Annotated in this window: 43 protein-coding genes, 1 tRNA gene and 1 pseudogene (2 of these 45 cut by a window edge); 23 read left to right on the plus strand and 22 right to left on the minus strand. The window is 42.6% G+C overall.

Features of this window, described 5'->3' with window-relative positions; translation table 11 throughout:
- On the plus strand, positions 1 to 1,060 hold the 3' portion of the coding sequence (locus tag B0E43_RS29695) for an MFS transporter (RefSeq protein WP_077349143.1). It extends 128 nt beyond the left edge of the window; the window shows 1,060 of its 1,188 coding nt (coding positions 129–1,188); its start codon lies off the left edge, out of view; the stop codon is at positions 1,058 to 1,060.
- 95 nt (positions 1,061 to 1,155) lie between these two features.
- On the opposite strand, the gene asnS is transcribed toward B0E43_RS29695, so the two are convergent.
- On the minus strand, positions 1,156 to 2,607 hold the full coding sequence (gene asnS, locus B0E43_RS29700) for an asparagine--tRNA ligase (protein WP_077349145.1): 1,452 nt from the start codon (positions 2,605 to 2,607) through the stop codon (positions 1,156 to 1,158).
- A 177-nt stretch (positions 2,608 to 2,784) separates the two neighbouring features.
- On the opposite strand from asnS, the gene rpoN reads away from it, so the two are divergent.
- Together rpoN and B0E43_RS29710 are read left to right on the plus strand one after the other, a co-directional pair.
- Entirely contained in the window at positions 2,785 to 4,242 is a 1,458-nt protein-coding gene (rpoN, locus tag B0E43_RS29705; RefSeq protein WP_077349147.1) for an RNA polymerase factor sigma-54, read from the plus strand.
- A 50-nt stretch (positions 4,243 to 4,292) separates the two neighbouring features.
- Positions 4,293 to 4,862 (plus strand): phosphatase PAP2 family protein, encoded by a 570-nt coding sequence (locus B0E43_RS29710; RefSeq protein WP_254423402.1) that lies wholly within the window; start codon positions 4,293 to 4,295, stop codon positions 4,860 to 4,862.
- A gap of 55 nt (positions 4,863 to 4,917) precedes the next feature.
- On the opposite strand, the gene B0E43_RS29715 is transcribed toward B0E43_RS29710, so the two are convergent.
- On the minus strand, positions 4,918 to 5,664 hold the full coding sequence (locus tag B0E43_RS29715) for an outer membrane beta-barrel protein (RefSeq protein WP_077349151.1): 747 nt from the start codon (positions 5,662 to 5,664) through the stop codon (positions 4,918 to 4,920).
- A 178-nt stretch (positions 5,665 to 5,842) separates the two neighbouring features.
- Between B0E43_RS29715 and B0E43_RS29720 the strand changes: the two genes are divergently transcribed.
- A tRNA-Arg gene (locus tag B0E43_RS29720) sits at positions 5,843 to 5,916 on the plus strand.
- Between the two features lie 227 nt (positions 5,917 to 6,143).
- Positions 6,144 to 6,380 carry a DUF903 domain-containing protein gene (locus B0E43_RS29725; protein ID WP_077349153.1) on the plus strand — a complete coding sequence of 79 codons (237 nt, stop codon included), beginning with the start codon at positions 6,144 to 6,146 and terminating at the stop codon, positions 6,378 to 6,380.
- On the opposite strand, the gene B0E43_RS29730 is transcribed toward B0E43_RS29725, so the two are convergent.
- The 5 genes from B0E43_RS29730 to B0E43_RS29750 all read right to left on the minus strand — a co-directional run bounded on the left by B0E43_RS29730 (position 6,377) and on the right by B0E43_RS29750 (position 18,591).
- Positions 6,377 to 7,750, minus strand: coding sequence for a glycoside hydrolase family 140 protein (locus B0E43_RS29730; protein ID WP_077349155.1), 1,374 nt, complete (start codon positions 7,748 to 7,750; stop codon positions 6,377 to 6,379). The two genes, B0E43_RS29725 and B0E43_RS29730, sit on opposite strands and share 4 nt — an antisense overlap.
- A 41-nt stretch (positions 7,751 to 7,791) precedes the next feature.
- Positions 7,792 to 9,018, minus strand: a complete 1,227-nt coding sequence (locus B0E43_RS29735; RefSeq protein WP_077349376.1) for a sugar MFS transporter — start codon at positions 9,016 to 9,018, stop codon at positions 7,792 to 7,794.
- Between the two features lie 293 nt (positions 9,019 to 9,311).
- A complete protein-coding gene (locus B0E43_RS29740; protein WP_139352724.1) occupies positions 9,312 to 11,981 on the minus strand; it encodes a hypothetical protein in 2,670 nt (889 codons plus the stop codon).
- A gap of 336 nt (positions 11,982 to 12,317) precedes the next feature.
- Positions 12,318 to 13,070: a peroxide stress protein YaaA gene (gene yaaA, locus B0E43_RS29745; protein WP_077349160.1), complete on the minus strand. Its 753-nt coding sequence runs from the start codon at positions 13,068 to 13,070 to the stop codon at positions 12,318 to 12,320.
- Between the two features lies 1 nt (position 13,071).
- Positions 13,072 to 18,591, minus strand: a complete 5,520-nt coding sequence (locus B0E43_RS29750) for a gliding motility-associated C-terminal domain-containing protein (RefSeq protein ID WP_077349162.1) — start codon at positions 18,589 to 18,591, stop codon at positions 13,072 to 13,074.
- 103 nt (positions 18,592 to 18,694) lie between these two features.
- Here B0E43_RS29750 and B0E43_RS29755 point away from each other — a divergent pair, with 103 nt between their 5' ends.
- Positions 18,695 to 19,720 carry a type IX secretion system membrane protein PorP/SprF gene (locus B0E43_RS29755; protein WP_077349164.1) on the plus strand — a complete coding sequence of 342 codons (1,026 nt, stop codon included), beginning with the start codon at positions 18,695 to 18,697 and terminating at the stop codon, positions 19,718 to 19,720.
- A 6-nt stretch (positions 19,721 to 19,726) separates the two neighbouring features.
- The gene (locus tag B0E43_RS29760) at positions 19,727 to 20,959 is read left to right on the plus strand and encodes a M48 family metallopeptidase (protein ID WP_077349166.1); all 1,233 of its coding nucleotides are present in this window, start codon (positions 19,727 to 19,729) and stop codon (positions 20,957 to 20,959) included.
- A 227-nt stretch (positions 20,960 to 21,186) separates the two neighbouring features.
- Here B0E43_RS29760 and B0E43_RS29765 read toward each other — a convergent pair whose 3' ends face one another.
- A complete protein-coding gene (locus B0E43_RS29765; protein ID WP_077349168.1) occupies positions 21,187 to 22,611 on the minus strand; it encodes a Gfo/Idh/MocA family oxidoreductase in 1,425 nt (474 codons plus the stop codon).
- A gap of 458 nt (positions 22,612 to 23,069) precedes the next feature.
- Here B0E43_RS29765 and B0E43_RS29770 point away from each other — a divergent pair, with 458 nt between their 5' ends.
- The 11 genes from B0E43_RS29770 to B0E43_RS29820 all read left to right on the plus strand — a co-directional run bounded on the left by B0E43_RS29770 (position 23,070) and on the right by B0E43_RS29820 (position 36,306).
- On the plus strand, positions 23,070 to 24,731 hold the full coding sequence (locus B0E43_RS29770) for an ATP-binding protein (RefSeq protein WP_077349171.1): 1,662 nt from the start codon (positions 23,070 to 23,072) through the stop codon (positions 24,729 to 24,731).
- Between the two features lie 293 nt (positions 24,732 to 25,024).
- The gene (locus tag B0E43_RS29775) at positions 25,025 to 28,252 is read left to right on the plus strand and encodes a PAS domain S-box protein (RefSeq protein ID WP_077349173.1); all 3,228 of its coding nucleotides are present in this window, start codon (positions 25,025 to 25,027) and stop codon (positions 28,250 to 28,252) included.
- A 2-nt stretch (positions 28,253 to 28,254) separates the two neighbouring features.
- The gene (locus B0E43_RS29780) at positions 28,255 to 28,668 is read left to right on the plus strand and encodes a response regulator (protein WP_077349175.1); all 414 of its coding nucleotides are present in this window, start codon (positions 28,255 to 28,257) and stop codon (positions 28,666 to 28,668) included.
- A 399-nt stretch (positions 28,669 to 29,067) separates the two neighbouring features.
- Positions 29,068 to 29,943: a phytanoyl-CoA dioxygenase family protein gene (locus tag B0E43_RS29785; protein ID WP_077349177.1), complete on the plus strand. Its 876-nt coding sequence runs from the start codon at positions 29,068 to 29,070 to the stop codon at positions 29,941 to 29,943.
- A gap of 238 nt (positions 29,944 to 30,181) precedes the next feature.
- On the plus strand, positions 30,182 to 31,057 hold the full coding sequence (locus tag B0E43_RS29790; protein ID WP_077349179.1) for a DUF808 domain-containing protein: 876 nt from the start codon (positions 30,182 to 30,184) through the stop codon (positions 31,055 to 31,057).
- A 37-nt stretch (positions 31,058 to 31,094) separates the two neighbouring features.
- Positions 31,095 to 32,120 (plus strand): ThuA domain-containing protein, encoded by a 1,026-nt coding sequence (locus tag B0E43_RS29795; RefSeq protein ID WP_077349181.1) that lies wholly within the window; start codon positions 31,095 to 31,097, stop codon positions 32,118 to 32,120.
- Positions 32,121 to 32,203: 83 nt separating this feature from the next.
- Positions 32,204 to 33,055 (plus strand): sugar phosphate isomerase/epimerase, encoded by an 852-nt coding sequence (locus B0E43_RS29800; protein WP_077349183.1) that lies wholly within the window; start codon positions 32,204 to 32,206, stop codon positions 33,053 to 33,055.
- 154 nt (positions 33,056 to 33,209) lie between these two features.
- Complete coding sequence (locus tag B0E43_RS29805) at positions 33,210 to 34,568, plus strand: hypothetical protein (protein WP_077349185.1); 1,359 nt, start codon at positions 33,210 to 33,212, stop codon at positions 34,566 to 34,568.
- Positions 34,552 to 34,914 (plus strand): hypothetical protein, encoded by a 363-nt coding sequence (locus tag B0E43_RS29810; protein WP_077349187.1) that lies wholly within the window; start codon positions 34,552 to 34,554, stop codon positions 34,912 to 34,914. The genes B0E43_RS29805 and B0E43_RS29810 overlap by 17 nt, the downstream gene beginning before the upstream one ends.
- Entirely contained in the window at positions 34,911 to 35,453 is a 543-nt protein-coding gene (locus tag B0E43_RS29815; RefSeq protein ID WP_139352725.1) for a hypothetical protein, read from the plus strand. Before B0E43_RS29810 ends, B0E43_RS29815 begins: the two co-directional genes overlap by 4 nt.
- Before the next feature lie 307 nt (positions 35,454 to 35,760).
- Positions 35,761 to 36,306 carry a pyridoxamine 5'-phosphate oxidase family protein gene (locus B0E43_RS29820; RefSeq protein ID WP_077349191.1) on the plus strand — a complete coding sequence of 182 codons (546 nt, stop codon included), beginning with the start codon at positions 35,761 to 35,763 and terminating at the stop codon, positions 36,304 to 36,306.
- An 83-nt stretch (positions 36,307 to 36,389) separates the two neighbouring features.
- Here the strand turns inward: B0E43_RS29820 and B0E43_RS29825 are convergent, their stop codons facing one another.
- Complete coding sequence (locus B0E43_RS29825; RefSeq protein WP_077349193.1) at positions 36,390 to 37,190, minus strand: M23 family metallopeptidase; 801 nt, start codon at positions 37,188 to 37,190, stop codon at positions 36,390 to 36,392.
- 165 nt (positions 37,191 to 37,355) lie between these two features.
- On the opposite strand from B0E43_RS29825, the pseudogene B0E43_RS29830 reads away from it, so the two are divergent.
- Together B0E43_RS29830 and B0E43_RS29835 are read left to right on the plus strand one after the other, a co-directional pair.
- Positions 37,356 to 37,870: pseudogene (locus tag B0E43_RS29830) on the plus strand (cyclase family protein); the annotation flags it as partial.
- Between the two features lie 105 nt (positions 37,871 to 37,975).
- On the plus strand, positions 37,976 to 38,185 hold the full coding sequence (locus B0E43_RS29835) for a hypothetical protein (protein WP_217349161.1): 210 nt from the start codon (positions 37,976 to 37,978) through the stop codon (positions 38,183 to 38,185).
- 32 nt (positions 38,186 to 38,217) lie between these two features.
- Here B0E43_RS29835 and B0E43_RS29840 read toward each other — a convergent pair whose 3' ends face one another.
- The gene (locus B0E43_RS29840) at positions 38,218 to 38,661 is read right to left on the minus strand and encodes a nuclear transport factor 2 family protein (protein ID WP_077349195.1); all 444 of its coding nucleotides are present in this window, start codon (positions 38,659 to 38,661) and stop codon (positions 38,218 to 38,220) included.
- A gap of 32 nt (positions 38,662 to 38,693) precedes the next feature.
- Positions 38,694 to 39,866: a sugar MFS transporter gene (locus tag B0E43_RS29845; protein WP_077349197.1), complete on the minus strand. Its 1,173-nt coding sequence runs from the start codon at positions 39,864 to 39,866 to the stop codon at positions 38,694 to 38,696.
- A gap of 162 nt (positions 39,867 to 40,028) precedes the next feature.
- Here B0E43_RS29845 and B0E43_RS29850 point away from each other — a divergent pair, with 162 nt between their 5' ends.
- On the plus strand, positions 40,029 to 41,393 hold the full coding sequence (locus B0E43_RS29850; protein ID WP_077349199.1) for a sulfatase: 1,365 nt from the start codon (positions 40,029 to 40,031) through the stop codon (positions 41,391 to 41,393).
- Positions 41,394 to 41,646: 253 nt separating this feature from the next.
- On the opposite strand, the gene B0E43_RS29855 is transcribed toward B0E43_RS29850, so the two are convergent.
- Together B0E43_RS29855 and B0E43_RS29860 are read right to left on the minus strand one after the other, a co-directional pair.
- A complete protein-coding gene (locus B0E43_RS29855) occupies positions 41,647 to 42,087 on the minus strand; it encodes a nuclear transport factor 2 family protein (RefSeq protein WP_077349201.1) in 441 nt (146 codons plus the stop codon).
- Positions 42,088 to 42,173: 86 nt separating this feature from the next.
- A complete protein-coding gene (locus B0E43_RS29860) occupies positions 42,174 to 42,626 on the minus strand; it encodes a DUF1569 domain-containing protein (protein WP_077349203.1) in 453 nt (150 codons plus the stop codon).
- A 239-nt stretch (positions 42,627 to 42,865) separates the two neighbouring features.
- Between B0E43_RS29860 and B0E43_RS29865 the strand changes: the two genes are divergently transcribed.
- Positions 42,866 to 43,378 carry a hypothetical protein gene (locus B0E43_RS29865; RefSeq protein WP_077349205.1) on the plus strand — a complete coding sequence of 171 codons (513 nt, stop codon included), beginning with the start codon at positions 42,866 to 42,868 and terminating at the stop codon, positions 43,376 to 43,378.
- Positions 43,379 to 43,437: 59 nt separating this feature from the next.
- On the opposite strand, the gene B0E43_RS29870 is transcribed toward B0E43_RS29865, so the two are convergent.
- The 7 genes from B0E43_RS29870 to B0E43_RS29900 all read right to left on the minus strand — a co-directional run bounded on the left by B0E43_RS29870 (position 43,438) and on the right by B0E43_RS29900 (position 54,793).
- Positions 43,438 to 43,947, minus strand: a complete 510-nt coding sequence (locus tag B0E43_RS29870) for a VanZ family protein (RefSeq protein WP_077349208.1) — start codon at positions 43,945 to 43,947, stop codon at positions 43,438 to 43,440.
- Between the two features lie 110 nt (positions 43,948 to 44,057).
- Positions 44,058 to 44,651 carry a dihydrofolate reductase family protein gene (locus tag B0E43_RS29875; protein ID WP_077349210.1) on the minus strand — a complete coding sequence of 198 codons (594 nt, stop codon included), beginning with the start codon at positions 44,649 to 44,651 and terminating at the stop codon, positions 44,058 to 44,060.
- Between the two features lie 226 nt (positions 44,652 to 44,877).
- Positions 44,878 to 45,147, minus strand: a complete 270-nt coding sequence (locus B0E43_RS29880; RefSeq protein WP_077349212.1) for a type II toxin-antitoxin system RelE/ParE family toxin — start codon at positions 45,145 to 45,147, stop codon at positions 44,878 to 44,880.
- Positions 45,144 to 45,341 carry a hypothetical protein gene (locus tag B0E43_RS29885; RefSeq protein ID WP_077349214.1) on the minus strand — a complete coding sequence of 66 codons (198 nt, stop codon included), beginning with the start codon at positions 45,339 to 45,341 and terminating at the stop codon, positions 45,144 to 45,146. The genes B0E43_RS29880 and B0E43_RS29885 overlap by 4 nt, the downstream gene beginning before the upstream one ends.
- Positions 45,342 to 45,893: 552 nt before the next feature.
- Positions 45,894 to 47,765 (minus strand): AAA family ATPase, encoded by a 1,872-nt coding sequence (locus B0E43_RS29890; protein ID WP_168171929.1) that lies wholly within the window; start codon positions 47,763 to 47,765, stop codon positions 45,894 to 45,896.
- Complete coding sequence (locus B0E43_RS29895) at positions 47,762 to 51,409, minus strand: Eco57I restriction-modification methylase domain-containing protein (RefSeq protein ID WP_077349218.1); 3,648 nt, start codon at positions 51,407 to 51,409, stop codon at positions 47,762 to 47,764. The genes B0E43_RS29890 and B0E43_RS29895 overlap by 4 nt, the downstream gene beginning before the upstream one ends.
- Positions 51,410 to 51,412: 3 nt before the next feature.
- The gene (locus B0E43_RS29900) at positions 51,413 to 54,793 is read right to left on the minus strand and encodes a helicase-related protein (protein ID WP_077349220.1); all 3,381 of its coding nucleotides are present in this window, start codon (positions 54,791 to 54,793) and stop codon (positions 51,413 to 51,415) included.
- Positions 54,794 to 55,385: 592 nt separating this feature from the next.
- Between B0E43_RS29900 and B0E43_RS29905 the strand changes: the two genes are divergently transcribed.
- A complete protein-coding gene (locus B0E43_RS29905) occupies positions 55,386 to 56,723 on the plus strand; it encodes a metallophosphoesterase family protein (RefSeq protein ID WP_077349224.1) in 1,338 nt (445 codons plus the stop codon).
- A 30-nt stretch (positions 56,724 to 56,753) separates the two neighbouring features.
- Here the strand turns inward: B0E43_RS29905 and B0E43_RS29910 are convergent, their stop codons facing one another.
- Positions 56,754 to 57,293 carry a dihydrofolate reductase family protein gene (locus B0E43_RS29910; RefSeq protein WP_077349226.1) on the minus strand — a complete coding sequence of 180 codons (540 nt, stop codon included), beginning with the start codon at positions 57,291 to 57,293 and terminating at the stop codon, positions 56,754 to 56,756.
- Positions 57,294 to 57,588: 295 nt separating this feature from the next.
- On the minus strand, positions 57,589 to 57,671 hold the 3' end of the coding sequence (locus B0E43_RS29915; protein ID WP_077349228.1) for a DUF4180 domain-containing protein. It continues 280 nt past the right edge of the window; 83 of the gene's 363 nt are visible here — the last part of the coding sequence; the start codon falls outside the window, past its right edge; its stop codon occupies positions 57,589 to 57,591.

The raw sequence follows: 57,671 nt of genomic DNA on the forward strand, positions 1-57,671 counted from the left end.
CAGTCTTTTGGTATCCTCTTATACGTTTAGTGCAGGGATTTCCAGTTTTTTAGGGGCATTTTTTCTTGATCGATTTGACCGAAAAAAGATTCTGATCTGGGTGTATGTCGGATTCACCATTAGTACATTGGGTTGTGCATTGTCCCCGAGTTATGGAGTTCTTTTGGCTGCCCGGGTTCTTTCCGGGATTTTTGGTGGATTGACTTCTGCCTTAATTTTGGCCATTATCGGTGATGTAATTCCAGATGAAAGACGTGGGAGAGCGATGGGTCTGGTAATGGCAGCATTTTCTTTTGCCTCTGTGATGGGGGTTCCGTTAGGCTTGTTTTTGGCAAGCCTTTCCACTTGGCACACTCCATTTTTCATTTTGACCGGTCTGTCTATTTTGAGTTTTGCGATGATTTTTAGATTCATCCCACCGATTCGGGACCATTTGGAAAAGGAAATCAAAAGACCACATCCGCTAAAAGTAATTTCCAGGGTTACGAGCAATAGCAACCAAATGCGCGCAATTGCACTTTCGGTCATGATGATGTTTGGTCAATTTATGATCATTCCATTTTTGAGTCCCTATAATGTCGCCAATGTGGGGTTCACGGAAATGGAACTGACTTATATCTATATCGCAGGTGGAGCGTTTACCATTTTCACTTCGCCATGGGTTGGCAAACTGTCCGATAGGCACGGGAAGCTGAAGATTTTCACCATTTTCATGCTACTCAATCTGATTCCGATTGGAGTCATTACTCACCTGGGAATTACACCGATTCCTTTTGTGTTGATGATTACGACGATGTTTTTCGTGACTTCCAATGGGCGCTATGTGCCAGCCGCTGCAATAATTACCGGTACTGCCAAATCCGAAAACCGGGGAAGTTTTTTGAGTTTCAATTCTGCCGTACAGCAGGTGGCAGCAGGATTGGCTTCTCTTTCAGCCGGGATGATTATAGGAGAAAATGAAGCTGGCCAACTTACGAATTTCCATATAGTTGGCTATCTGGCGATATTTTTCAGCCTACTATGCATTCCCTTGGCAAGAAGGGTGAAAGTGGTGAGTTGATACAAGTTGGCTTTGAACTGAAAATGCCCCCAAAAAGCGGATTGCCAATTGGGGGCATTTTCAATTTTGTAAGCTCGGGGAATATCTGATTTTCCTTAGAATTCTGCGTTTCCTGGAGTTCTCGGGAAAGCAATCACGTCGCGTATATTTCCCATTCCGGTCACAAAAAGCACCATTCGCTCAAAGCCCAATCCGAATCCGGCATGAGGTGTGGCACCAAATCGACGGGTATCCAAATACCACCATAGTTCTTCTTGCGGGATGTGCATTTCCTCCATTCTTTGGGTAAGTCTATCCAGTCTTTCTTCCCGCTGGGATCCACCTACGATTTCACCAATGCCTGGAAAGAGAATATCCATGGCAGCTACGGTTTTGCCGTCTTCATTTTGGCGCATGTAAAAGGCCTTGATCTGCTTTGGATAATCGGTTAGGATCACGGGCTTTTTGAAGTGCTTTTCTACCAAATATCGCTCATGTTCGGATTGAAGATCGGCGCCCCATTCTTCGATGAGGTATTGAAATTTCTTCTTTTTGTTTTGATTGGAATTTCTCAAGATGTCGATCGCTTCGGTATAGGTCAGCCTTACGAATTCATTTTCAACCACAAACTTGAGCTTTTCGATCAATCCAAGCTCGCTTCTTTGATCCGCAGGCTTGGTGTTTTCCTCTTCCAGGGCACGTTGTGCAAGGAAATTGAGATCTTCGGCGCAATTGTCAAGCGCGTATCTGATCACATATTTCAGGAAATCTTCTGCAAGGTTTTGGTTGTCCTCCGCATCATAGAATGCCATTTCAGGCTCAATCATCCAGAATTCGGCTAAATGCCTGGTGGTGTTGGAGTTTTCTGCTCTGAAGGTTGGTCCAAACGTGTAGATCTCCGAAAGCGCCATCGCTGCCAATTCTCCCTCCAACTGACCGGAAACTGTCAGGTTGGTCTCTCGTCCAAAGAAGTCCTGCTTGAAGTCTATTTTGCCATCTTCGGATCTCGGCGGATTTCCAAGTTCAAAAGTAGTCACCTTAAATGTCTCCCCGGCACCTTCCGCATCGGAAGCGGTTACAATCGGCGTATGGATGTAGAAAAAGCCTTTGTCGTTGAAATACTTGTGAACAGCAAACGCCAAAGCATGTCTCACCCTAAACACTGCGCTAAAGGTATTGGTCCGCATTCTCAGGTGAGCAATGTCTCTCAGGAATTCCAAGGAATGTTTTTTGGGCTGAAGCGGGTATTTTTCCGGATCAGCTTCTCCGAGGATTTCAATGCTCTTGGCATTGAGCTCGGAGGTTTGGCCAGCACCCTGTGATTCTACTACAATTCCGGTGATTTTCAGGCAGGCACCTGTGCTGCATTTTTTCAAAATCTCCTCGGAGATCAGATTGGGATCAGCTACTACCTGGTAATTGGTGATAATGGAGCCATCATTGAGTGCGATAAAAGAAACATTTTTATTGCTTCTTTTTGTCCTAACCCAGCCCATCAGCGTGATTTCTTGGCCGATTGGGTTAAGTTCCAAGATGGTCTTGATTTTGACCCGTTTGTTGAATGCCATTGCAGATTATTTATGCTGGAAAAAATGCTTTTCCGGCCATTTTTTAGTGGAATGCAAAAAAACGATTAAATCACCTTTTTATCAAAAAATTGGGTCTTTTTCATAAATTTGACCGAATGGCTTTTTCAGTTGAAGAAGCTTTTTTTAAACCCAACTAGCAGGTTTTAACTGATTTCAATGCAAAAGCTTAATCTTAGTCAATCTCTTTCCCAGAAGCTTTCACCCCAGCAAATCCAGTTTATCAAACTGCTTCAAGTGCCTACAGCCGAACTGGACGCTAGGATAGAGGAAGAATTGGAAATCAATCCGGCCCTGGAAGAAGGAAAAACTGAAGAACCGGAACAAACTCAAGAGGAGGAGTTTGAAGATTCCTACGAAGAAGATCGAGGAAGGGATGAGCATGAGCTCAATCTCGATGATTATCTCGACGACGAATACAGTGGGTATAAAATGCAGGGTGACGGCAATTACAATGCCGACGACGATGACCGTGAAATCCCAATCTCCTCCCAGGCCTCTCTGCATGAACTATTGATTTCCCAGCTCAGCTTCTTAAAACTGGACGAGCGCCAAAAAATTATCGGACAGCAACTTATAGGCAGTATTGAAAATGACGGCTACATCAGACGGGATCTGGAAGCTATCATCAATGATCTTGCATTCAGCCAAAACATCGAGACTGATATCGATGAAATGGAGGAGATCTTACGCAAAATCCAGAATTTTGATCCTGCAGGAATTGCAGCACGAAACCTTCAAGAGTGTCTGATAATCCAACTGGAGCGCAAGGAACATCCCGATGATCCTGTGGTTCAGCATGCCTTATTGATCATTCAGGAATGTTTTGACGAGTTTACCAAAAAGCACTATTCCAAAATTCAAAAGAGACTGGATCTGGATGAAGACCAGATTAAGGATTCCGTCAATCTGATTACCCGCTTGAATCCCAAGCCTGGAGGCACCTCTGATGGATTGGTCCGTACCCAATACATCATCCCTGATTTTATGCTAACCAATGTCGGTGGGAAGTTTGAAATCACACTGAATTCAAGAAATGCACCGGAGCTCCGGATTTCCAGATCGTATGCCGAAATGTTTGACGCCTATGACAAAAGCGACAAAAAGGACAAGAAGCTAAAGGAAACGGTAACTTTTGTCAAGCAGAAACTGGATTCTGCCAAATGGTTTATTGATGCCATAAAACAAAGGCAAAACACGCTTTTGAGGACAATGGAGGCCATTTTAAATTACCAAAAAGAATTTTTTGTAGACGGGGATGAGACAAATCTTCGTCCGATGATTTTGAAGGATATTGCCGAAAAAATCGATATGGACATCTCCACAGTTTCAAGAGTCGCAAATAGCAAGGCAATACAGACGGAGTTTGGCGTCTACCCATTGAAATATTTCTTCTCGGAAGGGATTGCTACAGACAGTGGAGAGGATGTCAGCAATCGGGAAGTGAAATCAGTGCTTCAGGCAATGTGTGATGCCGAGGACAAGAAGCGACCGCTTTCAGACGACAAATTGGTGAAGATGTTGAATAAAAGAGGTTATAATATCGCCAGAAGAACCGTCGCTAAATATCGGGAACAGTTGCAGATTCCAGTGGCAAGATTAAGAAAGGAACTGTAGTGCTGAGGTACTTAGCGTTGATTGTTTCAGTGGTTTTTCAGCCCTTGCTGATGCCTACGCTGGTTTTTGGGTTGCTTTTGTTTGCTGTTCCTCAAGCGACGAGTATTCCGGATGAATTTAAAAACAGGATTTTCTTTTTGATTGTTTTGTCCACTTTGTTAATCCCTATGATTACCATAATTGGGCTTAGACTGAGTGGTGCGGTCAAAAGTCTTCATATGCCTGAAGTAAAAGATCGGCGGGTGCCATTTTTTATTACGACTCTCTATTTTTTAGTGACTACATGGTTTTTGTATCAGAAGCCGGATTTCGACCCCTTGCTATGGTTGGGAATGGCCGTAATTTGTGTTGCCGTGGTCACTCTTACCTTGGTCAGTTTTGTTTGGAAAATGTCCGCCCACATGACTGGATTGGGGGGATTGCTTAGCGTGGTGTTGGTCCTGGGTAATAAATTTCCAACATTCGAAGTGCTTTATCCGCTTTTGGGAGCCTTGGTTCTCTGTGGGATTGTTGCTTCCAGCAGGCTTTATCTGCAGGCTCATCGGCCTTTGGAAGTCTATGTGGGCTGGGTTGTCGGTTTTTTGATATGTTGGATCGGATTCAATTGGATTTGGGCTTAAAAAAAACGACTCGAAATAATCCGAGTCGTTCTGTTTTATTAAGTTCTATTTTTTGTCAAAAGACTGTAACGGCCAATCCGAAATTCACCTGACTGGCTTGGGTTGCATATGGTCCCCTGCCTGCCTGCCACACGTCATTCAGGAAAAAGTTGCCCCAAACATAAAATCCCGGCGAACCTGCTTTGACTGAAACTGCATATCGGACTTTTTCCAGCCCGTAATTCTGTGAATCCTTGATTTTCCGCTTATCAAATGCGGCAGATTCGTATTTGACTTTGGTGTGGGCCTCATAGAGGTATCCAACTTTACCTCCAATACTCACCCTGAAGCTTTTGCTGTAATTGTTTTTGTTGAGATGATACCTGATTTCTATAGGTACCTCAAAGTAATTTGCCGCAAAATTGTTGGTTTTGACAATAATATTTTCTCCATATACATCTGTCACATCCACAAGTTTCGAGGAATTGGCTCCCAGAGATGTGTTTATGAAAAGATTTTCATTATCGTTGAATTCCAGTTTATCTGAACCGACGCCGATTCCAGGGTTCAGCGTAAAGCCGGACCCTTTCCCAAATAGGTTGATAGGGAATTGATAAGAAACATTGAAAGTTCTTGAACCAAAAAAATCTATTCCCAGGTCAGCCGGACGATTTGTCAGCTGATTAAAGCCAAATTCAAAATTCAAATCACTTGGGATATTGGGGCGGCCTCCGATTGGAGTTTTTGGTTTGTTCTCAGAATCCTGTGCCTGCACAAATTGAAAAGCCAAAATTGCGAGTGACAGCGTAAATAATTTTTTCATCAAAAGGAGATTCAATTCATTGGAATGTGGGCAAAAATATAAAATCCCAAAGGATTTACCCCCTTGACGGTCTTAATTATTCTTAAGGTTGAGTAAAGGGTAGAGTGGGAGTTCAAAATTTTCTTAAAGCTGGGTATTTGCATAAAAAATAAATAAAGGTACCTTTGCAAACCCATACGGCTTCGTAGCTCAATTGAATAGAGCACCTGATTACGGCTCAGGAGGTTTCAGGTTTGAATCCTGACGAGGTCACAAAGCTCAACCTTAACGGTTGGGCTTTTTTTGTGCTAAAATTTCGATAAGCAACTCAATTGAATAGAGTGTTTGATTACGGTTAAGGAGGTTTCGGTCCGCTATCGAGAAAAATCCTTACGAGCTTTCATTTCCAGGTTTTTTTAATGATCGGGATTTTTCATTTTACTGCCAAAATTTTTCTAATTGCTTTTTTAGGCTAATTTTAAGCCAAGCCAATTCTCCAAATGCGTCAAGTCTCCTTCCTTTTTGTTTTGTTTTTACTGGCAGCTTGTGAGGAAATTTTCGATGTCAAAGGAATTGAGGGGCCTTGTACCATTCAGATGGTGGATGGTAGTACTATCACGGTAGAGAAGAGCATCGAAATCATTCAAAGTACCGGGACGATTACCTACAAGGATGAAGATGGCAAGCTCTGGTCTATCACGGCAGATGAATACCTGACCTATTCCTGCGGAAATTAATTTTCAGTAGAATCAACTATCAGCACCCAATCGTTACCTCTTCCGGAGCTCGGTGGTAAAAAAGGAGGGTAAGGAGCGTCCTTTCTTGAAAGCGTTTTATTCATTTTAATTTCTACACCTGTCCTTGGGTCAAACCAAGTCAGTTTGAAATTTTTGCCTGCCAATCCACTTATATTGAAATCTATCAACGTGCCTTCAGTGGAGTAGAAAAATGCGTATTTCCCATTTTTATCACGTGTTGAGGCAATTGGGCCATTTTCAACAGAATCATTTACAAGACTTTGATCTGGAATTCTCTCAAAATAAGGCCTGCTCAACATCAGATTCTTCAAATGCTTGACCTGATTAGCGACCTCAAGATCCAGTGATTTATGCCATGGTTTCAAAGGTGCGTTTACCGGTGCTTTATCCAAATCATACATCTGCCAGACAGCATGGCAGCCATAAGTTTGACCGGCTGCACCGGCAAAGACATTCCAATACATGATCCTGCGGATGTCCGCCGCTTCACTATAGCCGTGCTCTTTTGCATTGAAGCAATAGGGATGTTCCTCGTAGAGCGGTTCTCCATCAATGGTCGGCTTGTTAGGGCTTAGTTGGTAGTCATGGCTGATTTTTTTGAAATCATCCAAACCCGGGCAATGTCCTGTTTGATGCATGTTGAAGCTCAGCCATTCTGCCTGATGAAACCAATTGGAGCTTCCGCCCGGCTCGGAAGGCTGCGGGTGAAAAGTGATCAGGATGGGGTTGTCGGGATTTTGGCTGTCCAAAATTCCATGAGCCATCTGATTCCAAACTTCGACATCTTCGGAATTTTCTCTCGGAGTACGGTCTCCTCCCATCACCCAAATCAGGTTTTTTCGGTCTTTGTACCGATTTCCGATCCATTTTCCATAGGAATAGGCAGATTCTGGATTGAAGATCTCAGGCCCAGCTCCCCAAGTGCTTTTGAATAATTTGTCGCCCCAGGTGGGTAAAAGAGCAATGTGGATTCCTCTTTGTGCCGCCAGGTCGATAATCAGATCCACATGTTGGAAATAGGCCTCGTTGAATTTCCAATCTTGTAGGCTTGTAAATGGTAAATCCCCGTTTGCATTTGGCGTGTTGATCCCGTCCAATTCTGCCAAGACTACTGCCTGGACCACATTAAACCCCTGTTCCCTTCTTTTGTCCAGGTACAATATTGCCTCTTTTTCATCCAGTCGGTGAAAAAGCTCCCATGCGGTATCAGCCATCCAGAAAAAAGGCTCTCCCTCGTTGGTCATGAGGAATCTGTTTTCGGGATGAACTTGGATAGGGCCAATGATTTTTTGGGCGAAAAGCCCGAAAACCACGAGAAAACTGCTGAAAATCAAGATCGTTTTTTTCATAAACGGGCAAAAAAAAGGCAGCCCGAAGGCTGCCTTGTGAATTAATGAGCGGCTGATGTGGCTGGTTTGGAGCCTTTCTGCCAAATGAAGAAGATGATGAATAAGACAATCAGAATGCCAGGGAAGATCAATATTTTTTGAAGAGTTTCCTGTCCTGCCGCTAATTCCAACGCATCTCCGGCAAGTCCGGCTGCACTATTGGATGCTCTGGCTTGGTCAATCCAACCTCCGATGAAAGGCTGGAAGATCGCCGTAGAAAACATCCCGATACCACCGATGATGGACATACCGAGTGCTCCCGAAAGTGGTACCCTCTGAGCTACTGCACCGACCATCACTGGCCAGAAATAACATACTCCGATCGCAAAGACGAATGCAGCAACATAAGCCAAAGGACCTGTTACAGTACTGAAAAGGAAGATTCCAAGGGCAGCGAAAATCGACCCACCAAGAAGTACACCGGTTTGACCCAAAGCCTTGACCACTGGGCCTGCAAAGAATCGGCCGATTGCCATCACACCTGTTGTCAAAGCCAGGATCAACATTGGGCTAGCTCCACTTGCACCCATGATCAATCCTACCCACTGCTGAGGACCAAACTCGGAGATAGCGGTGAAGGCCATGGCGAAGAAGAGGAAGATAAACACAGGGCTGATCATTGCCTTCAGGTTGCTTCCAAGAGAAGTAGCACCTTCCACTTGTGGTTTCGGAAAGGCTTTTCCAAAGAAAAGAACAGCATAGGCGATCGTCGGGATCATCATCACCCAAACCTGTGATTGCCAAGCCATGCCAGAATCGGTCATGAATTTAGATACCAAGCTACCTATTACAATTCCACCGGGGAACCACATGTGGAATCTGTTGAGCATTTTATTCAGCGTAGATCCAGAGTACATATCTGCAATCAGTGGATTACATGCTGCTTCGGTACATCCATTGCCAAATCCGATAAACAAAGTCGAAATCAATAAGGTGGTATAGCCGTCCGCGAAGATGGTCATCAAAATCCCCAATGTATGGGTCACAAAGGCGATTCTCATAATGTTGGCAGGGCCGACTTTATGATAGAATATGCCTCCTAAAATCATGGAAATAGGGAATCCAAAGAACCACATGGAGTTAATAAAGCCCAGTTGCTCAGCTGAAAGGCCAAAGGAATCGCCCAACTGGGGGAGGATACCCGCCCTGATGGAAAATGAAAAGGCGGTGGTGATCAGCGCCAGACAACTTGCGTTGAAGAGGGCGCCTCGGTTGATGGTTTGAGTCATAGAAAGTGCTTTTGGTTTTTGGGTTGATTTAAACAAAGCTTGAAACGGTTCAAAATAGAAAAAAAAAAGGATTTAGCTCTCCCGTACTATAAATTATTCCTTAAATGGAAATAGGATTTTCCGCAATCCTGCCCGAAAAAATCCCTTGAGATTTACCCAATCGGAAAATTATCCTTCGTCAAAGGTCTACTGTTCACAATTGTTTGCCAGGAAAAAGCAGTATTAATTAGATTGAAAACCAGGTATAGTTTTCTAAATGGCCCAAGCCATGTTACCTCAAATTGAAAAAAGTATTATTCTAGCACCAAAAGTGATCCGGTGATTTTTTCTTCATACTGAAACAGAGGATTTCTTCCTACTAATACCACGACATAGGTTCCGGGCGAAATGAAGCTGCCGTTGATTGTTCCGTCCCATTCCAAAAATGCCTCTCCAAATGGGATTTCTTCTGATTTCTGGTAATGTACCAGGCTGCCTTGCCTGTTAATTATGTACAATTCAATTTCAGTGATTCCTTCGCTGATTCGGACTTCAAAATTCCGTTCAGGATCACCCAAGACCATTCCGGTGGGTATGACATAATCGAAACTACAGGCATCATATGTTCGGAATGAAGTGAAAAATTCGCATCCATCAACCGTGATTACTTTCAATGTATAATTTCCGGCTTCTTTGGGAGTGAAAACTGAATCCTCGGATATCAATTGATCCTCCAGTTGCCAATAATATTCCGAAAAATCTCCAGGGTCAAGCTTTGGGCCGGTTTTTCCCTTGGTACAGACACCATAGGTTTCTTCCAAAACCGGGGGAGTGAGCAGTTGACTTTCCTCAACTGGAACCAGGTTTCGGCCGATTTCACAGCCCAATTTGCTATAAACCACCACTTCGTAAGTGCCAGGCTTATTTACTTCTATTTCAAGCAACCCATCAAATGTGGTGAGTTCTTGCATATTGTCCTGAAGGTCGTAATATATCCATTCGGTGTCGGTTACCTCCTCTTCATTGGTCTTCAAGGTGATCGTGCTGGAGCTGGGTTGAGGGCATATTTTTTCTGCTTTCAATTCCATCGGAACAGAGGTAATCGGAGCTACCACCTCAAAAATGGCCGGAGAGACTGGGCAAAAGCCACTTTGGAGTGGTTGGACCAAAAGGGAATAAAAGCCCACATTTGGAGGGTAAAAAGTGGGTCCTCTGCCAACTATTTCGTCTCGGTCGTTAAACCAGCGGATACTGGCTTCCTCTGTTGAGATACCCTTGAGATCAATCTCATATTTGATTGGGTCAAAACACTTCTCTACGGCAAGAAAAGGTGTAAAAGTAATAGTGGAGGATAAGGTTGCGTTAAAGTCGATCCTTTTTTGACAGAGTCCCAGACTTGGGTTGGTACCTTCGCCTAAAATGGAATAAGCACCAGCGTCGGTCAGGGTGAAACTTTCACCTGTAGCGATGGTTTCGAAGCTTCCATCCGGAAAGGTCAGAGTGAATTTGAGATTTTGATCCGTCACCGGAGACAGTGAAAATGTCTCGCAGATATTCAAATCTGCAGGAATCGTAAATTCAGCCTGAGGGGCTTCTTCTATAGTGACCGTTTCGACAGGATATGTACATCCGTCTGCATTTATTTCTAATAGGTATGTACCGTTAATTAGATCGATGGTTGTCTGGCCGCTTGGCGGAATGGAGCCTTTTAGGATTTCTCCTTTACCCTCTACTAAAATTCGAAACTCACCTGTTGAAATTGGAGCTCCAAAATCCAATGAAACACTTCCTGTATTCACTCCATTATTGGAACAAGTTTCATTTACAACAGAAATGTTGGGGAGCTGTTGACTGGGTGGAATGGGGAGATTATCCGCATTCAAGGTCAACAATTGGGTGATTTGACAACCGGTTTTTTCTACAACCAAAGAATAGACATTGGGTTCCAAATTGGTATAAATAAGCTGTACCCCTGCATTCAGAGGACCTTCAATTACATTTAATTCAGGGATGTAAAGTGCATCTACATCCGTTTCGACGGTGATTTGGAAAGAGCCGTTTTGGTCGGTACAGTTATCTGGTAGGGCTAGGATTGCGGGTGTGATCTTGGGTGATTCTACTAACTCAAAACCAATGATTCTCTCTGAAATACAATCCGGATATTGCTCGTTGGTGGTTTGGAAAGTCACTAAATACAATCCAGGTCCGGATAGCTCTGAGGCTTCGAATTCGATCTCAAATCCTGTTGAAACGGGGCTTCTTGAACCGGTAAACTCTTTTTGGATAAACCAATCACCCGAAATTGGGGTATCAAGGCCGATCTGAATTGATTCTCCTTCGCAGATGGAAGTGCTCGAGGAAATTATCTTAAAGTCAATTGGCGGACCGACAAAAGTGGTTCCAATGATCAAGCAAGTTGTTTTTCCAGTAGCATCAGTTTGGTATAATTCCACCAAATGGTAGCCTTCGCTGTATGAAAGATAATTGTTGCCTGTACCCAACAGGTTACCGGTTACATCTTTCCATTCAATGGTAAATTCGGATAGGTTGGAAGTGGCGGGATCTAAAGCAGTCAATAGAGTCGGGGAACCAGCGCATAAAAGGTAATCAGGTAATAAAGCCAATTCGGGGCCTTGTTGGACCGTAACTGTTAGCTGATTTTGGTAATAGGCCGGATTAGTTCCCCTTCGGACACTCAATTGAACCGTATATGATCCAACCTCAGAAAAAACTACCTGAATGGTCTCCAATTGGGCTCCTCCAGTTCTGGCAAATATGGCCTTACCTGCTGAATCGGTAACCAGCCAATTGTAAACGTCCCCAGGATTACCTCCTCCACTGAAAGTGCCGACTACACCACCGAAAACAATACATAGGTTTTCCGGACCGACCAGTTGTGGGTCTGCCTTAATGGAAAAGTGATGGTCATGTAGAGGTAGGGGTAAGCTGTTGCCTCCGCTGAAAGAATAAAGCGGAAATAGCAAACTTGCCCAAACTAATAACAGCCTAATCTTCCCTTTTGGAAATTGAATCTTGGCCAATGAAGTACTTTTAAAGGAGGGATTATTTACAAAGGTAATTTTCCTTTGTGTTCAGGTAATGCTCTTTTTGTCAAAAAACGTTCCACCTACTTTTTATAGTATTTAAAATAGGATCACTGGATCCTTCGCCTGAAAGACTAAAAAATCTGTTAGAGAAGCAGATTAATGCTCACAACCCACAAAACGTGAATTTGTACTTCAATCTTTATTCAAATTTGCCACTAATAAGAATTCTGAAAATCCATAACCCAAAAGCAGATTAACCCAAACTGAATTTTCTCACCTGATAAAAGTCCAATCAGAACTGTCACTCATTGGGCCTGAGAATTCATATCCCTCTTGATTAAAGGATTTGAGCTCTTCCGGATTTTCAATCCGGTTCTTGATGGCAAAATTAGTCATCATTCCTCTGGCTTGTTTGGCAAAAAATCCGATGACCTGATAGGTTCCATTCTTGAATTCCTTGAAATGGATATTCACCAAAGGTGATTTTAGGGTATTGAGATGAACGGCTTTGAAGTATTCCTGAGAGGCTAAATTGACAATCGGTCTGCCGGCTGCGGCCTCATTGATCGCTTTGGCTATTTTTTTGTCCCAATATTCGTATAGGTTTTTGCCTTTTTTGGTCTCTAGCCGAGTGCCCATTTCCAGGCGGTAAGGCTGGATCAAATCAAGAGGTTTCAGAAGGCCATACAGCCCCGAAAGAATTCTCAGTTGCTTTTGAGCAAACTCAAAATCCTCAGAGGAGTAGCTGTCCACATCGATTTTAGTATAAACATCCCCGTTGAAAGCCAGAATAGCCTGCTTGGAATTTTCGAAATTGAATTCCTTTTGAAAGGTTTTGAATCGCTCCTCATTGAGTACTGCCAGATTTTCACTGACATGCATCAATTCAGAGATTTCTCTGGCGGTTTTTTTCTTCATCACCCCAATCAGGATTTTGATGTCTGATGAAAAGTCTGGCTGCGTAAATTCTTTAAAATTTGGAGTACTGTAATCGAGGGTTTTTGCGGGGGAAATCAGTATCAGCATACTATTGGATAATCGTAATCGCTTTGGTTTCGGTTTGGGTAAGATTTTGTTCTCTGGAAGTAAACTTCACTACGACAGCATATGTTCCATTTGGGACAAATCCACCGTTAACTACCCCATCCCAAGGGCAGAAAGGTTGCCTTGGTTCAAGGTTTTCGTGTTCACAGTAGAAGATCAATTCGCCCCAACGGTTAAAGATAAACACCTCAATATCATCAATGAAGTCATTTGCATATAGAATAAATCCGCGGTTGGGATCATTAAGTACCACGCCATTTGGATATGATACCCGGAGTCTACAATCTTCGTTGACCAGGAATGTTGCAATATATTCGCAGCCCAAATTATCAGAAACCCGAAGCTCATAATTCCCCGGCAGGGTAGGAGTGAAAATTGCATCCTGAGATACTTCCACACCATTCAAAAGCCAGCTATAATTATCATAATCCCCCGGATCGATGCTGGTTGTGATCCCTTCTATAGCACATATGGTAAATTCAACAGGGACAACCGGTGGAATTATGGTTGACTTGGCCACTACGCCATTGGCTCGGCCAAGTTCACAGCCAAACTCACTTCGGAGGAGTGCTTCGTAGGTTCCTTCTTGAGAAACTTGAATGATTGGTAAATTGTCAAATCCAAAGATTCGGGTTCGGGTACCGCCAACCACACTATACCATTCAATTTCATCAACCGATGTCAAATCCGCTATGATAGTGATAGACGTACTGGTTTGTTCGATACAGAAAGGAACCACGTCCAAACTCACGCTGACTGCTTCTGTCAGGATTTCGGCAGTGAAAGGGATTTCGCTGGTCGGGCAAAGTCCTCCGGCAGCAGGTTGGACTTCCAAGGAGTAATTTCCAGCACGACTTGGGACAAAAGTCTGCCTTCTTCCCACAATCACGCCCAATTCATCTTTCCAAAGGAAAATCACATCAGCCGGATCTGCATTGTTCAATACTGCCTCGTATCTAATTCCAGTTTGGCAATCGACAATCGGGCCGGCAAGTTCATAATCCAAGGGCTGAGTGATGGTCACGTTCATTTCAATTTCCTTTGGACAATTGACGCCGGTTGGATCTACACCTAGGATGGTGTAAAGTCCGGTTTGGGTAAGTGTGAAATTTCCCCCTGCATCGGGAGAAATGGTGGTTCCAGTAGAATTTCTGGCGGTGTAGTTTAATGGATCTGGACCGACTGGCGCAAAAATTAAATTTTCGCAAGCAGTCACATCCGTGGGCACTGAGAAAACTACTTCGAATTTTTGAGCAATGGAATAGAATGTAGGGTCAGGTACAGCACAACCAGAATTGTCTGCAACTTCTACCAGATAATCTCCATATGGTACCGCAATTTCAAATGTGGCTAGGTTTGGAAGAATACCAGTAAACACTTGGCCGTCACGCTGTCTCACTGCGGAATAGGTTCCGGTTTGGGCAGTTCCATTAGTAAAAGAAATCGTGATTTTTCCTGGTTCTACTCCATTAGGAGAACAGATCTCATCAGATGGTGTTGCTGAAAATGCATAGGGGGCAGGCGGATTTTGATTCTCCACAGTTACAGATGAGGAATAGAAACATCCCGTGCTGTTTTCTGCTTCAATCGTATAGATTCCAGGCAAAACCCCAATTATCGGGATCACATCTCCGGCATTTACATTGGAGAAAATCTGGCTTAGCTCAGGAATCCGAACAACAGAGGCATTAGCCTGCATCGTAATTTCAAATGATCCGTCTGCTGTGGTACAATCCGTGGCAGGGTTGGTTTGGGCCGCGACAAAGACCGGAAGCTCATTGACCAGCAAATCCAACTTCTTCTCAATTGTACATCCTGCCAAAATTGGATCCAGGGTTACAAAAATGATCTCGTATTGTCCGGGTCCCGGAAGGGTATTGATGAAGAGCTCCAATTCGAAAAATTCTCCCAGCGAAACTCTCGTGCCGCTGGCATTCAGGTCATAAAACCACTCTCCTGTAATCGGAGTATTTGGAGAAAATGTCACTGAAGTTTCTTCATAACAAACCTCAGTTGCTGATTGATTAAGGTCAAACTCAAATGCAGGCCCCACAAAAACTTCTGCAGTTGCGGGACAAGTTTCAAAAAGCAAAGCTTCATCATCAGACAATCCACTTGGCAATCTGAAACTCACTTCAACGGTGTAGATACTTTCTTCTGTCACATCAATGGAGTTGGAGTTTTCATCTCCAAATACCACTCCGGCAGCATTTGTCCACTGGAAATCATAGAGGCCATCGGCAGGATCATAGCCGTCTATAGCAGTCAGCGTTACAGGATTTCCAGCGCAAAGTGTGGCATCTGCAGCCAAAGTCAAAGTCGGCGGGGCGACTACTTCTATTTCTCCCTCTGCTGTGAAATAATCGGGATCACCGCATCGATCCACGCGTAGTTCAATGGTATAAATCCCAGGTAGGGTAAAGATTTGATCCAAAGTCTGGAACTGATCCCCCGGACCTCCATAATCGGACCTGATCACAGTCCCGTCCTCATGGGTTATGGTCCAGAAATAGGAATCAATGTCCGGTTCTCCTGCACCTTCCAAAAGAGCGCTGGCACCTAATTCCGGATCCAGACAAAGCCTTGGAGGAAAAGAAAGCGCTGGCTCTGGGATTGAGCTTCCTGAGTTCTGCACAAACGAGGGAAGACCGAGATTGGCAGTTCCAGGCATAGGTTCGACAGCATCTTGATTGAAAGTGCTGGTTCCGTTACAGCCTGATCCTACCTGTACCTGTCCGATTCGGTTATCTCCCACTACGGCGACATAAATCTGTCCGTCGGAGGCGATCTGCAGAGCACCGAGGTTTAGACTTGAGGTTCCTCCGACTGTTTTCTTGGTGGAAAGAATGCAGGCCTCTCGTTGTGCTCGGGTAGTGGCTGAGTCAAAGCAAGAAGGACAGGTTGCTGCGGTTGGATCGTCATTATCTATAGCTTTGATTATAAATTCCTCGATCCCGGGGCCACCGTTGCGATAGGAGACGAGCACACGATCGGAGTCTTGGTTGAATTCCAATCCATAGATATCGCCATTACATCCCAGGTCAAGTCGAGCATATTCTGTAAGCTCTCCGGTTTGTTGATCAAATTCAAAGATTTCAGTCTTGTTACATCCCCCTTCAGAAATGGTCACTGCCAGTTTGGTCCCGTCAGGGCTGAATTTCATGGCGCCGACACCAGAGTTGAATCCGTGATTGCCTCCCACGGAACTCATTACAGGTTGTCCTATGCCTTGCCCTGAAACCGGATAGGCCCTGAAAGTATTGTTTCCCAATTCATGAAACATCACCCAAGTAGTATCTCCACTCGAAAGCGCAGCCGATTGTTCGGTGGAGGGGCTGAATAGGAAGTTGTTTTTGGTAACCACGTTTCCGACGCCAGTCTGATTTTCAGATTTGATATCGACCAGTGAGTAGCTGACGGTATTGGTTCCTCCGGCAGTGGCCTGAGTCGTGAAAAGATAAAATAAGGTAGGTTGCTGGGCTACTGGAACTGCCAGAACCGACTGACTGGAGGTATTGTCCCCTCCTATACTGTCTCCGTTTGCCATCAGATCACCATTTAGATCCCAGACAGCTTGTCCGTCAGTGAAAAACAAGACTTGTCCAGCCTGATCTGAAATGGTGGTAGTTCCGGCCGGTATATTCTGGGGATGTCTTTCTGCAATCGGCCTGGGAGTCGGAGCTGTCGAATCATTTGGATCTGGATTGAAGTCCAAACCCGCTCCGTCACCGAAATACCAAATGTTGTTTGTTTGGTCTGGCAGATCCCAGATTTTCACCCGGATTTCGGCATAGGCGTAGCATTGTGAATCTGGTTCCCTGACCAAAACCCAATACAGCCCAGGTGTACAAACTTCATTTGCCTCTTTAGCGATCCACCCTCTGTCACGTTTATTGGACCAGAAATACTCGTATGTGTCGCCTCCACCTCCCGGAGGAGCTTCACCACCTTGCTCACCTTCCGCAGCTTGGGCTTGCAGAAGAGGATCCAGATCAATACAGCTCAGACAAAGTGTGGTATCAGATGGAGTAAAGTTTGCCTCCAGCTTATTTTCTGTCAGAGGAATTGTTTTGGGGATGCTTTGTTTAGTACCGTCGGCAAACTCCACAGTCAAGGTCACGGCTAAGCTTGTTCCCTGAGTCGCATCCTGAGGGATCAGAAAGTGCTCTTGGGTATAATCTGCAGGAAGTGGATTGCCGAGTGAATCAGTCAAAGGCGGTGAAAATTCCCAATTAAAGGAGACAGGCTGGTAGTTTTCAGGAGTGATGACACTCGTCAATTGCACCGGATTGTTTGAGCAGGGGGCGTCCGGTGCCCAGGTAAAATCTACAGTTGGGGTGATATCTGCATTTGGAGCGAAAACCGGAAAGATTTTACCGCAAAAATCAGTGCCATTGAATGGGTCTTCTTCCAAAGTAAGGAGCGAGAGATCAGGCTCATTTGGATTAGTGACACGCCCAATCAATTGTGGGCCACCGGCCACCTCTTCGTAAATATAATATAGCTGCCCGTCAGGCCCGGACTTGACATCATAGACTTGATTGAGTCCTGCAGTCAAAGGAATCTCTTCTGGAGTTGCGCTTAGGTCACTGGCAGGAACTCGGAAAAGCTGATTTCCTCTGGAAAAATAAATGAAAGAACCGTCCGCTGAAAAATCAGCTCCGCCTATGTCTCCACTTCCTCCTGATCCTGAGATAGGGGCTGGGGAGCCAAAATTCCCAGTGCCTGTATTGAACGGAATGACCAGAATGTCATCCCCGGCATTTTCTGAAATGACAATTAACCGGCTGTTTTCCTCATCAAAAACAATGGCTTTGGGAGTAAAAGGGATGGCCTCTGTATCTGTCTGTGTAAAACTCCCCTGTGTGGATTCCAATTCTCTCGAAATGAGTTGCCCAGCGTTGAAACTGATGAGATAGGAAGGGGAGGCCGGGGTTTTCACAACCAAAACAGCTCCGGAAGCGGGACCAATTGCCTGGTCTTTGACGGTGACTTCTCCCAAAGGCCTTTCATTTCCGGTAGCCTGTCCGGGGGCATTCATGTCTACTACTGCGTACTGAAGTTGGCCTCCCGGTGAGATATAAAATATATAAAAAAGCTTATTTCCTTCCGGATCATACTCCAGAAATCCGGTTGCCACTTTCTGGTGGCCGTCAATGTCTCCGTTCAATCCCGAACCCACACCTTGGATAGGTTGGGAACTGTAGTCATAGACCAGCTCGCCATTTGTGGCAAAAAGCGGCTGACCCGTGATCGGGTCGATAGCGAGTGCGTTGTTATTTGCTCCGATAATTACAGCTCCCGGAAGAGTCTGGACAGTTGCGGTGCCTCCTTTTCCGAAGGACAAATAGCTATTTGCTGCACTTGGGCTGCAATACCCAAAAATCCACTCGTTATCATTGAAGCCTTGGGCATACCCTAAACTGCTGATTCCGAAAAAGCTCAGAGAAATGAAGCTTGCAAAAATTAAAATGAACCTTATGGAAATAGGGCTGCTTTTCATATTTTTCGATCTGCTTACTAAAACAACCAAAGGGCTGGATCGTTTAGAAGCTAACTGAATACTCAAATAAACGAACAATTCCTTGTTACGGTCTCTGCGAAGTATGGTTTTTTTTACAGGGTTTTGGCTATGCCTTTCCCTGTCCGCCTCGGCACAAGATCCCCAATATAGCCAGTATTATGCTGCCCCGCTTTATCTAAACCCGGCAATGGCCGGTGGGGAACTCACCGGTCGCGTTGGCTTCAACTATCGAAACCAATGGCCTTCGATTGATGCCCAGTTCACAACATTTTCAGCGTATTACGATACTTACCTTCCGGATTACAACAGTGGAATAGGAATTCATGTGATGCAGGATACAGAAGGGGCTGCAAAACTTCGATCCACCACGATTTCAGCCATGTATTCCTATGAACTGAAATTGGGTGACAATTCTTATTTCCGTCCTGGATTCCAAGCCAGCTACATCCGTCGGGAAATTGGCTTTTATGAAAATCTGGTTTTTGCCAACCAAATCAACCCCAATGATCCATTTGGACCAATCTTTCCGGGAACTGATATTCCTGGATTGGGTGATCCGGTCGGGATGCTTTCACTTTCAGTCGGAGGATTGTTTTTCACCGAGAATCTTTGGGCAGGTTTTTCAGCCCACCATGTGAACGAACCAAACCAATCCTTTATCGAAGGGGTCAGTCCACTTCCGATGAAACTTTCCTTCCATGCAGGGTATCGGATTCCGCTGTCCGAAGGGGGCATGCGTGGAGATTTTACCCATTTGAGAAAGCAGCGCTCGCTAACACCAACAGTAAATTATAAGCAACAAGGACCTTTCCAGCAATTGGATGTTGGAGCCTATTTTTCCATTGAACCCATCGTTTTTGGACTTTGGTACAGAGGATTGCCCTTCAAGCCAGTGGAGGAACAGAGCAACCGGGATGCGATCGTTATGATGTTTGGAGTCAATCTTCTCAGCGGGCTCAATATTGGTTACAGTTTCGATTACACTGTTTCCCAACTGGGAATTCAGTCAGGAGGCGCGCATGAACTCAGCTTGTCCTGGACACTTCCCAATCAATACCAGGGAAAGCCTTCCCGCAGGGACACGATCTTGCCTTGTCCCAAATTCTAATTCCATATGTCTGTTGAAAATTTGAAATTCCTGATGATCGGGGTGCTGGTCTTTGGGTTTTCGTCAGAAAAAATTCTGGGATACCTCAATGTGAGAAACCCGGTTCCGAATGTTCCTCAAACTCTGGAAAATCATCTGGATCGGAAAAAACTCGAGGAAACAAAAGCCTATCAACTTGAGAATTTTCGGTTAAACTTCTTCGAGCAGGGGCTAGGATTCCTCCTTACCCTCATTTTTATTCTCCAAGGTTGGTTTGGAGATATCGATACCTGGATATCGAGCTTTGGCTATGGGCCTTTGGTGAGTACGCTGCTGTTTTTCGGACTGGTCATTGGGCTATCCTCCATTCCCAATATCCCTTTTGATTGGTATCAAACTTTTGTCATTGAAGAAAAATACGGGTTCAACAAAATGACCGTCCGAACTTTTATTCTGGATAAGCTCAAAGGCTTTGCCCTTGGGGCTTTGGTAGGAGGCGCTTTAATGCTGGTGTTTTTCTGGCTGATTCTCCGCATGGGATCAGATTTCTGGTGGCAGTTTTGGCTGATAGCGGCTGGTTTTATGGTCTTGGCCAACTTGTTTTATACTTCCTGGATCCTACCGCTTTTCAACAAGCTGACACCGCTGGAGAACGGTGAGTTGAGGGAAAAGATCCTCCAATATGCCAGATCGGTTGATTTTCCGCTCGACAATGTTTTTGTAATGGATGGCAGCAAGCGCTCTGCCAAGGCAAATGCTTTTTTCTCCGGAATGGGAAAAAGAAAGAAAGTCGTCCTCTATGATACGCTAATCGAGCAGCATTCCACTGATGAGTTGGTTGCTGTTTTGGCACATGAAGTGGGGCACTTTAAGAAAAAACATATTGTCTGGGGCATGGTCATTTCTGTACTTCAGACAGGGCTGATGCTGTTTTTGCTGGGAGGATTCATCTTTTCTGAAAATATCAGTTTGGCCCTGGGCGGCAACTCCTGGTCGGTAGGCTTGAATTTCATCGGGTTTTCATTGCTGATTTCACCTATTTCGACTGTTTTGGGATTGGTGATGAACTGGCTGAGCCGCAAAAATGAATTCGAAGCAGATGAATATGCCAAGCTGACTTTTGATGGAAAACCACTGGCCGAAGCGCTGAAAACGCTCTCCGTCAAAACTCTTAGCAACATCAATCCGCATCCTTGGTATGTGTTTGTGAATTATTCGCATCCTCCGTTATTGGAGCGATTGGAAAAGTTGGAAAGCTGATAGATTTCGGATTTCGGAACTGGGATTTCGGATTTTGTTCCCGGCTATTTTGGGAAACAATGGACTTGGAAATATCTTATTTAAGGTGTTCTCACAGATGTGAACAGATTTTCCATTGTTCGGCCTTATCGGAGGTTCTATGGGGAATGAAAAAGGCCGCCGAATCGAAACCCAGCGGCCTAAACAATTTTAATACGAGCCGTCGACTGTGGTCTGTGGACCGTTGACTACACCCTATAAAACTCTTCCCAGCCCTTTCTCGGCGGCATGCCTGCCAGGACTTGATTGGCAAGTGGATTGTTGGTGATTTGCCGTGTTTCCCGGTCAAATTCTATTTTCACACCCATCTGCTGAGCCATGACACCCAAACAAAATACCTGACTCAAAGGACCTGCAATTTCAAATGACGACCTCGTTTTTTCCTCTCCTTTGCAGGCTTTGAGGAAGTTAGCAAAGTGGTTAGATGGGCTGGCCGGTACTTCCGGCAGTTTTGATTCCCATTCTTTGGCCTTTTCCGCAGGGATAATAGAAAGCGTACTTCCATGCGATCCGCCTTTGAAAGTCAATTCCTTGCTGTAAATAATTTTCCCCGGGTTTAGCTTGGCCGGTTGAATCTTCCCATTGCTAGCAGGTGGAATGTTTGGATCCAACTCCGAAACTCCATATCCATCAGGCACTGAGGGGATATTGTCCATGCCATCCTGCCAAGTAATAGTCAATGGAGGCATTGCACCTCTTTCCGGAAATTTGAATTCCAGTGTGGTTGACATTGGGAAAAAGAAGGCGTTATGTCCCGTGAGTTTGGTAGGATTGACCTCATAGGGAAGGCCAAGCTCCAGAAATTCATGTGCCGTGTCGATGATATGTGCGCCCCAGTCTCCCAGTGCACCCATTCCGAAATCGTACCAGCATCTCCACTGTCCGTTGTGGTAATCTTTGTTGAAAGGATGCGGTCGGGCCTGACTGGTCCAGACATCCCAATCCAAGGTGGAGGGAAGTGGTTCTGCAGCTGGGAAACGGGTGATTTTCGGATCCCAATCGTGCCAGCGTCTGCGGCTGTTCATGTGAGCCGTGATGGCGGTTACATCCTTGATGATTCCGGCTTCTTTCCAAGCTTTAAACTGGAAGTAGTTGGCTTCCGAATGGCCCTGGTTTCCCATTTGGGTGGCCAGTTTGGGATTTTTCTTAGCTGCCGCGATCATCAGATCCACTTCCTGGAATGTTCTCGCCATTGGCTTTTCCACATAGACATGTTTTCCTTCTGCCAAAGCCATCATGGTCACCGGAAAGTGGGAAAAGTCCGGCGTAGCAATACTCACTGCCTCAAATTCACCGTCGATCTCATCGAACATCTTTCTGAAATCCTGAAACTTTTTTGCCTGAGGAAACATATTCATGACTTCCAAAGTCTGCTGTGCACCCATATCCACATCACAAAGAGCGACTACATTGCAGAGACCTGTTTTGTGGAGTTCTTTGATGATGTCAGCGCCTCGGTTTCCGATGCCGATGCAGGCCAGGTTGACTTTGTCAGAAGGAGCCACATAGCCCATGGACTTGCCAAGAACTGCCGGCGAAATCAGGGTAAATCCCGAAAGCCCCAATGCAGCAGTGGCTCCGGTTTTCAAAAAGTCTCTTCGATTGGTTGACATAATGGGGTTGTTTTGGGTAGAAAAGAAGCAATCCTCCAAGGGTTTGGAATCACTTGGAGGGTTCAGGAATTAAATTACTTTCCAATCTACCCAGCAAAAGTCGATTTTGGGAGGAAGTAGTGAAAAATCAACGGAAACGATATCGTGAAAATTTTATGTGTTTGTGGATAAGAAATGTGAGTAAAATATTTTTTCCAAATCCGGCCATTTTCCTGAGAATTAGCTGTTTTTACCTTTCTAATCTGGTATTTTTCGCAATTTTAAACCAATGGGGACAAAATTAATGGATATACTGAACCAATTTCGAATACCTTTTTAAACAGATTAAAGAAAGCTCAATAAAGCTAATGGCTAACCTTTGGAGGTAGAAACATTAAGATGATAGTAGTATTTTCGAAAGCATGGTAAGTACTATATAATAAAATAGCTGTTTAGAGTACCCCTATTTATTTCCTCTTATGCTGAGCCCACCATTTTACACTGATCGGCAAAAAAACTTTCAAAGCGAATTTGTATTTAAACTCAGCTGCATTTGGGTAATCGTAAATACTGCTGTGATGGTGTCGGGTATGTTGATTTATACCCCGGCTTCTTTTTGGCGATGGATTTTAAATATCCTGATTGTTGCCGCCATAGGTTTGATCTCCCTGATCCTCAACCGGATTGGTCATACCAAGATCGCTTCGTACGTGCTTCCCGGTTTCCTTTTTATTCATATTTTGCGGCTGACCTACACAGGCGGGGGAACCAGCTTGCCCGGCATCATGGCTTACGTACCGATTGTACTGACTACCGGCTTTTTGCTTGGAAGAAATAAGGGTTTGGTGATGGCTTTTTTATGTATTGCAGCAACATTTGGAATTGCATCGTTGGAGGTTCAAAACCTGCTTCCTGAATTTAACTTTTCAAGATCGCCCATTGGCAGGGCAATCGCTCTGAGCCAACCCGTTTTCATTACAGCAGCAATCCAATTTTTTGCTGCTGCACATATTGAAAATGCCTACCGGGAACTTGGTATATCAGAGTCAAATCTTCAGGCAATCATGAGCACCACTGATGTCGGTTACTTGTTGGTAGATGCCCAAAAGAAAATAATTTCATTTAATAAGGCTTCAATAGATTTTGTGGAGCGTGAGCTAAACACCACATTGAAAGTTGGAGATGACTTAGCCTCATTTTTTAGGAAAGAGAGATTGGAAGAAGGAGTCAAAATGGCGGACGATGCACTTTCAGGAAATAAGATAAGCTATGAAGTCTCTAATGCCCAACCGGACGGGATCATTAATTATTACCGAATTAATATGGCTCCTGTGGGGATCAAAGCGCCTTTTTCAGGCCTCTTGCTAGGCCTTACCAATATTACCGGGCTGAAAAATGCAGAAAATGAAATTCGAAGTCTGAATGAAACGCTGGAGGCAAAGGTCGAGGAACGCACTGCCAAGTTGCAGGAAGCCAATCGGCAACTTGAGGCATTCAGTTATACCGTTTCCAATGATTTGCAAGCTCCCTTGCAGGTCATAAATGGTTATGGAAACCTGCTTCTACATACCCAATCTGCAAAATTGGATAGAGAAGGGAGGGATTTTTTGGCAATTATCGGTGAGAAAGTAAATCAGATGAGTCAACTGATCCAAGATCTGCTTCAGTTTTCCAAGTCGGGCAAATCGCCACTTCATTTGGTAGAGGTGAATATGAAGGAGATGGTGGAGGAAGTGGTGAATGAAATCCGTTTAGCCAATTATGGATCAAAAATCACCATGAAAATCGGCGGGTTACCCACTGATAAGTGCGACCCGGTGCTTATGCGACAGGTATGGGCAAACCTTATTTCGAATGCAGTGAAATTTTCAGGAAAAGTAGCTATGCCATCCGTAGAAATAGGCTTTGAGCAACGGGGTGGAGCCAATGTGTACTTTGTAAAGGACAATGGAGTCGGGTTTGATATGGCGCATGCCGATAAGTTGTTTAAAGTATTCAATAGACTTCATTCCACTGAAGACTTTAAAGGTGCCGGGGTTGGTCTAGCTGCCGCAAAGCAAATAATAGACAAGCATGGAGGTAAAATATGGCCCTATGCACGACCAAATGAAGGCGCATCATTTTATTTTACCTTAAGCTAAAATATGCCCCGTGAAACGAATAGAAGGTCATTACTCCTCGCATTCCAATTCAATTTATCCATAGTGGAGCGGTTATAGTTTGAAATAATTCCTTTAAAAAGGAGCCATAGGAATTTTAAAACGGATAGAGGGGTATTGAAAAGCCAAAAATGATTTCTGTAAATCATGCAAAAGACTCGGGAGAAAGGTCTATAAAACAGCTTCCATAGGTAGTGAAACCATCAATGAATGAAATTTAGGATGATATGATGAAAAGTGGCTTTGGTGATTTTTCCAATAACATCAGATAAATCATGCTTAATAAAATAACCAGCGCCATTAGGCTCTATTTTCTTGTGTTTCTCTTGTCCGGTGCGATTTTGGGCATAGGGATTTATGGCATTTACCAGTTGAATGTCATGAATGAAAATACCAAAACGCTATACGCGGATAGGGTGGTACCAATAGAACAACTAGCGGCTATCCGGCATTCCTACATCTATGATATTCTATTTCGCTTTGTTGATCTGGAAAATCGCACAAATGAACCTGACCTGTTACTCCGGGAAATCGAAGAAACACAACAGGTGATTGAAAAAAGTTGGGAGAGCTATAAGAAAACCTACCTTACTCCTGAGGAGGTGGAACTGGTAACCCAGACAGAATTGCTGAAAGAAAATGTTGACAGTGCCATAAGCACCATAAAGCAACGGATAAGAAATGATAATCAAGTTGAAGACTTAGTTGATGAAGCACAAAGGGCTGCTTTCAATGCTATTACAGGAAAGCTAAACGAGTTGATTGACCTGCAAGTGGGAATCAGTACCCAAGTGAGCAAGGGTAACGAACAGCTCTATCGAGACACGACCAAAAAATTTATACTCTTTATTGTAATTGCCTTGCTTTCTGCACTGGGATTGGCCTACATCCTATTGAAAGGGATTTGGGAGCTAATCTTAAACTTGGAAGGAAGCAACAGATTGTTAAAATCCAGTGAAGCAAAATACCGCGCCTTTATCGAGAATGCAGGAGATTCCATTTTCATTTTGGACAATGAACTCAATATTTCTGAAGTAAATGAGAGTGCCTGCAACTTGTTGGGTTATACACGGGAAGAACTTAAACAAACAAAATATTCAGTAATTAATCCTACTTGGAATACTGAAACAAATTCGGAAGGATTCCTTGCCCAAAGCCTGGATGAGGGGAAAGTGTACCAAAGCCAGTTGAAAAGAAAAAACGGCACCCTGGTAGAAATTGAAGTCAATATAAAAGTCTTGGAAAATGTTGGCTTTATCTCTATTGCTCGTGATACCACCGAACGTAGAAAAGTTGAACTTGCCATCAAACAGTCGGAAGAAAAATACCGTGACTTGTTTAACAAAACCCCTGCCTTTATCACAATCTGGGATATTGAATCCTTTACAATCTTGGAGGTAAATAATACGGTGATTGAAAAATTTGGCTATACCCTTCAAGAATGGGAGGGGATGTCGGTATTGCAATATCGTCCACCGGAAGAACATGACCAGGTTAAAGAATCTGCGAGACTTCTACTGAATGAAGGCCAACCCGTTTTCCATGAAATGGGTACCCAGATCAAGAGAAATAGTGAGACCATGCAGGTGGAAATTTCATCGCACAAAATCATCTATAAAAACCGGCCAGCAGTTCTATCTCATGCCAGGGATGTAACCGAGCAAAAGAAAGCTGAAGAAGAACTCAGGAAAAGCGAGGTTCAATTTCGCTCCTTAATTGACCATGCGGCGGATGCTATTTTTATGGTGACGGATTGGGGGATGATTTTTGATGTCAACCAAAGTGCCTCAACCTTGTTCCAATACTCCAGGGATGAACTGATAGGAATGTCAGTTTTGGACCTTTATCCCGAGCAGATTAGGTCAACAGTTCCCATTATAATTTGGGATCCCTTAAAACAAAGCAATATCTATATCAACGAAACAGTATTGTATCGCAAAGACGGACAAGGTGTCCATGTTGAAATCAGCAGAAAAATGCTGCCAGATGCCACGGGGACGATTGCAATTGTGCGAGATATAACTGAGCGATTTAAGGCAGAGGAGAAGCTGAGGCAAAGCGAGGAGAAATACCGCTCTCTGACAGAAAATATAACAGATGCAATTGTTCTTACAGATGCTGATAATGTGACTATTTACCGCAGTCCAGCCACAGAACGCATAACCGGCTATACAGACGAAGAAGCCCAGAACATAAACTTGCTTGACCTTGTGCATCCTGATGATAAAGCTCACAGTGTCGAAGGCTATCTTAAAGCAATGAATGAACCGGGAGTTCCAGATCATTTCAAAGTAAGAATTCGGCATAAGAAAGGTCATTTTGTGTGGATCGAAGGAACCACACTTAATATGTTCCACAATGAAAGCATCAAAGCTTTGGTAACTAATTTCAGAGATATTACCCTGCGAAAGCAAGTTGAAGAACAATTGGCATTGTCAGCTTTGATCGTAAATTCAACAGATGATGCAATCATAAGTAAAACCGTAGAGGGTGAGATTACCTCCTGGAACCATGGTGCTGAGAAAGTTTTGGGTTACACAGCCGAAGAAGCTATCGGTCAGTCAATTTACATGCTGATCGCTCCTGAACTGTTTGAGGAAGAAGTTATGATTTCGGAAAACATCAAACAGGGAAAATCGGTTGACCACTACGAAACCCGTAGAATTAGAAAAGATGGAAGGGTGATCAATGTTTCCCTGACTATTTCTCCAATTATGGGCGAGTCCGGCCAGGTGATAGGTGCTTCTAAAATCATGCGGGATATCACTGAACAAAAAACCATGGAATTGGAGCGGGACAAAATCATGGATGAGCTGATTCAACGGAACCGTGACTTGGAGCAATTCTCATACATCGTTTCCCACAATCTTCGTGCGCCGGTGGCAAACATAATTAGTATAAGCGATTTCATGCTGCGACCAAGTTTGAATCCGGCCAAAAAAGAACAATTGGGTGAGGGCTTGGCTAAATCTGTACTTGCTCTTGATGGAGTCATCAAAGATCTAAACCAAATTCTACAGTCCAAACGAGAGGTTAGTGAGCATACTTCCAGTGTTAATTTTTCTGAACTACTCCATGCAATCAAGCTCAGCATTGCCAATCTGGTGGAGGAGAACCGAGTTCATTTTATAATTGACTTTGCCGAGGTCGATGAAATGGTTACCCTCAAAAGCTATCTTTACAGTATCTTTTATAATCTGATTACCAATAGCATCAAATACCGGCAACCGCATATCGATCCGATAATCGAAATCGCAAGCAAGTTGACAGATTCAGGGATCGAAATTAAGTTTAAGGATAATGGACTTGGTATCGACCTCCAGAAAAAGGGAGAACAAGTGTTTGGTCTGTACAAGCGATTTCATTCCCATACCGAAGGGAAAGGAATGGGATTATATATGGTCAAAACTCAGGTAGAAACACTCGGGGGAAAAATCTCCATTGAGAGTGAAGTCAGCATTGGGACAACCTTCAAAATCGAATTTGGAAAACCGGGAAAATAAACTTGATTTATATTATCTATATGGAAGACAAGATTGATTTTATACTGGTTGATGATGATCCCATCAATAACATGCTCAGTGAATTGACCATAACAGATGTATTTCCAGATGCAAAAATCATTGCCTTTACCAATCCAAAAGAAGGACTTGAATTTTTGTTAACTCCTTTGGTGTCATCCAATGGAAAGAAATTAATTCTGTTTTTGGACCTCAATATGCCAATCATGAGCGGATGGGAGTTTTTAGCGCAATTTGAAATGGCAGAACCTGGAGTCAAAGACCAGTTACAGATCAACATTCTCTCTTCATCTGTGGATCCGATGGATTTGGAAAAAGCTAAGCAAAACGCCTACGTCAATGATTTCATTGAGAAACCTCTCACTGAGGAAGTGCTGATTTCATTGGTTTCCCGGTGAAATGAAATCAAAAGATTTTCTCTTGGAGAAAGCAATTGAAAATAGTTGGTGACTCCCAGTTTGATTGTCCAGTTTTTTAAGGAAAGCTTAGGCTTGAGGTGAATAAGATTTTCCCATCCTCCAATAAACATTTCAAAGTTCTCTGTCTTCCTTCCATTTGAACCCAGGCGGCTAGTCCTTTGGAAGGGTGTTTCAGATAATTCCAGTTTACTACAAAAAGTATCCGTGAATTCGGTGCAACATTCTAACAACCAAGTGCTTCCAGTTTAAAAATTCATAAAGTTAGCTATGGATAAGGCCGAAAGAGTTAGAAACCATTCTGATGTCGGTTTTACATTCGCAGGATAGCATCCCTGCCATTTTTTCTTATCTTTTCCCCGCTCAATTTTCCCAAAGCCCATGAAAGATCTCGCCGACTTTTCCCATCCGATTTCGGAGCTTTTCTCTCAACCCAAAACTGCCTCAGACTGGGACCAATACCGCATCAGCAAAGAACAAATCGAGTTTTTCCACGAAAATGGCTACCTGGCTGACATCAAACTTTTGGATGAAAATCAAATTGAAGTTTTGAAAAAAGCCCTAGACGAAGTGATGGACCCCAAGCATCCGCTGCATCACCTCTTCCATGAGTTTCATAGCAATGAATCCGGGGACCCAAACAAGGTTCTTTTCCATTCCTTGGGCCATTGGCGGATTGCGGAAGCATTTCACGATGCGATCTGGAATCCGGCTTTTCTAATGGTTGCGAGCCAATTGCTGGGTGATCGGCCAGTACGCTTTTGGCATGATCAGCTATTTTGCAAACCCGCACATCATGGGGGAAATGTGGCCTGGCACCAGGATTATTCTTATTGGACCCGAACTATCGAGATGCAGCACCTGACCTGTTGGTGTGGATTGGATGATGCAACTGAGGAAAATGGTTGCCTGCAATATGTGCCCGGGTCCCATCGCTGGGGATTGCTCGAAAAACCTGCACTTGCCGGAGAAATGGATGGCTTGATGGCCATGATGACGGAAGAACAAAAGGCGGAATTCAAGCCTGTTGCAATTCCTCTGAAGGCCGGACATGCGGCATTTCACCATCCTTTGTTGGTGCATGGAAGCTTCGCAAATTACTCCGATCGATCTAGGAAGGCCTTTGTCTTGAATGTCTTTGCTGACGGGACAGTGTCCGATTCCAATGAACCGCTTTTGGCCGGCGTGCCTGTGATTTCGAAAGGTGAGAAAATGGGAGGGAAGTTCTTTCCTTTGATTTTTGAGAGGGGATTATAAGATTTGAAAATTGAAAGATTTGAAAATTGGGTTGCAAAATGGTAAGGACATTTGCCTATTGATGCCAAATAAGGCAGGAGGCTTCACCCATATTCAATACCTCGTAAATCGTATTTCGTAAATCGTATTTCAAATTTGAGAATTTCCGTATTTCGTACATCCCATTTTACTTGGCACTTTGTACTCGATACTTTGTACTCCTTTCCCGTAATTCGTAAATCAAAAATCGTAATTAAGAATGGCTTCCGGATTATTTGCCTTATTGGATGATATCGCCACCCTGATGGATGACGTGGCAGTGATGAGTAAAGTGGCGGCAAAGAAAACCGCCGGAATTTTGGGAGACGATCTGGCAGTAAATGCCGAAAAGGCTTCTGGCTTCGTTTCTGACAGAGAACTTCCCGTCCTTTGGGCGATCATGAAAGGATCGCTACTTAACAAAATAATAATTCTTCCGGTAGCCTTTCTCCTAAGTGCCTTTTACCCTCCTGCAATTATTGTGATTCTAATCATTGGGGGCTTGTATTTGGCCTACGAGGGAGCCGAGAAAATTTACGAATATCTCATTCCACATCCCAAAGAAGCCCATGTCAGTTTGGTTTTGGAGCTGAGTGAGGAAGAGATTTTGGCTTTGGAAAAGCAGAAAATCAAGTCAGCAATCACTACTGATTTTATCCTTTCGGTGGAGATTGTGATCATAGCCATGAGTACGGTTGTGGATAAAACTCTCGGAACCCAAATTGCCGTAGTTTCAGTAATTGCGCTGATCGCTACAGTCGGGGTATATGGAATTGTGGGCCTGATCGTTCGCATGGATGAGTTTGGACTGAAATTGATCGCACTCAACGAACAGACAGACAGTTTTTCGGATAAAGTGGGAAATCTTCTTGTGGGAGCACTTCCTTGGTTCATCCGAATTTTAGGAGTAGTTGGTACACTTGCGTTGCTATTAGTTTCGGGGGGAATTTTTGCTCACAACATTGACTTTTTTCACCATCTGCTGGAATCATGGCCGGCCATTGTCAAGGAGTTTTTGATTGGATTAGGCGTTGGGATATTAGTGATGATACCAGTAATGATTTTTAAAAAAATACGCAGTAAAGTCAAATCGTAATCAGCTTATTCCACATTGAAATTAACCCAAAACGCCTATGATTTCCCGAATTGCTCTTTTCAAAACCCTCATTTTAGCGATCGCTTTCACGTGCAGCTTTGCTTCTTGCTTTTCCCAAAATGGAGTTACCTTTCTTCAGTTTGAGGGAAAAGAAGGTCCAGGAAAAGGCAAACACATCGTAATGATAGCCGGAGACGACGAATACCGCTCCGAAGAATCCATGCCGATGCTGGCCAAATTGTTGTCCACCCATTATGGATTCAAAACCACTGTTTTGTTTCCGATCGAGCCAAGTACAGGAAATATTGTCCCCAACTTTCAAAACAACATTCCAGGCTTGGAGCACTTAGAATCTGCAGATCTGATGATCATGCTGATCCGCTTCCGGGAATTGCCTGACGAGCAAAGCAAATACATCGAAAACTTCTTGAAAGCCGGCAAACCTATCATCGGTTTGCGGACTTCAACCCATGGGTTTGCCTACCAGAAAAGCAAAACTTCACCCTATGCCAAATGGGATTGGAACGGAAAAGCTGTGGGTTGGGAGAAAGGTTTTGGCATGCGGATATTTGGTGAAACTTGGGTCAACCATCATGGCATCCACGCCAAAGAAGGTTCTCGTGCCCTAGTGGACGGCGTGCAGCAGATGAACGATCATCCTGTGCTTCGTGGCGTCAACGACATCTGGGTTCCGGAGGATGTCTATGGAATCAAAAGCCTGCCTTCCGAAGCGAAAGTTCTGATCTACGGCCAGTCCACAGCAGGAATGAACGCTCAGGCTGCTCCAATGTGGGAGAAATCCGTTATGCCCATCGCTTGGACCAAACCTTACCAAATCGAAGGTGGAAAGCCGGGAATGGCCTTCGCATCTACCATGGGTTCGTCGCTGGGCTTCCAAAGTGAAGACCTCCGTCGTCTGATTGTAAATGCATCTTTTTGGCTGCTGGAAATGCCCGAGACCATTACTCCGGACTTGAATGTGGAAATCGTTGGCGACTACAAGCCCACAATGTTTGGCTTTGATACCTTTCGAAAGGGGATGAAGGTTTCTGATTTTAAATAAAAATTGGTCAACAGTCCACGGTCAACAGTCCACCGATGCGCGGCTGTCGACCGTGGTCTGTGGTCCGTTGACAAAAATAAACCATGAACAAAATAGGATTTAATGTGCTGGCCTGGTCAGCTGTGGTATCGGATGAATTGTTCCCGATCCTGGACAGATTAAAGGGAATTGGCTACGACGGAGCTGAATTTTTTGTTGGACCTTGGGAGGAAAAAGCCTTTAAGTCAGTTGGAAAGCACTGTGCTGACATCGGACTTGAAGTGACCACGGTGACTGTTCTAAGCCCGGAGGAAAACCCGATTTCACCAGATGCCAAAGTCCGGGAAAAGTCAAAGGAAAGACTTCGCTGGGTCCTGGACAGAGCTGCGGATTTGAACTCGCAGTTGCTATGTGGACCTTTCCATTCCGCTTTTGCGACTTTTGCTTCCCGTGCACCCATCGAGGAGGAGTACAATTGGTCCGCTGAAGTGCTTCATGAAATGGGTGACTATGCCCAGAAGCTCGGAATCCTTCTTACTCCCGAAGCACTAAACCGCTTCGAATGCTACCTGTCCAATACCATGGAGCAGTTGGATTATTTATTAGCCAAAGTCAATCATCCGAATGTGCAGGCGATGTTTGACACTCACCATGCGAATATGGAAGAGAAAAAACTGGGGCAAGCCATTGAATTCATCGCTCCGAAACTGGGTCACTTTCATATCTCTGAAAACGACCGCGGAACTCCCGGTTCGGGTCATGTGAATTTTGATGAAACTTTCGCTGCCTTGAAAAAAGTCGGTTATTCCGGTTGGCTGACAATTGAGGGTTTCACCCGCAACGATCCCGCTTTTGCCAATTCCATCGGAGTGTGGAGGGAGTTTTCGGCACCTTGGGATATGGCAGAGAATGGCTTTAAGCTGATTAAGGGGATGGGAGAGAAGTATGGGTTTTAAGATATGCGTCAAGATTTGGCTTCAAAAAAATCAATTTTTACAACTGTTATTTTAGGTTTCTTAGATGAGAAATGAAATATTTTTTGTAAACTCAAAGAATAGTGTTGAATTCTGAAAAAAAATGAATTGACAAGTTGATTGACTATTCTGCAAAATGGGGAAAAACAAAGAAGCTAAAGTTCAGAAAAAGAGAGAAAGGAAGGAATTAATAATAAGGAGAAAAAAGAGACTTGGAAAAAAAATTTACAGAGGATCGAAACTAAGCGCCTTATATAGATTTTATCGCGATTATGAATCAAAGGTGCTTTTGAACTCAAGATCCAAATTAATTGATTTTTTAGAAAAAAATTGTGGAGAAATTAAATTTAAGTCTTTCACCCATAAAATCCCTAAAGTATTCTCTCTTAAAAAAAATTATGAGCCAACACTTAAAATAATTTTTGAAATTAATAAATCGATATTTGAGTCCAGAGGAGTAGGTATTTTGATTTCATTGGATTTTGAGGATTGCGAACAAGTTGATTTGCCATCACTTTTTTTACTACAGGTTTGTAAAATTGAATTACAACAAGACTTAAAGCGGATTTCAGAGAAACTAAGAGCAGTTAAACTTGTGCCAAAGATTGAGGTGAAAAAGTCAAAAGAAAATTCGGTTAATAAGCAACTTTGGCTAAATGGCTTTATTTCTAGAGATCAGGTTAAGATTGAAAATGACCAACTAAACCCAATAGATACTATCGGGTTTTTACACGGGAGAAAGAGGCAAAGTAAATATTCTGAAAATCGAAAGGGAAAGATTACGACGTATACAGTTAGGTATATTGATAAGTGCTTAAATGATTTTGGATATGAATTGGATCCGACAGGAAAAGGGTTTGTAGAAGGGATAATTTCAGAATTGTTAAATAATGCAGAGGATCATAGTCCTTTTGATTCTTGGTATATTACTTGCAACTACTTTAAAAAGGAAATGGGTTCAATAGAGGGGTTAATTGGAGAATTAAATATAGCGATCTTTAATTTTGGGTATTCTATATGTGAAGGATTAGAGGATAATAGAGATAAAAATAATTCACAATTCAATGAGTTGGACGAGGTTTATAAGGCATATCTCTCGAAAGTAGGCCCCATATCGAAGGAGAATTATTTTACTTTACTGTCTTTGCAGGAAGGAGTTAGTAGACTTAAGTATTTAGATGAAAGTAGAGGGACAGGTACTATTAAATTTATCAATTCTTTTTTACATTTGGGGGATTTTGAGAATGATCAATTTAAGCCACATTTCCACATATTTTCAGGCTTTACAAATTTGATTTGCGATAGTAAATACAAGCCTTTCGAGAAGGAAGGCCGTCAATTTCTGGCGTTCAATGATAAGAAGAATCTTTTGGGAAAGCAGGATGCAAATTATTTGAAAGATTTAGCGTTAAAGTTTCCTGGGACTCTGTTCAATGCAAAAATTTATTTTAACGAAGAGTATCTTGACAAAAAGGTAAATGGAAAAGATAGTTAATTTACTTGAGTTTAGAGGAGAAGGCAGTACTTTGTTTACTGGGCGGCCTCAAGGCGTTTCCGCCAGAGAGAAACTGAATTTGAAAGATTTGGATGAAAGTCAGTATAATGTCAAGGTAATTATACCAAAAGGAACCACATCGTTTAATCCGTCATTTTTCCTTGGATTGTTTTTTGACAGTATTAAAAAAATGGGTTTGAATCGTTTTAAATCCAAATACAAGTTTGTTTATGAAGATGAAGATGATAGAGTGGGGAATGTTTTAAAAGGTCATGTAAATGAGGCGTTTATGCATGCTGAAAATTCTCTTAAAAATCGAACGTCTTTAAAAAAGCTGTTTTCGTGACTCTGGTTCATCATCTATCTTTGATTGATTTATTGGATTTTGCAAATAAATATGCTGACTCCTTCGGCCTTGTAGTTGTTGTGTTATTGTTTATGTTTGAGAGGCGGTTCTCGCGAGACTCAAGAAGGAAGGATTCATTTATAAATTGGTATTTGAACTTTGTCGTTGGTAAGAATATTGAAAATTTGGATATGTTTTTTAAAAATGTTGAAATAGAAATCATCGATAAAATTTCTTTGGTGGCAATGCCTATTGAAAATGAACAAGCTATCGTTCAGATTAAAATGGATTTTATTTCTAAATTTGATAGTTTGAAACAGAAAGTTAATTATAATTTTTTCACCCTTTTGTCTTCTTTGGATACTGGTTTGTTTGATGCTTGTTTACTGGTTTTAAATGATATCGATGATCAAGTAAAGATTTGTATTGATTTAAAAGTTGGTAGTGGTCGAGATGTTGAGTTTGATTTAGGGAAATTTTACGGAAACAAGAATAAAATCTATGAGCTGTTATATCGTCCGATCGAAAAGCTTGATTAAGTAATTTCGGGATTAATTGATTGTTTTAAAAACAGAGGCTTGTGCGCATAGGAACCCAAAGATATAATTCCTTAAAAACGTTATAGTTCTGAAGGTTTTCTTTGATTATTTTGATTGTCGATTTTTCATGGATATGGATTTGATTACAAATTCCTTCGAGAAAACCGAATTCTGTCCATGCTTGTAGAGGATTAGGCGGAATTTCTCCGAACCTTGGGATATGGCAGAGAATGGCTTTAAGCTGATCAAAGGGATGTTGGAAAAGCACGGTTGAGGCGGGTTTTTTAACTAATTCAATCTCTAAACCATGGGAAAAAAGCTGGAATCCATCACGGAGGAATTGAAGGAATTCATAGAAAAACAAAAACTGTTTTTTGTAGGAACTGCTGCTGATGAAGGCAGAGTGAATGTCTCACCAAAAGGCACAGATTCTTTCAGGGTGATAGATCCAAACAAGATAGTCTGGCTCAACCTGACTGGCAGTGGGAACGAAACCGCTGCCCATCTGCTGCTTAATCCCAGAATGACCGTGATGTTCTGTGCTTTTGAAGGCAAGCCCATGATCCTGCGACTCTATGGCTATGCAAAAATCTACCACGGGAGGGATCCGGAATTTCAGCAATACATCAGTTTGTTTCCGGAAAATACCGGCTCCCGGCAAATCATAGTCATGACTGTGGATTTGGTTCAGACGTCTTGCGGGTTTGCTGTGCCATTTATGGATTTCAAAGAAGAGCGGGAAACCTTGAATTCCTGGTCAACCAAACAGGGAAAGGAAGGAATCGAGCGCTATTGGGAGGAGAAAAACACCAAGAGCCTTGATGGATTTGAGACAAAAATCCTTGGAGCATAACCACAATGCGAACCTTTGATGATTGAATTAGATACTAATTTGAAACTATTGAAGGGGGAATTTGCAGTAATGAGAAATACCAATCACCCCCCTGATTCCCAAGGTATTTTGTACATCCACATGGAAGAAGATCGATTTGGTCCACATTCTCCTGCCCAAGGATCTGCCAATTCATAGTAGCCAGTTCCCCAGACTTCGAAATGTAAATGAGGACCGGATGAATTTCCGGCACTTCCGGCTTCACCGATTTTCTGACCTTGGGTTACATGATCACCGGGTTTTACGGTGATGGAATTTGTTTTGAAATGATCGTATCTCGTAGCAAATAAACCCGGGATTCCAGTGTGTTTTATTACGACTACATTGCCTCCGGCAAAGCACCAAAAACAGCAACAGTCTCCTGTTTTGCAAAAATCCCCAAGTTCGGTGCAGACCAGATATCCATTTGACTGACCTGGCTGAGCCCAGCCTGCTGGGGGAGCATAACAATCAAGATTGTTATCCGGACACTTGTCATATTTCCCGTCAAAAACCCAAAGCACAACACCGTCCGCTGCCGCAAATACATCGATTCCTTTTTCCATTTGCTCCATGGAAATACCGATGTCTGTTCCTTGATGCCCTAAGTATCCAGGGGCGCCACAATTAAAGGCTTGACCCGTATTATTGATGTCTGGATAACCAATATTTGTACATGTTTTACCGGGGATACAATCTATTGGCCATGCCAAAGATCCATTTGGTGTAAGAATATCTCCATCATCGCTGCCGTCATCCGAATTACAAGCCATAAGAAATCCAGCAACCAGGAGGGTAATGCAAATTCTTGAAAGTAAGGAAAATCCATTGTCTGGATTCAGCCGAAAAGCAACTTTTGTATTCATCCTTTTTGAGAAAAACAAGGTTTAGGAGCACTAAAAAACCTATGTTGAATTTAATTATTTTTTTTAAGTATTTGAAAATAAGAGAAATATGGAGGGCAATTGGGCGAGGGTTCCAATATTCTTTTTTGGTTATCTTGAGTAATCACATTCCTAATTCATTTCAAAATGAAATCAATCCATTTACTCTCCTTAAGCTTTGTTACACTTTTTTCCTGCAAAGAAAAACCGCAAAATGCAACTTTATCCGCCGATCCTCTCGCTGTTCTTTCCAACTTGGAATGGATCGATTTGACCTATGCCTTCGACTCGACGACGCTTTATTGGCCGAACAATCTAAAAGGCTTTGAACTGGAAAACGAAGCTGAGGGGATTACCGAATTGGGTTTTTATTATTCATCCAACAGCCTCTCCACTCCCGAGCATGGGGGTACGCACCTCGACGCACCGATCCATTTTTCTGCCTCAGGCAAGACCCTCGATCATTTGGATTTGACCCAATTGACAGGCGAAGCTATACTGATTGATGTGAGTGAAATGGCACTGGCCAACCGGGATTATCTGATCGATTCGGCGGCAATTCTGGCTTGGGAGGCTCAGCATGGGCAGATTCCGAATGGTACAATCGTTTTGTTTCGCACGGGTTCCGGGCTTTTTATCCCGATCGGGAAAAGTATTTTGGCACTGCCAAAACCGGAACCGAAGCTATTCCCGAACTCCACTTCCCTGGGATTCACCCTAATGCCGCCCGCTTTTTAGCCGAAAAACGTAAGGTCAAAGCAGTCGGATTGGACACCCCAAGTCTGGATTTTGGTCAGTCCAAGGATTTTGCAACGCATCAGGTCCTGATGGGACACAATATCCCCGGTTTTGAGAATGTAGTCAACCTGGATCATTTGCCGGCAAAAGGATTTTATGCCGTGGCTTTGCCTATGAAAATCAAAGGAGGCAGTGGAGGCCCGCTTCGAATAATTGCGGGGGTGGTCAAGTCAGAGTGAGCAAAAAGGGACTCAGAAAAATTACCAAACCATTATTTCACTTCCTCCTCCGGCACAGCCATCGTGTGATTGCCGAGAAGCCTCCATTTTCCTTCGACTAAAGCATAGGTCCGCATAAAGTGATACGTCACCGGAGCAGGTGCCCGATCCACCACGGTATATCCGCTGACAACCGCGGTGCTTCCCAGGATCACCGCCTGTTGATCGCGGGAAATCCGGCTCTTGGTGTTATCGGCCTGGCCACCCTGAATCCGCTTAGCACGGGAGATTACCGCTTCCTTTCCGTCGATTAGACTGGCGTGATTGTGAACCCAGACGAACTCATCGGCCAGGATGTTTTCCAAAAAGGCCACATCCGATTCCAAAAGGGCCTTTTCCCAGTCTTGATCCAATTGGATGAGTTGTGTTTCCTGAGTTTGGGAAAAGCTGACAAAATGGAAGGAAAAGAAAAAGACGGCCAGGATGAGGTGTTTCATTTTGGGAGAATTGATGGAGTTCTTGGAAATTACTAAACAGGATTTCCTCTGCCTACTTTTTGATTCATTTTTCTCGTCATCCAGAAAATCGCCACCAAAAAAATTCCCAAAAAGCCCAAGAGAAAGGAGTACCCAGTGAAGATTGTGATTTTCCCAAACAGAAAAGGCATGAGGGTAATTCCAACATAAGCGCTAGCCATTTGTAATCCCATGATTCGTTGAGAGTGCTTTTCCCCAAAATTGACGGGAGTCTCATGCAAAAGACTCGGAAATATGGGCGCACATCCCAAACCGATCAGCAGAAACCCGGGAATAATAGTAAGATTGAAGGGAAGTAAAAGGAGGATCAAACCCAAGCCTATCATACCTTGCCCCAAGTATACCAATTGACGGTTTGTGAAATGGGAAGTCAAAAAACCGGATAAAAACCTTCCGACAGTGATTCCCAGGTAATACAGGGAAGTAAGTCGTGCTGCCTGATCTGCTTCAAATCCCCGTTCAAAAACGAGATAACTCGCGCCCCAAAGCCCAAAAGTCGCCTCAATGGTGCAATAGCAAAAAAACACCAGCAAAGCTTGCTTGAGTCCCGGAAGGGTAAGTAAAAGGGCAAAAAGCGAATGGGATTGATCTTCAGGAGAGTCGGTCTCCTCCTTTTTGCCCCGGGTCCAAAATGGCAAAGAAAGTATCAACAGCAACACCAAACCGAGCTGAATCCAAGCGACGGTATGATATCCGCCCGACCAGGAATCACCTCTGGCCAGGTGTCCCGCTAGGATCACCGGACCGATGGCGGCTCCAACTCCCCAAAAGGAATGGAGCCAGTTCATGTGTCGGGCTTCATAGTGGATCGCCACATAATTGTTCAATGCCGAATCCACACTTCCCGCTCCCAAACCCAGAGGAATTGCCAAAAGGCAGAGATAGAGAAAGTTGTCCGAATAGGAAAAGCCCATCAAGGCCAATGCCGTCAACAGGACGCTGAAAGTAGTCACGCCGGGGACTCCGAATCGTTGGATCAGCTTACCGCTGAAAAGGCTGGAAATGACTGTTCCGGCAGCCACGACCATGGATATAATTCCTGCATAATCCACCGGAACGCCCAGATCCCCAAACATTGCAGGCCAAGCAGAACCCAAAAGTGAGTCTGGAAGTCCAAGACTGATAAATGCCAGATAGATAACGAGAAGAAGGATGAGTTTTCTCAAAAATGAATTGGTAAAGAGTTAAGGGTTGATTGTAGTTTCCAATTAAAATCAGAAAAGTCCGGGATTTCTCCAAGTTATTTTCAAAATGGCCAATTTCTTAATTTAAAGCAGGATAGTTTTATCCAAAAGTGTTTGTCTCTTAGAAAATTCCGGATTATATCTATGAAAAGACACCTATTCGCGATACTCCTCCTTGCCCTGGTTTATCAAACTTTTGCCCAGCAAAACCGACCCAACATCATTTTTATCCTGACCGATGACCACCGCTGGGATGCTTTGGGTTTTGCCGGAAATCCAATCATCCAAACTCCTGAAATGGATCGATTGGCAGGAGAAGGGATTTTCTATGAAAATGCTTTTGTCACCACGCCGATCTGCGCAGCCAGCCGGGCGAGTATTTTGACTGGACTTTATGAACGTACCCACGGCTATACCTTTGGGCAAGGAAATATCAAGCAGACTTACATGGATCAATCCTATCCAGAGGAATTGAAAAAGGCCGGTTACTTAACCGGATTCTTTGGGAAGTTTGGGGTGAATTATCCGGGTTTTGATTCGCTTTTTGACATCGGTGACGACTACGACCGCAACGGGAAATTCAAGGACAGAAGGGGTTATTTTTTCAAAACGCTGGGAAAGGATACCGTTCATCTCACCCGCTATACCGGGCAGGCGGCGATTGATTTTATCCAAAATGCTCCAAATGAAAAGCCGTTTATGCTTTCTCTGAGCTTCAGTGCTCCCCATGCCCATGACCCTGCACCGATCCAGTATTTCTGGTCGCCAGAGTATGATACGATGTACCATGACATTACCATTCCTCAGCCGGTGATGGGAGAGGAGTCCTATTTCCTTGCCCAACCGGAATATGTCCGGAAGGGAGAAAACCGAACCCGCTGGCATTGGCGATTCGACACGCCCGAAAAGTATCAACATAGCGTGAAGGGTTACTACCGCATGATCTCGGAAGTGGATGCTGAAATCAGGAAAATCCGTCAGGCTTTAACCGAAAAAGGTCTGGAAAAAAACACCGTGATAATCCTGATGGGGGACAATGGTTATTTTCTTGGCGAAAGACAGCTTGCAGGCAAATGGCTGATGTACGACAATTCCCTGCGGGTGCCGCTGATTGTCTTTGACCCGAGAGAAAAAGGAGGAAAGCGGGAAACGGCTTTTGCCCTGAATATCGATGTGCCCGCGACGATTCTCGACCTGGCCGGAATAAAACCTCCCAAATCTTGGCAGGGGATTTCCCTGAATTCTCCCCAACTCCCCAAACGTAAGGAATTCCTGACCGAGCACCTTTGGCAGACTCCGATCATTCCTCCGAGTGAGGCCATCCGCACCGAGCGATGGAAATACTTTCGGTATATCAATGATCGGCAACACGAAGAATTGTATGATCTGAGTGTGGATCCTTTGGAGAAAATTAACCTAGCAGCTGACCCTAGGCATCAGGATGTCCTGAAGCAACTCCGTGAAAAGATGGAGGAAAAAGTAAATTGGTATTTGAACGAAAGGCAATAGTGGGATCGTAAGATTTGAAAAATAAAATCCGACCGGATCAATTTAGCCTTTATCACATTTTTCTAAAGTTCACTGCAGAGTTGAAGTGCCCCAATCATTGGTAACCTTCCTAGGTTTTGGGTGTCGGCGGTTCAGTTGTTAAGATATAAAAGCTGAGATTTTTTCTACAAGGAGTAATATAGATGTGCGAAAAAATCAAAACCATTGTGAGCCAATTTTACGGCTCAAAACAGCGAATAGACCAAACTCCTTTTTACTTTATTTCCTCATCCGGAATGGCCATAGTATGGTTGGCCAAAAGCTTGAATTCCCCATTTACCTTTGCATAGGTTCGCATATAGTGATAGGTCACCGGGCTGGGGCCTCGATTCACGACCGTGAATCCGTTAACTGCGGCAGTTTCTCCCAGAATCACCACGTGTTGATCCCGTGAAGCCCTTCCCTTGGTGTCGTCGGCTTGACCTGCCTGAATTCGTTTGGCGCGGGCGATGACTTCCGGTTTGCCGTCGATCAGGCTGGCGTGGTTGTGAACCCAGACAAAGTCCTCTGCCAGGATTTTTTCCAAAAAGTCAACATCTGAAGTCAAAAGGGCCTTTTCCCAAGCCAGATCGAGCTCGATGAGTTGCTGTGTTTGGGCTTGAGAGACAAAGCTGATGAGAGGAAGGAGTATCAGAAGGATGAGCAATTTTTTCATACTTGAGTGGTTTGGGGATTAGTTAAAGAAAGATTATTTGAGACCTAGTCCACGGGGTGAATTGTGCATCCCGGAGAATTTTAATACTACAGCCCAAACTGCCTTAAATGATGATCCGTGTGTTTGTAGGCCAGGATTCCGATTTGCTCCCTGCTCATCTTTCCGAAGAAGTCGTGAATGAAATCCGGGTTATCGAAATTCTGGTAGGCATTGATTAAGGAGATCCATTTTGCCTTTTCGGATTCCAAGTCGCAGGTTCTTGCTTTTACCTTGAATTGCTCCGAAGTGGGGACGTTTTTGTCAAAGGGTTTATCGTTTTTGATCATGCTTTTAAGGGCAATTTTTCCGAACAGTTTTCCCAGCCATTCTTGCCTGTAGGTATGGGGGTCTGTCCCTAGAATCCATCCATTCCAATACGTGTTATGCTGGAGCATCTGGAAAATGTTCATTTTTCCCCATTCAGCATGGTTATTTTCACTGACCTGGCTGATTCTGTTGATCAGTTCTTCTCTTGCCGTTTTGTCGAAAATTGTCTTCATACTTCCCAATTGCTGGTTTTGAGAATTGGATTTGGAATGTTGCTAATTAAAATGTTGAAAAAGGTTGGTGGTAAATTTCGCCTAAATGCACGGTCAGAAATTAGGAACAAAAGCGCTGGAAACAAAACCTGAGTCAAAGGTGCTGGACAGTTTTTAACGAAGTATTGTTCCCGAAAAGGATCTTCTTTAGCGGAATTCAGGGGAAGTAGCGATGAAAAATTCCCGATATTTAATAGGAAATGAGGTTGCTCCGGAGAGGGCCTTCGGAGAATATCGACTTTTTTAAAAAGATACAGCCTATGAAAATCAAACATTCGTTATCCGCTCAAACTGCCACTTCAGGGAAATCACTTTCGAGTGGGGATGTTCTCGCCTTCGACCGCGCGGAAGCGGAGTACAAAGAACTACAGAAGGAACTGAGGCAGCTGGAGAAACAAAGGAAGGTGCTGCTGGATCGAATGGAGGCCTTTGAAGCACAGCAAAAGGCGTTTGCGTTAAGGGCGGAAAAGCTGGAAGCAGCTTACGACGGCATAAATTCTGCTGCGCCCACCAAGCCCACAGGAAGAGCGAAATCATTGGCTCCGGCAGGCAGTGCGTCCAGTCAGTTGAAGGAAATGCAGATGTCTTTCAGTATGCAATACCTTCAGCTTCAGCAGCAGATGCAGAATGAAAACAGAAGTTACACGGCCATCAGTAACATCATGAAGACTAAACACGACACTGCGAAAAACAGTATTTCGAATATCCGTTGAATTGGTAAGTGGCAGCTTGGTGAAATATTGGTAGCCTGGGTTTTTCTGGACTTCAAGCACTAGGTTATTTTCAGAAACAAAATCAATGAAAGCAGCAAGGTCGTTCCTGTCAGTGCAATGGTGTTAGTTAGTTTTCGTGCCTTGTCTGAATTGTTGAAAGCTTTTTCAGTTGCCAGGTAAATCAGCAACCCAATTGTGCCGCCTAAGGTGTTGTTGATCAGGTCTGCGGTGTCAAAGATTCCAATTTTGTAGATGAATTGAAGTACTTCGAACAACAGGCTAGTCAGGAACGACAGGAGGATTTTTTTTCCAACGCTCCATTCTTTAAATAAAATACCGACATATAAGCCTAGCGGAATAAAAAGCAGGATATTCAGTAAGAGTTCGCCAAGTTCAAACTTATTGTTAGGGAATAGATCGCCCCCGTAGGGAATTAAGTTTACGCCACTCAAATTCCCCCTATTTGGGAATTGAATGTTGAATTTCAAAACAATGGTCCAGAATAGCACAATCAAATAAACAGCGAACAAGACCAGGGTTAACTTCCGTGATTTGATTGTTTCCTTCATATAGCGTGTGCTATTTTTTGCAATAGCGTTTCCGGATAAGTGGAATTAACTGATCTGTGAATTTAGGGCTGAATCATTGGCCTGATACTATAGGTTAAAAATAATTCCCTCTAAGCTCCGATCCTTCCTGTCTTTACTTCTCCGGATCGCCGGTAGTTGGCGATAATCACTCCGGTTGGGGTTGTGACGCTTTCTGCCAGGGTAAATGCTGCCGGAATCGCTTTGTCATCAAATAACCTTTTCCCATGACCTAAAATCACCGGGTGGATCATCAACCAGAATTCATCAATCAGTTCATGCTGAAGGAGCGTTTGAACGACCTGACTGCTGCCCCAAACGTGGATATCCAAACCTTCCGTGGATTTGATTTTTTCGATATCGGCCACCGTTTCGATGAAAACTGAGTTTTGCCAATCCGATTTTTTTCGGGTCCGGGACAGGGTGTATTTGGTGACGTCATTGATCGTGGGCCAATATTCGACATGCTCTGGCCAATAATTTTCCCAGATTTCAAAGGTTGTTCTCCCAAGCAGCAGGTCGGCGGGCTTCAGGAGCCGTTCCATCAACTTGCCGGAGGTTTCGTCGTCGTAGGGTGCCACCCAACCGCCGTATTGGAAGTCTTCTGAAGGATCTTCTTCAGGGCCGCCTGGCGCTTGCATCACTCCATCCAATGAAATGAATGATAACACGATTATTTTCCGCATGAGATCAGTCGGTTTTGTGAGGAAATAAATTTCGTCAATTGTGAATTACTCCTGCCAGTAAAATGCGCCAATCTTAGAGGGGCAATGCGTCAATTGATGGGGAAGTAGGTAGGGCCCTTTTTCCTAACTATTAGTAATCGACAAAGAATTCAAAAATAGACTAGAAAAATACCCCCAGACGGGGACTACACCAATAAGGGGGACCTCAATTACCAGGGGTTGATTGCTACGGAAATTGATTGTAAATATCTTTTCTATGTAGCGCAATGATCAGGGTTAGTCTATTTGCATCAGTTTTTTCAAATCCAATTCTATAGTCACCAACTTTGATTCTGTAATATGCAGTATGCCCTTGAAGTTTTTTGATATTAGAGAGATCTTCAATCCTTTCTGCTGATTCTAGCTTAAGAATGACTGATTCAATTCTTTTTAGGACTGACTGATCTTTTATTTTTCCTAATGACTTGGCAAACGATTTGTCAAAATCGACGATCATTTCCCCTTCAGCTTTTTCATTATTGATTCCCTTGAAACCATTTCATTGGTCTTTTCAGCATCCATTTTTGATCCCAGTATGAAGTCTTCATATTGCTCCTCATCCAGGCTTATAACACTGGCTCCAAGCTTTTTTGCCAGTTCTTTCAGTAATTTATTGCTTTGACTATCAGCTTTAATGATTATGGCACTCATGGTATAGGTCTTTAATCAAATGTAAGAAAAAAATCAGTTGGGGCTACGCTGAGTGGGGCAATGCGTCAATTGGTGGTGGAACTTAGAGTACGACCCTTTTTTCAGCGAATAGCAAATTCGTTTTGATATGGAGGCAGGATCGAGCGTCAAAAAAGCTTCGGTTAAGCTTTTTAGCGAGAGGCCGGTTTGTAGGGTGAGCAAACTCGCCTAGGCAAGGATTGGGATTGCAAATCCCAAAGGATAGGAGGGTGGAATTGCAAATTCCACCCAGCGTCCCGATGAACCGCAAAACTCTAAAGCCAAACTACACCTAGGAGGGGGGAAATAAATTTCGTCAATTGCGATTTACTCCTACTAGTAAAATGCGGCAATCTTAGAGGGGCAATGCGTCAATTGATGGGGAAATTTTGAAGGAGGGAGGTTTCTCTGGTCTAAAAAAATCCGAGGGTTTCTTTTTTAGTGAATTAGAAATTCGTTTTGATAGAAGTTGGTAGTTGAAATCGACGATAAGGCTGAGTTGGCTTTGGCAATGTACTTGCAAAATGCGTGGGCTTACCATACAATTAAATTTGAAAGTGGTTGCCAAGTTGTTCCATCGTGATATTGAACGGTTGTCAAGTAGTCTGCTGCTTTGGGAAATGCTCCAATAGCCGTCCCGATTATGTACGTGTGGATTCTGTCATATGCATTGTTGAGTGATTCATAATTGAAATCAGGATTCTTTTTGTCGGGATTAAATGTTTGATATGCTATTGCTCCGTTGTGGCCGTAACACTTGTCAGCAACACAATGAACTTTTGAAATAATTGGAATTCCTGCTCCATTTCGTTTAATAGTCAACGGCTCTTTTAAAATCAATTCATAGTGACTGAAATGGTTAGCTCCTGCATCAATTGTAAAAGTCATTTTAAGTCTTTTACTACCTTCTAAGCAGCATTTGAAATAATTTGATATATCTAGGGCAATAAGTTGTTGTTTTAGTTTTAAATAGTTGCTTTCAATTATCACTAATTCGCCTCTGTAAACTGGTGATGTAATTTCGTGATGCGAAAGTGGGTGTAGCAAAGAAGAAAGCAGAGAATTTATTTTGTCAACATATTCAGTAGAGTTTCCTGAATTACCTAAAAATCTCTTTGTTCTCAATATCAACTGGGTGAGTTGATAATCGGGTAACTGTGTATTTTCTGCATCTGCCGTTTCCCATTTTGGAATATAGTCTTGAATTAATTGTTCTAACGCTTTTCTAAAATAGTTAGCTGCTGCCGGATAATCAGGTTTAATTCTATCGTGTAAGTATTGTGTGGCCTTCTCAAAATGGCTTTCGCCTACGACCAAAATTGGCCTGTCAACGGGCTCATTATTTATTGAATCTTTGCCTACAAAGAGTTCAACCGATTTCCACCTGTCAGGTGTTTCGGTTTCAAATTTTCTTTTTGCTAATTCATATAGATGTCTGTCGTAGGTGCTTATGAAAACCTGATAATCGGCAAACTCATTTTTTATGATGTCCAGTATTGGTAAACGGTTGGTCAGGTCTAAGCCTATGAAAACATCATCTAAAAACAAAACCTTATAATCAATCGGCTGAGGATTGCGTTTCAAAATAGCTAAGTAAAGGCATATTGCTAAGGCCGATAATCTTGCTTCGTTTAGATAGTCTGATTGGTGTGCAATTAATTTGCCGTTTAGTTTGATTTCAAGTTTAAGTTCTGTTGGTATATTTCTCCACCAACCAGTTGCTACCAATGGTGTTAAAGAAAACCAAACCCGTAGATTGAGGTTGAAATACTTAATTAGAAACGCATTCAATTGAAGGAACACGCCTTTCAAAACAGTTCGTAACAATGTTTCGTAACTTACCATTGCTGGAATAGCATTCCGATATTGCCAAGTTCTGGTGTTGCGGGCTGTCTTAATATCCTTTCTTAATGCAACAAATCTTTTACCCATTGGGTGAGTACCACCAACAGGAATAAACTCTTTAAGTAGTATTTCAACTATCAATTGAAAAAGGTTGGGCTGTGCTTCGCTGTGATTGTAAACAGCAAGTAAGCCTCTGTAATCCAAAAAGCCTTTTGTGAGCTCTGCTGTTTTCAAAAACTGTTCCGTGTCGGTGGTAACTGCATCTGTTCCAAAACTGATGATTTCACCAAATGCAGATGTAATGGCATTGGTTGCGGGGTCGTAATCATTGAAAGTAAAAGTAACGTTGCCTTCCTCTGAGTTTTTGTTGTGATGCCTGATGTATGGATATGCGGTATCTTGGCTACTGCTTAAAAAATTGCTTAACGATTTGTAAAATGAACTTTTACCACTTCCATTCTCACCATAGATAAGCAAGTTCTCTCCTTTGGTTAGTTCAACCGTGTAACTATCAAAGAAGGCACGGAAATTCGATATTTCTAACTTCGTTATCCGCTTCACTTTCTTCCTTCTATGATGTTTACTTCTTCTATCGTTAACAGTTTTAGCAATGCCGCACTGATAGGATGCTTAGGGTCTGAAAGTTCTTTGTAAACCTTTTCAATAGTTTTCAAGTTTTTCTCGTCTTGCCCTTCTATCAGTTCAGGTATATTACCAAGGTGCTTCAATACTTCTGCACCACCTAGTTTTATTTCTGCTGGCAAATACAATTCATAAACCATTGCGTCTACTAAGCGTTCGAGGAAAGTAGTATCAATATCTACACTTTTTTGAAGGACAATATAGTCTACTATTGAAGTAAATGGCAATTGTTCACTTGCTTCTATTTTAGGAATTCTGAATTTTAGCAGATGAAATATTTTCGTTTCAATAAATGTAGAACCAAGCCTTGGTGCAGCAAATGTTCTAATAAAATACTGCGCGGGTTTTGATATTATAAAGGGTAAAATAAATTTTAAGAAAATAGGATTGTTTTTAGAGTAATCAATATGCTGTAATGAAAAGAAGTTGTTTGAAGCATAGGTAGATTCATCATAAAATGCTTTAAATGGATTCCCAGTTCTTGTTATATAAATTTTAGGATTTTTGAATATTCTTTCATCTCTTAATGAAGCATAATAACCCTTAGATTTATCAATTATATCTGACCTATAATCAACATACCAACCTGCTGTTTTGCTATAATAATTTTGAATTATATCGCCAGCTCCTCCTCCATAGAATAGAGGTTTGCAAAATTTGTTTTTTGGCTTTTCCAAAAAAAGAATTTCTCTGCTGTTTCCTGTATGTATACCTTCATGGCATTGCATGAAGTCATCTAGTTTATCAAATTTTGAAAATTTACTCAACAGATTGAAATCTTTTTCCTGTGCGATTAAATTAAAAGCGAATTCAAATTCTTCCAATATTATTTTTAATTTGGCTTGGTTGTATTTGAGTTCTACTAGCTTGTTTTCATTTCTATCGAAGCGGTTCAGAGAATATTTCAACTCTAAGGATTTTCTTTTGAATATATTTATTACACAAACATCATGATCTACATAGATGAATTGTTTATGTTGTTCTGGTGTGCCAGTATTTTCATACCAAATTATTTCTGATACAAAATCTTTAATGTAGTCTCTAGTTTTAGCGAAATCTTTAATTAGGATACTGTCAGGTAGTACGAATGAAGCTACACTTCTATAATTCTTAAATGCCCATCCAACGAAATAAGAAAAAGTGTTCGGAGTAGATGAGTCTATTTTTGGATATGTTTTCTTAAAAAGTTCTTTCTCTTCTGCTAGTAGTTTTGCGCCCCAAGGTGGATTTCCAATGATTATATCGAAACCCTCATCCACATCACTACCAAACATCCATTCGGCCTCAAACCAGTTGGCAAATTTATTTTGGTCATAAGGGTCAAAAGCTACAATCTGTTTTGCCACTGCTGTTTGCCATCCATCGCTTTCCAGCATTTTGGCTATTTCTAGTCTAAGTTTTTTATCTTGCGTTTGGTAGTTCAGTTTTTCTTTTCGTGTATTGGCTGTAAAGTATTTGTGGCGGAGTTCTTTCAGTTGGTTTTCTTTTACTTCAATTTCGGGGTTGCGTAAAAGTGTTTGTGCAGGTTTGTCTAAACCAATCAGCGTATTGGCAGCAACAAACTTCGTTTCCAAGTTGGGTAAACTTCTTATGCCAAAGTTTTCCTTTGTTGCTTGTTTATTTTGGTCAATAATGAGTGAGATGAAAAAACGGAGTTTTGAAATTTGCACCGCAATCGGTTGTATGTCTATCCCGTAAATGCAGTTTTCAATCAAATACAATTTACGACCGTAATCGCTGGCATTGTTTTCAAATACATCGTTAATCTCTGCCAGTCTTTTTCCCCTTTCTTCTTTGTCGCCTATTTTAAAAGCCGTTTCTGTTCCTTCTAGTGCCTTTTGGCGTTGCAAGGCTTTCCAGTATTTGTTTTCGGGGTCAAGCTTTTGCAGCAAATGCACCATTTTGTGCAATATGCCCATTGGGTAAGCACCCGAACCACAGGCAGGGTCAAGAATTTTGCAGTTGTTAATCGCTTCTATTAATGCCTTGGTTTCTGCTTCGTCAAAAGGATTAGGCGTTTCGGCATAAGAGATTAACTCACGTAAACGGGTTTCAAAATCCGAATCATCGATTTTTACATTTTGTTTGATGTATTCTAACAGAGATTCATCCACCATATAATTTACAATCTCCCTTGGCGTGTAAAAACTACCAGTTTGTTTTCTTGCTGTGGTTTGTGTTTCGGGGTTGTAACTTGCCAACAGGTTTTCAAATACCTTACCCAATAACTCAGGGTCAAGGGCAATTTCTTCTTCTATCGGGGTATTTTCTGCAACAGTAAATTTGTAACTCTCAAGCAGGTTAATTAAACCTCTTGATTTGTATTTCTTGTTCTTGGTGGCAAAAATATCATTCAGGTCAACTTCTCTTTCTTCGCCAAAGAAAATGTAATCAGGAACAACAGCTTGTTTCTTCGTGTTGCGGCTAAACCCATCTACATACACAATTTTGCCTTCTTCGTTTGGTTTGTCCAAACAATCAAACAATCCACCGTTTAAAAAAGGAACATCTTTAAACAACTGCATTGCTTCCTTTTCCGAAATAGTAAACAAGTCAGCATAGCGGAACAGGTTTTTAACTCCGTATTCTTCACCATTTGTCTTGATATTGCCACCATCTTTAGCAAATTTTCGTTCATCCATTTTTTGATTCAGCGTTCCAAAAAACAGGTTCTGCAAAATGGCGTGGTAATAGTTTTGTGATTTTTTGTTCTTGTTGAAGTCCTTTAGGATTTTATCTAAAAGTGACTTATTGAACAAAGCATTTGGAACAAGTGATTTTTCTTTGATGAACCAAATAAACACAACCCGAGTAATTAAGCGAATGAGGTTGGTGGCATTGCGGACATCTTTTTTCTTTTCCAAATCATCAGGAAATGAAACATTGTCCATTGCCCAGAAATACCAGTTTGCCAAATCCTGAAAGAACTTTTTGTTGAGGATGTTTACATCCAAAACTTGCAACCAGTGCTGGTGCAATTGGTCGTAATTGTTGACGCCAACAGGTTTAACCAGATCCAATAATATTCTTTCGTGTCCTGCGTGTGTGGTTACTGAATGTATATCACGAAGGATAATCACTTTGCCAGCCTTTTCACCTTGTCGCCAGTTTTGTTTGAATTTAAAGCGTTCGCTAATGGCTATTGAAAAGCAGGCTTCATCTCCCGTTTTATATTTCAAAACCAAGGCAACAGGCATTTTCTGACTGATGCGGTTGAAGGTTCTTGTAAGGTCTGATATTTCAGTTCTTGTGGGTTGTTTGCTTAACTCCAAAGCAAAAAGCATTAAACCATCATAGTTTTTGTCGCCTTGTTGTAATGCTTCTTTGTAGGAATAGTTTATATCAAACATTCCCGTGGCTTGAAAAACGGTGTTGTCAATTATTCCAATGAAATAAGTTTTACCAATGGTTTTAAAAGTGTCGTTGTCTTTGTAATGCTGTTTGAGCAAATCCTTTACAGGCAATGGTTCAGCCGTATTGGAGTTGAGTTTTATGTTCAACTGTTGAAACAGGTTGGTGGCTGCTTCAAAGAGATTGGCTGTATTGAATATGTTTAAATTCATTGATTACTTATTAGAAATTACAAACCAATTGATTAAATCGAAATTTTCACTCTTGAATTTATCTTCCAGTTTCTTTTGTTCGGGAGATATTTTCTTTGGTGTTACATCACCTGTAAACAAATCCTGAATTTGATTTACTGCAACGGGTGTTGTTTGTGATTTTACCCAACCACCAACCGCAGCAGCCAACTTGTCTAAAACTGCTTGGTCGCCTTTGTCAATGTTTTTAGGAACATATCGGGCTTCTAATTTGTGATTCCGAAGCAAGGTCAAAATTTCCTGATTGTTGTTCAATACCAACTTTCCGCTTTTGCCATCTTCAATACTTTGATGCAGTAAATGAATTTCGTCATAAACGTGGTTAATGGCTTCATCAGGTCGCTTGGGATAGCCTAAAACCGCAATAATGCTTTCAGGCATTGTTTTCCATTTTGTATTTGGTCTGAATTTGAAACCTGTGAAAACTCCGTTTGGTATTTTCTTGAAAAACTCTTCGTTCTTTTTAAAGAACTCAAATAATTCCTGGCGGAACTGCTCCAATGAAAGATCGTTCAATCCAAGAGTTTCGTCACTTACTTCCACATCATCCCAAGTTATTTGCAATTGCTCCAACATCTTTTGGGCTTGTTTTGGTAACAATGGATTTTCTTCAACCATTCGCTGAAATTCAGGAGTCATTTTGTCGTCCAATTCTGTTCCCACCACACTCATCAATGCCATTCGGTTTTCAACTCTCGATTTCAGTCGCAAATAATCTTCGTAGTTTTTTCCAGGCCAAAAGTTGATTCCTTTAATGGTTTTGTTAGGCGAACCAATCCGGTCAATACGTCCCATTCGCTGAATCAGTCGAACAGGATTCCAATGAATATCATAGTTTACAACCGTGTCGCAATCCTGCAAGTTTTGTCCTTCACTCAAACAGTCTGTTGCAATCAATACATCAATCGGATTTTCAATTTTCTTTATCGTTGCCTTGTCGTGTTTTGCAATCAGTTCAAGCCACTTGTTATAAGGCACTTTCCATTTATCCGCTTCTTTATAATCTTCTGAAAGGTTTGCCTTTTCATACAGTTCTGACCAATCTTTTTCATTGTAAAGCTTAGTGAAAGGGGCGAAGCGTTCCAAAATCGGTTCAAATTTGTCACCTGAATAGCCGTCAAAAGTTTCACTGATAGAACCTGAAACAAAAGCCACATTTTTGATTCCTTTCTTTTTCAATTCATCATATAAGAATTTTGCCGTGTCTTTGAAAACGGTGAACACCAATATTTTTTTGTTGTCAGACTTCTTTTGTTTAGTTGTGATGTGTTCAATCAGTTTATTGAGTTTATCATCATCCGCCTTTCCTGCATTGAACTCAGTTTCAAACTTTAAAAGGCTTTCTTTCAGTTGTGTTAGTTTGGTTACATCGGCTTCCAAATGTTTTTTGAAAAGATCAATGTTTGTAATTGAAGAAAGCGGAACAGGATTTTTCTTTCCAAGCGTTATGGGTTGGTCGTTCTCGGCTTCAATCTCGGCTGCTGTTTCGTCAATTTCTTCTTGTTCTTCGTCTGTGAAATCATCTTCTAATGAACTGTCCGTTTGATTTTTGATAAACAGATTTACCTTGTCCAGAGCATTGTTATGATGTTTCAGAATATTTTCAACGGTGCTTTTAAATGAAAACCAACTTGATTCCAAGCGTTTCATCAAAAGGACATACATCATTTTCACCAAGAACTTTTCACGCTGTTTCGGGTTTTCCAAAACGCTTTCCACTTTCAGGCCTTTAATGTATTCAGAGGGACGGTAAGCCGTTAGGTTTACCCGCAAAGCATTTAGAATATCATCAAATGATTTTAGGTCTCCTAAATTTTCGGGTGTAATGTATTCATTTATTGGGTAGTCTTTTTTCGGGAAATTCATTTCTCCGAATTCGCCTTCAATCAGTTTTCTTGTTCTTGCTACAATTAAAGCATCTGTGAGTTTTTCAAATTTCTGTGGAAGTTTGGCAATGAAGTCTGCAATTTTTCTATCGTCAAGATCAGACCATTCACTAAAGTCTTTTTGTGCTGTTCTGAATATGTTTTCAAGGCTGTCAATTTCCAAATCTGTTTCTTTAAAACCATTGTCTTGCCCTTTAGTCATCAACTTAAACTGATTACGAATGTCCATCAGTTTGTTATTGATTGGCGTTGCTGAAAGGTGCAAAACCTTTACATCACGATTGGTTTTTTCGGGCAGCAAAACATTGTCAACAAAGAATTTGTATCGGGATGATTTGTCGTTCCGTAAGTTGTGGCTTTCATCAATTACCAAAAGCAATTTTTGTTTACGTTGCAGTTTTGAAAGTGAAAAGTCAGGATAATTATTTGATAGTCTTTCGTCTTGCAGGTCGGTGTGATTTCTCACATAGTATTCAATTTCATCTTTTTCGAACCGTGAACCCCTGTGTGATTGGTATTGCTCCCAGTTGTTGCGAAGTTTTTTAGGGCAAAACAATACAACAGTGTATCCTTTGATTTCAAAGTATTTCATCACCGCCAAAGCAGTCCAAGTTTTTCCCAAACCAACTGCATCAGCTAAAATAGCTCCGTTGAATTTTTGAAGCATTTTAATTAAACTGATTGCTCCCTTTTGCTGATAGGAGAAAAGCGTTTTGTAAATGATGGTCTCTTCTAAATGAGCAATTTCACGTTTGAATTCTGCATCACCAGAAAGTTCAAGCAAGTCGTCTTTGAAAAGTTCGTAAAGAACTTTGTAGTATAGGTCGTGAGGTGTGTATTCTTTGAAAAGGTTTTTAATCAATTCAATGATGTGCTGCTTTACTTCAACTTTGGTCTTGTCGGTTAGTTCAATTTTTTCAAGAGCAACATTTTCCCATTGGTTTTTGAACCATTTTTTTAATTCCTTATAGTCGTTGTCATTGCCTGTGGCTGCTGTGTTTAGTTCTATGTTGCTGCTTTCTTTAATTCCAAGTCCAGCGTCTGTGAGGTTGGAGCTGCCAATAATGTGAAAGTTCTTTCTTGAGTCTTTGTCGTTGTAGATGTATGTTTTTGCGTGGCAAAAATTTCGTTGGATTGATTTTACCTGAACTTTGTCTTGTTGAAGAAACTCAACTGCTTTTTGCGCTGCTGCACTTAATGAAAGTGTCCCACTGATGCCAGTATTTCCGTTAAGCAGGTCAATAACTTTGTTTAGCTGTGCTTCGTCCTGCATTAGATTTCCCAAAATCAGTCTGAATTTTTCTGCTTGGTTAATGTCGTCTTTCATTAACGCCAAAGCATTAACAGAAAAGAAACCTGTCACAAGGTCAAGACCACCGCTTTCAGTGTAGTTTTTGATGAAGTCAAACACTTTGTAGTGGTCGCTATCTTCTGTTTTGGTTTTATTATCTAATAGCATCTACAGTGTCAAAATAAAATTTCGTGAATATCTCCAATTATCGTCAAGAGTTGGCTAAAAAGTGGTTTTTTGGGTTTTGCGAAGGGTCGAATTGAGTGTCTTCTCACTCGTTGTCCGTTTGAATTATGGTCTGTATGTTTTTCACCTGTCAAAATGGTTTGTCTTTGTGTTATTGTTTAAATTTTGGGTAGGTCTATCGTCCATGGAACAGACACCCTATGACATTGGCTATAATTTGTTTATTTGTGCACCTTTAGAATGCCTATACCCCACTTTTGTTCGCCTAGATGCACCCCAGGTGTTTTTTATTCCCTTGAAAAATCAGGCTTCAGATCCCGATTTCCCCCGAATACTTTCTCAAAATACCATCTCACTTCCATTCCTGCAAGGCTTAGTTCTCGATTTGGGGGATTTATTTTTTGCCTTTCGTAAAACTCAAAAATAGTTCTCCACTTCAGCAGTTCAGTTCACTTTAGCCCCAACTTTTCTCCGCAATCCGAAATAGTTCCAAAAAGAAAACACCCAACCTCAACCTTTCCCTTGGTCTTCTTTCGGTTTTTTGAAGTATAACATAGGATAAGATCGATTGCCTATGACAGTTTTGAACCGGATTGCCGGACAACTCACTTTTGGAATCATTGCCTTGCTTTGGGGGAATTTGGCTTTTGCTCAAGGAAACTATCCTAAACATGTCATTTTAACCTGGAACCAAGAACCTTCCCGTTCCCAAAGTGTGACCTGGAGAACTGACTCTTTGGCTTTGGCTCCTTTGGCACAACTGGCATTGGCAGATGACACTCCCATGAATCCTGACCTTAAGTCAGTCATTCCAAGGGTGCTGCAATTAAAGGATGTTCAGAATCGGGAGTATTATTACTACTCCGTTACTTTTGAAGACCTGTTGCCGGGCCAGACCTACCGATATCGGGTTGGGGATGAACAGGGCGAATGGACAGGTTGGAATCATTTTTCCACTCCGGACAAGGGAAATGAACCCTACTCATTTCTTTACTTGGGAGATATTCAGAACGATATTTTGAATTGGGGCACCCGGGCGATGCGTGCCGCTTATGCCAAGGCTCCCCATGCAGGGTTTATGCTTTTCGCCGGAGATTGCGTCAATGACGGACATGATGCTGGGCAATGGAATGATTGGTTTCGAAGCCTCGGGCATATCCCCGAAGTCATGCCCATCGTCCCGGTCACGGGCAATCACGAGTATGACGACCTTCCCGGTTCGGAGGAATCCACGCTTTCTCTCTTCTGGAATGCACAATTTGAACTTCCCCAAAACGGCCCAAAAGGCCTTGAGGAAAGTGTGTTTTATGTCGATTATCAATCCATGCGATTGGTTGTGCTCAACACCATGATGGCGTTGAATTCCGAAGAGGATCTAAAAATTCAGACGGATTGGTTGGAATCAGTTCTGAAAGACAACCCCCAAAAGTGGACTGTTGTATCCTATCATCACCCGCTTTTCTCGGCAAGAGACGGAAATCACGGAGACTATCCGGAGCTTAGAGCTTCCTGGCAACCTGTGTTTGAAAAATATAAAACCGACCTGGTTCTCCAGGGGCATGACCATATGTATGGACGTGGAAGTCGGCAGTATCAAACCATCAATGTGCCCCAAGGACAGGCAGGACCGGTTTATTTGGTTTCTGTGGCAGGGCCCAAGATGTATGGGATCGTGCCGGAAAGAAGATGGATGGACCGATTGGGGCTGAATACTCAGTTCTACCAGCAGATCACCATTGATGGGGGAAAGCTTGAATTCCGGACTTATACCGTAATGGGGGAACTCTACGATTCATTTGATCTGGTCAAGCAGGAAAATTCTTACAACCGGTTTCTGGAACATATTTCCTCCGATTCCCATCCGGAAAATCTGTTTCCGGGAGGAGCTTATAATCGGAAAAATGCCAAATGATGTGAGCTTAAAGTCTTGAGACTTGCCCGATTACTCTTTCACCCGCCTGTAATAAAGCTGAACCAGACCTTTGTCAAACTGCTTGGTGGAAATGAGCTCCAATGTTTGTTCAGGTCTCCCGTCTTTGAAAAGTCTGGTCCCGTCACCAACCAAGATCGGTATCATTGAAATGATGAATTCGTCAATCAGGTCATTTTTCAAGAGTTCCGTGATAACCTCCGCTCCGCCGTCACAATAGATGTCTTTGCCACTTTTGCTTTTCAATTCGGCTATCAAATCGGGTAAACTGGCTGAGTAGAATGTGGTTCGGCCGACATTGGGTCTTTTGGTTCTGGTGATAACGTAAACCTCTCTTTCGCCATTGTCGTAGTGTGAGGAACCAATCTCCCGCTGCACCCAGTCGTAGGTCTTTCTGCCGAGGAGGATGGTGTCAATGGTGGCGGTGAATTCGGCATAGCCATAGTCTTCACCTTCTTTCTCTACGATCTTCAAAAAGCTCAGGTCCTCGTTCGGTTTGGCGATGTAGCCGTCCAGGCTGGTTGCGATGAATACTTTTACCTTTCTGCTCATTTGAATCGTTGTTTTGCTGTGAATTTCAAGTCAATATTTGTGTTTACGCCAGTGTTTAAAATTTATGAATTGGTCTCGACAAGCTCGACCACCGAGACATTGCTTTAAGTTAGGGAGGGGGAGGAAAGGCGGCTTCGCCGCCTTTCCTCCCCCTCCCTAAAGACTGAGTGCTACCGGACACCGAGCTTGTCGAGGTGTATTCAAAATACTTGTACTGAGCTCGGCTGATGAGCCTGTCGAATTATGTTGAAGTATAATTTGGTGAATGGTGTTTGTTTTAGACAATCATAGAATTTTATAAGCTGGAAAGTGCCTGAATGGCTTCTGACGTAGAACCCACAAAATTGATCTGTCGGTTTTTATTGCTTTCGTAGATGA

It is taken from the genome of Algoriphagus sp. A40, from assembly GCF_002002735.1.
Classification (GTDB): domain Bacteria; phylum Bacteroidota; class Bacteroidia; order Cytophagales; family Cyclobacteriaceae; genus Algoriphagus.

Excerpts from the sequence above, each read along its gene's own strand:
- B0E43_RS29765 (WP_077349168.1), bottom strand. The coding sequence starts at position 22,611 with ATGTCAACCAATCGAAGAGACTTTTTGAAAACCGGAGCCACTGCTGCA.
- B0E43_RS29820 (WP_077349191.1), top strand. The coding sequence starts at position 35,761 with ATGGGAAAAAAGCTGGAATCCATCACGGAGGAATTGAAGGAATTCATA.
- B0E43_RS29730 (WP_077349155.1), bottom strand. The coding sequence starts at position 7,750 with ATGAAAAAAACGATCTTGATTTTCAGCAGTTTTCTCGTGGTTTTCGGG.
- B0E43_RS29810 (WP_077349187.1), top strand. The coding sequence starts at position 34,552 with ATGGAAAAGATAGTTAATTTACTTGAGTTTAGAGGAGAAGGCAGTACT.
- B0E43_RS29905 (WP_077349224.1), top strand. The coding sequence starts at position 55,386 with ATGACAGTTTTGAACCGGATTGCCGGACAACTCACTTTTGGAATCATT.
- B0E43_RS29885 (WP_077349214.1), bottom strand. The coding sequence starts at position 45,341 with ATGAGTGCCATAATCATTAAAGCTGATAGTCAAAGCAATAAATTACTG.
- B0E43_RS29750 (WP_077349162.1), bottom strand. The coding sequence starts at position 18,591 with ATGAAAAGCAGCCCTATTTCCATAAGGTTCATTTTAATTTTTGCAAGC.
- B0E43_RS29865 (WP_077349205.1), top strand. The coding sequence starts at position 42,866 with ATGAGGTTGCTCCGGAGAGGGCCTTCGGAGAATATCGACTTTTTTAAA.
- B0E43_RS29855 (WP_077349201.1), bottom strand. The coding sequence starts at position 42,087 with ATGAAAAAATTGCTCATCCTTCTGATACTCCTTCCTCTCATCAGCTTT.
- B0E43_RS29875 (WP_077349210.1), bottom strand. The coding sequence starts at position 44,651 with ATGCGGAAAATAATCGTGTTATCATTCATTTCATTGGATGGAGTGATG.
- B0E43_RS29735 (WP_077349376.1), bottom strand. The coding sequence starts at position 9,018 with ATGACTCAAACCATCAACCGAGGCGCCCTCTTCAACGCAAGTTGTCTG.
- B0E43_RS29755 (WP_077349164.1), top strand. The coding sequence starts at position 18,695 with ATGGTTTTTTTTACAGGGTTTTGGCTATGCCTTTCCCTGTCCGCCTCG.
- B0E43_RS29785 (WP_077349177.1), top strand. The coding sequence starts at position 29,068 with ATGAAAGATCTCGCCGACTTTTCCCATCCGATTTCGGAGCTTTTCTCT.
- B0E43_RS29710 (WP_254423402.1), top strand. The coding sequence starts at position 4,293 with ATGCCTACGCTGGTTTTTGGGTTGCTTTTGTTTGCTGTTCCTCAAGCG.
- rpoN (WP_077349147.1), top strand. The coding sequence starts at position 2,785 with ATGCAAAAGCTTAATCTTAGTCAATCTCTTTCCCAGAAGCTTTCACCC.
- B0E43_RS29895 (WP_077349218.1), bottom strand. The coding sequence starts at position 51,409 with ATGAATTTAAACATATTCAATACAGCCAATCTCTTTGAAGCAGCCACC.
- asnS (WP_077349145.1), bottom strand. The coding sequence starts at position 2,607 with ATGGCATTCAACAAACGGGTCAAAATCAAGACCATCTTGGAACTTAAC.
- yaaA (WP_077349160.1), bottom strand. The coding sequence starts at position 13,070 with ATGCTGATACTGATTTCCCCCGCAAAAACCCTCGATTACAGTACTCCA.
- B0E43_RS29870 (WP_077349208.1), bottom strand. The coding sequence starts at position 43,947 with ATGAAGGAAACAATCAAATCACGGAAGTTAACCCTGGTCTTGTTCGCT.
- B0E43_RS29800 (WP_077349183.1), top strand. The coding sequence starts at position 32,204 with ATGAACAAAATAGGATTTAATGTGCTGGCCTGGTCAGCTGTGGTATCG.
- B0E43_RS29760 (WP_077349166.1), top strand. The coding sequence starts at position 19,727 with ATGTCTGTTGAAAATTTGAAATTCCTGATGATCGGGGTGCTGGTCTTT.
- B0E43_RS29770 (WP_077349171.1), top strand. The coding sequence starts at position 23,070 with ATGCTGAGCCCACCATTTTACACTGATCGGCAAAAAAACTTTCAAAGC.
- B0E43_RS29840 (WP_077349195.1), bottom strand. The coding sequence starts at position 38,661 with ATGAAACACCTCATCCTGGCCGTCTTTTTCTTTTCCTTCCATTTTGTC.
- B0E43_RS29880 (WP_077349212.1), bottom strand. The coding sequence starts at position 45,147 with ATGATCGTCGATTTTGACAAATCGTTTGCCAAGTCATTAGGAAAAATA.
- B0E43_RS29825 (WP_077349193.1), bottom strand. The coding sequence starts at position 37,190 with ATGAATACAAAAGTTGCTTTTCGGCTGAATCCAGACAATGGATTTTCC.
- B0E43_RS29850 (WP_077349199.1), top strand. The coding sequence starts at position 40,029 with ATGAAAAGACACCTATTCGCGATACTCCTCCTTGCCCTGGTTTATCAA.
- B0E43_RS29900 (WP_077349220.1), bottom strand. The coding sequence starts at position 54,793 with ATGCTATTAGATAATAAAACCAAAACAGAAGATAGCGACCACTACAAA.
- B0E43_RS29775 (WP_077349173.1), top strand. The coding sequence starts at position 25,025 with ATGCTTAATAAAATAACCAGCGCCATTAGGCTCTATTTTCTTGTGTTT.
- B0E43_RS29910 (WP_077349226.1), bottom strand. The coding sequence starts at position 57,293 with ATGAGCAGAAAGGTAAAAGTATTCATCGCAACCAGCCTGGACGGCTAC.
- B0E43_RS29805 (WP_077349185.1), top strand. The coding sequence starts at position 33,210 with ATGGGGAAAAACAAAGAAGCTAAAGTTCAGAAAAAGAGAGAAAGGAAG.
- B0E43_RS29725 (WP_077349153.1), top strand. The coding sequence starts at position 6,144 with ATGCGTCAAGTCTCCTTCCTTTTTGTTTTGTTTTTACTGGCAGCTTGT.
- B0E43_RS29790 (WP_077349179.1), top strand. The coding sequence starts at position 30,182 with ATGGCTTCCGGATTATTTGCCTTATTGGATGATATCGCCACCCTGATG.
- B0E43_RS29795 (WP_077349181.1), top strand. The coding sequence starts at position 31,095 with ATGATTTCCCGAATTGCTCTTTTCAAAACCCTCATTTTAGCGATCGCT.
- B0E43_RS29715 (WP_077349151.1), bottom strand. The coding sequence starts at position 5,664 with ATGAAAAAATTATTTACGCTGTCACTCGCAATTTTGGCTTTTCAATTT.
- B0E43_RS29860 (WP_077349203.1), bottom strand. The coding sequence starts at position 42,626 with ATGAAGACAATTTTCGACAAAACGGCAAGAGAAGAACTGATCAACAGA.